General features: G+C 71.0%; 48 protein-coding genes and 1 other RNA gene (1 of these 49 running past the window's edge). 29 read left to right on the top strand and 20 right to left on the bottom strand.

Going from position 1 to position 57,671, the window contains the following annotated elements:
- From DEJ17_RS09670 to DEJ17_RS09625, 10 genes are all read left to right on the top strand, one after another.
- Positions 1 to 952, top strand: the 3' portion of a protein-coding gene (locus DEJ17_RS09670; protein WP_258366745.1) for a sugar porter family MFS transporter. It extends 491 nt beyond the left edge of the window; the window shows 952 of its 1,443 coding nt (coding positions 492–1,443); its start codon lies off the left edge, out of view; it ends in the stop codon at positions 950 to 952.
- Between the two features lie 311 nt (positions 953 to 1,263).
- Positions 1,264 to 2,190 carry a 30S ribosomal protein S2 gene (gene rpsB, locus DEJ17_RS09665; protein WP_110893393.1) on the top strand — a complete coding sequence of 309 codons (927 nt, stop codon included), beginning with the start codon at positions 1,264 to 1,266 and terminating at the stop codon, positions 2,188 to 2,190.
- Between the two features lie 83 nt (positions 2,191 to 2,273).
- Positions 2,274 to 3,101, top strand: a complete 828-nt coding sequence (gene tsf / locus DEJ17_RS09660; RefSeq protein ID WP_027465873.1) for a translation elongation factor Ts — start codon at positions 2,274 to 2,276, stop codon at positions 3,099 to 3,101.
- A 127-nt stretch (positions 3,102 to 3,228) separates the two neighbouring features.
- Positions 3,229 to 3,948, top strand: coding sequence for a UMP kinase (gene pyrH, locus DEJ17_RS09655; protein ID WP_110859085.1), 720 nt, complete (start codon positions 3,229 to 3,231; stop codon positions 3,946 to 3,948).
- 47 nt (positions 3,949 to 3,995) lie between these two features.
- Complete coding sequence (frr, locus tag DEJ17_RS09650; protein ID WP_110893390.1) at positions 3,996 to 4,550, top strand: ribosome recycling factor; 555 nt, start codon at positions 3,996 to 3,998, stop codon at positions 4,548 to 4,550.
- A 65-nt stretch (positions 4,551 to 4,615) separates the two neighbouring features.
- The gene (locus DEJ17_RS09645; protein WP_110893475.1) at positions 4,616 to 5,560 is read left to right on the top strand and encodes a phosphatidate cytidylyltransferase; all 945 of its coding nucleotides are present in this window, start codon (positions 4,616 to 4,618) and stop codon (positions 5,558 to 5,560) included.
- Positions 5,561 to 5,637: 77 nt separating this feature from the next.
- Positions 5,638 to 6,186, top strand: coding sequence for a DivIVA domain-containing protein (locus tag DEJ17_RS09640; RefSeq protein ID WP_071406375.1), 549 nt, complete (start codon positions 5,638 to 5,640; stop codon positions 6,184 to 6,186).
- A 186-nt stretch (positions 6,187 to 6,372) separates the two neighbouring features.
- Positions 6,373 to 7,245 (top strand): lytic transglycosylase domain-containing protein, encoded by an 873-nt coding sequence (locus tag DEJ17_RS18050; protein WP_258366744.1) that lies wholly within the window; start codon positions 6,373 to 6,375, stop codon positions 7,243 to 7,245.
- A 12-nt stretch (positions 7,246 to 7,257) separates the two neighbouring features.
- Positions 7,258 to 7,560 carry a hypothetical protein gene (locus tag DEJ17_RS09630; protein ID WP_110893389.1) on the top strand — a complete coding sequence of 101 codons (303 nt, stop codon included), beginning with the start codon at positions 7,258 to 7,260 and terminating at the stop codon, positions 7,558 to 7,560.
- On the top strand, positions 7,557 to 8,306 hold the full coding sequence (locus DEJ17_RS09625; RefSeq protein WP_110893387.1) for an alpha/beta hydrolase: 750 nt from the start codon (positions 7,557 to 7,559) through the stop codon (positions 8,304 to 8,306). Before DEJ17_RS09630 ends, DEJ17_RS09625 begins: the two co-directional genes overlap by 4 nt.
- 87 nt (positions 8,307 to 8,393) lie before the next feature.
- Here the strand turns inward: DEJ17_RS09625 and DEJ17_RS09620 are convergent, their stop codons facing one another.
- Positions 8,394 to 10,235, bottom strand: coding sequence for a hypothetical protein (locus DEJ17_RS09620; RefSeq protein WP_110893386.1), 1,842 nt, complete (start codon positions 10,233 to 10,235; stop codon positions 8,394 to 8,396).
- Positions 10,236 to 10,419: 184 nt separating this feature from the next.
- Between DEJ17_RS09620 and DEJ17_RS09615 the strand changes: the two genes are divergently transcribed.
- Together DEJ17_RS09615 and DEJ17_RS09610 are read left to right on the top strand one after the other, a co-directional pair.
- Positions 10,420 to 12,162, top strand: a complete 1,743-nt coding sequence (locus tag DEJ17_RS09615) for a hypothetical protein (protein ID WP_110893384.1) — start codon at positions 10,420 to 10,422, stop codon at positions 12,160 to 12,162.
- Positions 12,159 to 13,169, top strand: a complete 1,011-nt coding sequence (locus DEJ17_RS09610) for a tetratricopeptide repeat protein (RefSeq protein ID WP_110893378.1) — start codon at positions 12,159 to 12,161, stop codon at positions 13,167 to 13,169. The genes DEJ17_RS09615 and DEJ17_RS09610 overlap by 4 nt, the downstream gene beginning before the upstream one ends.
- Before the next feature lie 87 nt (positions 13,170 to 13,256).
- Here DEJ17_RS09610 and glgB read toward each other — a convergent pair whose 3' ends face one another.
- From glgB to DEJ17_RS09595, 3 genes are all read right to left on the bottom strand, one after another.
- Positions 13,257 to 15,839, bottom strand: coding sequence for a 1,4-alpha-glucan branching protein GlgB (gene glgB / locus DEJ17_RS09605; RefSeq protein WP_110893376.1), 2,583 nt, complete (start codon positions 15,837 to 15,839; stop codon positions 13,257 to 13,259).
- Entirely contained in the window at positions 15,836 to 17,836 is a 2,001-nt protein-coding gene (locus DEJ17_RS09600) for an alpha-1,4-glucan--maltose-1-phosphate maltosyltransferase (RefSeq protein ID WP_181421125.1), read from the bottom strand. The genes glgB and DEJ17_RS09600 overlap by 4 nt, the downstream gene beginning before the upstream one ends.
- A gap of 174 nt (positions 17,837 to 18,010) precedes the next feature.
- Complete coding sequence (locus tag DEJ17_RS09595; RefSeq protein ID WP_110893374.1) at positions 18,011 to 20,110, bottom strand: glycogen-debranching protein; 2,100 nt, start codon at positions 20,108 to 20,110, stop codon at positions 18,011 to 18,013.
- Between the two features lie 59 nt (positions 20,111 to 20,169).
- Here DEJ17_RS09595 and DEJ17_RS09590 point away from each other — a divergent pair, with 59 nt between their 5' ends.
- Genes DEJ17_RS09590 through DEJ17_RS09580 form a run of 4 tightly spaced genes read left to right on the top strand, consistent with a single transcriptional unit; the run spans position 20,170 to position 22,285 of the window.
- On the top strand, positions 20,170 to 21,351 hold the full coding sequence (locus tag DEJ17_RS09590; protein ID WP_110893372.1) for a cysteine desulfurase family protein: 1,182 nt from the start codon (positions 20,170 to 20,172) through the stop codon (positions 21,349 to 21,351).
- Positions 21,352 to 21,366: 15 nt separating this feature from the next.
- On the top strand, positions 21,367 to 21,591 hold the full coding sequence (locus DEJ17_RS09585; protein ID WP_110893370.1) for a hypothetical protein: 225 nt from the start codon (positions 21,367 to 21,369) through the stop codon (positions 21,589 to 21,591).
- Positions 21,588 to 21,785, top strand: coding sequence for a hypothetical protein (locus DEJ17_RS17540; RefSeq protein ID WP_146239680.1), 198 nt, complete (start codon positions 21,588 to 21,590; stop codon positions 21,783 to 21,785). Before DEJ17_RS09585 ends, DEJ17_RS17540 begins: the two co-directional genes overlap by 4 nt.
- Positions 21,786 to 21,787: 2 nt before the next feature.
- Positions 21,788 to 22,285, top strand: a complete 498-nt coding sequence (locus DEJ17_RS09580) for a hypothetical protein (protein WP_110893368.1) — start codon at positions 21,788 to 21,790, stop codon at positions 22,283 to 22,285.
- On the opposite strand, the gene DEJ17_RS09575 is transcribed toward DEJ17_RS09580, so the two are convergent.
- Positions 22,278 to 22,913 carry a hypothetical protein gene (locus DEJ17_RS09575; protein ID WP_110893366.1) on the bottom strand — a complete coding sequence of 212 codons (636 nt, stop codon included), beginning with the start codon at positions 22,911 to 22,913 and terminating at the stop codon, positions 22,278 to 22,280. The two genes, DEJ17_RS09580 and DEJ17_RS09575, sit on opposite strands and share 8 nt — an antisense overlap.
- 138 nt (positions 22,914 to 23,051) lie before the next feature.
- Between DEJ17_RS09575 and DEJ17_RS09570 the strand changes: the two genes are divergently transcribed.
- The 7 genes from DEJ17_RS09570 (at position 23,052) to DEJ17_RS09540 (ending at position 28,628) form a co-directional block, all read left to right on the top strand.
- Complete coding sequence (locus DEJ17_RS09570) at positions 23,052 to 23,558, top strand: GNAT family N-acetyltransferase (RefSeq protein ID WP_110893364.1); 507 nt, start codon at positions 23,052 to 23,054, stop codon at positions 23,556 to 23,558.
- Positions 23,559 to 23,696: 138 nt separating this feature from the next.
- Positions 23,697 to 24,806, top strand: coding sequence for a peptide chain release factor 2 (gene prfB / locus DEJ17_RS09565; protein WP_110893362.1), 1,110 nt, complete (start codon positions 23,697 to 23,699; stop codon positions 24,804 to 24,806).
- Positions 24,807 to 24,867: 61 nt separating this feature from the next.
- The gene (ftsE, locus tag DEJ17_RS09560; RefSeq protein WP_017888215.1) at positions 24,868 to 25,623 is read left to right on the top strand and encodes a cell division ATP-binding protein FtsE; all 756 of its coding nucleotides are present in this window, start codon (positions 24,868 to 24,870) and stop codon (positions 25,621 to 25,623) included.
- Positions 25,620 to 26,534 (top strand): permease-like cell division protein FtsX, encoded by a 915-nt coding sequence (ftsX, locus tag DEJ17_RS09555; protein ID WP_110893360.1) that lies wholly within the window; start codon positions 25,620 to 25,622, stop codon positions 26,532 to 26,534. The genes ftsE and ftsX overlap by 4 nt, the downstream gene beginning before the upstream one ends.
- A 131-nt stretch (positions 26,535 to 26,665) precedes the next feature.
- Positions 26,666 to 27,142 carry an SsrA-binding protein SmpB gene (gene smpB / locus DEJ17_RS09550; protein WP_027465851.1) on the top strand — a complete coding sequence of 159 codons (477 nt, stop codon included), beginning with the start codon at positions 26,666 to 26,668 and terminating at the stop codon, positions 27,140 to 27,142.
- 95 nt (positions 27,143 to 27,237) lie between these two features.
- Positions 27,238 to 27,614, top strand: a transfer-messenger RNA (tmRNA) gene (ssrA, locus tag DEJ17_RS09545).
- A 162-nt stretch (positions 27,615 to 27,776) separates the two neighbouring features.
- Complete coding sequence (locus tag DEJ17_RS09540) at positions 27,777 to 28,628, top strand: hypothetical protein (RefSeq protein ID WP_110893358.1); 852 nt, start codon at positions 27,777 to 27,779, stop codon at positions 28,626 to 28,628.
- Between the two features lie 16 nt (positions 28,629 to 28,644).
- Here DEJ17_RS09540 and DEJ17_RS09535 read toward each other — a convergent pair whose 3' ends face one another.
- The 5 genes from DEJ17_RS09535 to DEJ17_RS09515 all read right to left on the bottom strand — a co-directional run bounded on the left by DEJ17_RS09535 (position 28,645) and on the right by DEJ17_RS09515 (position 37,284).
- Positions 28,645 to 29,949 carry an LLM class flavin-dependent oxidoreductase gene (locus DEJ17_RS09535; protein ID WP_110893356.1) on the bottom strand — a complete coding sequence of 435 codons (1,305 nt, stop codon included), beginning with the start codon at positions 29,947 to 29,949 and terminating at the stop codon, positions 28,645 to 28,647.
- Positions 29,950 to 31,332, bottom strand: a complete 1,383-nt coding sequence (locus tag DEJ17_RS09530) for an O-acetylhomoserine aminocarboxypropyltransferase/cysteine synthase family protein (RefSeq protein WP_110893352.1) — start codon at positions 31,330 to 31,332, stop codon at positions 29,950 to 29,952.
- Positions 31,333 to 31,420: 88 nt separating this feature from the next.
- Positions 31,421 to 32,134, bottom strand: coding sequence for a M50 family metallopeptidase (locus tag DEJ17_RS09525; protein ID WP_181421124.1), 714 nt, complete (start codon positions 32,132 to 32,134; stop codon positions 31,421 to 31,423).
- A 163-nt stretch (positions 32,135 to 32,297) separates the two neighbouring features.
- Positions 32,298 to 34,112: a glutamine--fructose-6-phosphate transaminase (isomerizing) gene (gene glmS, locus DEJ17_RS09520; RefSeq protein ID WP_110893350.1), complete on the bottom strand. Its 1,815-nt coding sequence runs from the start codon at positions 34,110 to 34,112 to the stop codon at positions 32,298 to 32,300.
- Positions 34,113 to 34,584: 472 nt separating this feature from the next.
- Positions 34,585 to 37,284: a LuxR family transcriptional regulator gene (locus DEJ17_RS09515; RefSeq protein ID WP_110893348.1), complete on the bottom strand. Its 2,700-nt coding sequence runs from the start codon at positions 37,282 to 37,284 to the stop codon at positions 34,585 to 34,587.
- A 524-nt stretch (positions 37,285 to 37,808) separates the two neighbouring features.
- On the opposite strand from DEJ17_RS09515, the gene DEJ17_RS09510 reads away from it, so the two are divergent.
- A complete protein-coding gene (locus tag DEJ17_RS09510; RefSeq protein WP_110893346.1) occupies positions 37,809 to 39,368 on the top strand; it encodes an MFS transporter in 1,560 nt (519 codons plus the stop codon).
- A gap of 18 nt (positions 39,369 to 39,386) precedes the next feature.
- Here DEJ17_RS09510 and hisN read toward each other — a convergent pair whose 3' ends face one another.
- From hisN to aroA, 4 genes are all read right to left on the bottom strand, one after another.
- Positions 39,387 to 40,175, bottom strand: coding sequence for a histidinol-phosphatase (hisN, locus tag DEJ17_RS09505; protein ID WP_110893344.1), 789 nt, complete (start codon positions 40,173 to 40,175; stop codon positions 39,387 to 39,389).
- A gap of 19 nt (positions 40,176 to 40,194) precedes the next feature.
- On the bottom strand, positions 40,195 to 41,367 hold the full coding sequence (locus DEJ17_RS09500; protein WP_110893342.1) for a hypothetical protein: 1,173 nt from the start codon (positions 41,365 to 41,367) through the stop codon (positions 40,195 to 40,197).
- Between the two features lie 254 nt (positions 41,368 to 41,621).
- The gene (rsgA, locus tag DEJ17_RS09495; RefSeq protein ID WP_110893340.1) at positions 41,622 to 42,668 is read right to left on the bottom strand and encodes a ribosome small subunit-dependent GTPase A; all 1,047 of its coding nucleotides are present in this window, start codon (positions 42,666 to 42,668) and stop codon (positions 41,622 to 41,624) included.
- 3 nt (positions 42,669 to 42,671) lie between these two features.
- On the bottom strand, positions 42,672 to 44,042 hold the full coding sequence (gene aroA / locus DEJ17_RS09490) for a 3-phosphoshikimate 1-carboxyvinyltransferase (protein WP_110893338.1): 1,371 nt from the start codon (positions 44,040 to 44,042) through the stop codon (positions 42,672 to 42,674).
- A 135-nt stretch (positions 44,043 to 44,177) separates the two neighbouring features.
- Between aroA and DEJ17_RS09485 the strand changes: the two genes are divergently transcribed.
- Positions 44,178 to 44,975, top strand: coding sequence for a sigma-70 family RNA polymerase sigma factor (locus DEJ17_RS09485; protein WP_375342567.1), 798 nt, complete (start codon positions 44,178 to 44,180; stop codon positions 44,973 to 44,975).
- Positions 44,972 to 45,214, top strand: coding sequence for a zf-HC2 domain-containing protein (locus DEJ17_RS09480; RefSeq protein WP_110893334.1), 243 nt, complete (start codon positions 44,972 to 44,974; stop codon positions 45,212 to 45,214). The genes DEJ17_RS09485 and DEJ17_RS09480 overlap by 4 nt, the downstream gene beginning before the upstream one ends.
- 6 nt (positions 45,215 to 45,220) lie before the next feature.
- Here the strand turns inward: DEJ17_RS09480 and DEJ17_RS09475 are convergent, their stop codons facing one another.
- On the bottom strand, positions 45,221 to 45,829 hold the full coding sequence (locus DEJ17_RS09475; protein ID WP_181421123.1) for a LamG domain-containing protein: 609 nt from the start codon (positions 45,827 to 45,829) through the stop codon (positions 45,221 to 45,223).
- A gap of 326 nt (positions 45,830 to 46,155) precedes the next feature.
- Here DEJ17_RS09475 and DEJ17_RS09470 point away from each other — a divergent pair, with 326 nt between their 5' ends.
- Positions 46,156 to 46,596 (top strand): GNAT family N-acetyltransferase, encoded by a 441-nt coding sequence (locus DEJ17_RS09470; protein WP_110893330.1) that lies wholly within the window; start codon positions 46,156 to 46,158, stop codon positions 46,594 to 46,596.
- Between the two features lie 80 nt (positions 46,597 to 46,676).
- On the opposite strand, the gene DEJ17_RS09465 is transcribed toward DEJ17_RS09470, so the two are convergent.
- Entirely contained in the window at positions 46,677 to 50,432 is a 3,756-nt protein-coding gene (locus tag DEJ17_RS09465) for a multifunctional oxoglutarate decarboxylase/oxoglutarate dehydrogenase thiamine pyrophosphate-binding subunit/dihydrolipoyllysine-residue succinyltransferase subunit (RefSeq protein ID WP_181421122.1), read from the bottom strand.
- Between the two features lie 177 nt (positions 50,433 to 50,609).
- Between DEJ17_RS09465 and DEJ17_RS09460 the strand changes: the two genes are divergently transcribed.
- Positions 50,610 to 52,049, top strand: a complete 1,440-nt coding sequence (locus DEJ17_RS09460) for a GuaB1 family IMP dehydrogenase-related protein (RefSeq protein WP_110893469.1) — start codon at positions 50,610 to 50,612, stop codon at positions 52,047 to 52,049.
- A 161-nt stretch (positions 52,050 to 52,210) separates the two neighbouring features.
- On the opposite strand, the gene DEJ17_RS09455 is transcribed toward DEJ17_RS09460, so the two are convergent.
- The 4 genes from DEJ17_RS09455 to DEJ17_RS09440 all read right to left on the bottom strand — a co-directional run bounded on the left by DEJ17_RS09455 (position 52,211) and on the right by DEJ17_RS09440 (position 56,509).
- On the bottom strand, positions 52,211 to 53,248 hold the full coding sequence (locus DEJ17_RS09455) for a hemolysin family protein (RefSeq protein ID WP_110893328.1): 1,038 nt from the start codon (positions 53,246 to 53,248) through the stop codon (positions 52,211 to 52,213).
- The gene (locus DEJ17_RS09450) at positions 53,245 to 54,627 is read right to left on the bottom strand and encodes a hemolysin family protein (protein ID WP_110893326.1); all 1,383 of its coding nucleotides are present in this window, start codon (positions 54,625 to 54,627) and stop codon (positions 53,245 to 53,247) included. Before DEJ17_RS09450 ends, DEJ17_RS09455 begins: the two co-directional genes overlap by 4 nt.
- A gap of 157 nt (positions 54,628 to 54,784) precedes the next feature.
- On the bottom strand, positions 54,785 to 55,867 hold the full coding sequence (locus DEJ17_RS09445; RefSeq protein WP_110893324.1) for an NADH:flavin oxidoreductase/NADH oxidase: 1,083 nt from the start codon (positions 55,865 to 55,867) through the stop codon (positions 54,785 to 54,787).
- A gap of 9 nt (positions 55,868 to 55,876) precedes the next feature.
- On the bottom strand, positions 55,877 to 56,509 hold the full coding sequence (locus DEJ17_RS09440; RefSeq protein ID WP_110893322.1) for an HAD family phosphatase: 633 nt from the start codon (positions 56,507 to 56,509) through the stop codon (positions 55,877 to 55,879).
- 24 nt (positions 56,510 to 56,533) lie between these two features.
- On the opposite strand from DEJ17_RS09440, the gene DEJ17_RS09435 reads away from it, so the two are divergent.
- Complete coding sequence (locus tag DEJ17_RS09435; RefSeq protein WP_110893319.1) at positions 56,534 to 57,394, top strand: ADP/ATP-dependent (S)-NAD(P)H-hydrate dehydratase; 861 nt, start codon at positions 56,534 to 56,536, stop codon at positions 57,392 to 57,394.
- Positions 57,395 to 57,671: the final 277 nt, after the last annotated feature.

Below are 57,671 nucleotides of genomic sequence, written 5' to 3'. Positions count from 1 at the left end.
CCAGCTCTTCGCCGTCACGGCCGGTAGCGCATCGGCCGAGGTCTGGGGTCTGGCCGCCTGGCGCTGGATGTTCCTGGTCGGGGTGATCCCCTCGGTCGTCTACGGCGTCCTGGCGATCACGCTGCCGGAGTCCCCGCGCTACCTGCTCACCAAGGGTCGTGCCGACGACGCGCGCGTGGTGATGGGCAAGATCGTCCCGCGCGACACCGTGAACACGAGTCTGGAGGAGATCCAGGACGGCATCAAGAAGGAAGCCAACGAGAAGAAGGGCTCCATCCGGGGCAACCGCTTCGGGCTCCAGCCGATCGTCTGGGTGGGCATCATCCTGGCCGTGCTGCAGCAGTTCGTCGGCATCAACGTGATCTTCTACTACTCGACGACGCTCTGGCAGGCCGTCGGCTTCAAGGAAGAGGACTCGTTCCTCATCTCGACGATCACCTCGGTGGTCAACGTGGCCGTCACCTTCGTGGCGATCTTCCTGGTCGACAAGGTCGGCCGCAAGCCACTGCTCGTCGCCGGTTCCGCGGGCATGTTCGTCTCGCTCACCATGGTCGCCATCGCGTTCTCGCAGGCGACGATCGTCGACGGCAGCCCGAGCCTCCCCGGCTCGTGGGGCGTCATCGCGCTCATCTTCGCGAACCTCTTCGTGGTGTCCTTCGGCGCCACCTGGGGTCCGCTCATGTGGGTGCTGCTCGGCGAGATGTTCCCGAACCGCATCCGCGCCACGGCACTGGGCATCGGCTCGGCCGCCAACTGGATCGCGAACTTCATCGTGACGATCTCGTTCCCGGTGCTCTCGGGCTTCAACCTGACGGTGACCTACGGCATCTACGCACTGTTCGCGCTGCTGTCGCTCTTCTTCGTCATCGCCAAGATCCCGGAGACCAAGGGCCGCTCGCTCGAGGAGATGGGCATCTCCGCCGACGGCGACACGGTGGACGCCAAGGCCTGATCCAGAGGGCAGGATCCCCGGGATCCGCCGGACAGGAGGCCCGGGTCACGTCAGCCGCGAGGCGCGCGTGATCCGGGCCTCGCTTCTGTTAGCATCTACCCAGCAGCGTGCTGATGCGCGCTGACTTCGCGTGTCCACCAGGCCCTCATCGGCTCGGTACCCGACCACCGGTCCCGCTCTCGCGAGCGGGCGGTCGCGTGCCAGGACACCAGGGACCACGACCGACGGTCGTGGTCGACACAACCGCAACAGGCCCGCAACGACGTGCGAGAGCACGGCTGCGCGCCGAGAACACAGAAGGAGGACGGCACATGGCCGTCGTCACCATCCGCCAGCTGCTCGACAGCGGCGTCCACTTCGGACACCAGACCCGTCGGTGGAACCCGAAGGTGAAGCGCTTCATCCTCGCCGAGCGCTCGGGCATCCACATCATCGACCTGCAGCAGTCGCTGGCCTTCATCGACCGCGCGTACGACTTCGTCAAGGAGACGGTCGCGCACGGTGGCACCATCCTCTTCGTGGGCACCAAGAAGCAGGCCCAGGGCTCCATCGCCGAGCAGGCGACCCGCGTCGGCCAGCCGTACGTCAACCAGCGTTGGCTCGGCGGTCTGCTCACGAACTTCCAGACGGTCTCCAAGCGCCTCGCGCGCATGAAGGAGCTCGAGGAGATCGACTTCGACGACACGACGAAGGGCTTCACCAAGAAGGAGCTCCTCATCAAGAAGCGCGAGCTGGACAAGCTCCACAAGACCCTCGGTGGTATCCGCAACCTCACGCGGACCCCGAGCGCGCTCTGGATCGTCGACACCAAGAAGGAGCACCTCGCCGTCGACGAGGCACAGAAGCTCGGTATCCCGATCATCGGCATCCTCGACACCAACTGCGACCCCGACGAGATCACCTACCCGATCCCGGGCAACGACGACGCGATCCGCTCCGTCGGTCTGCTCACCCGCATCGTCGCCGACGCCGCAGCCGAGGGCCTGAAGACCCGCCACAACGGTGGCGACGAGGACGAGGCCAGCGAGCCCCTCGCCGAGTGGGAGCAGGAGCTCCTCGGTGGCGAGACGACCACGCCGTCCGCTGACGCCGCCCCCGAGGGTGCGACCGTCGAGGAGAACAACGCTGACGCGCAGGTCGCCGCGAAGGAGATCGGCGAGCCGATCGCCGACGAGGCGAAGAACGCGGAGCCGACGGCCGAGGCCGAGGCAGCCGCGGAGACCACCCCCGCCGAGTGAGCTGCCGGGGCGCCGGACCCGACCGGGTCCGGCGCCCCGTCTCCACTCTCCACACACGTACAGTCCAGAAAGGACTCCAGTCAATGGCAAACTTCACCGCTGCTGACGTGAAGAAGCTCCGCGAGGACCTCGGCGCCGGCATGATGGACGCGAAGAACGCGCTCGTCGAGGCCGACGGCGACTACGACAAGGCCGTCGAGCTGCTCCGCATCAAGGGTGCGAAGGCCGTCGCCAAGCGCGACGACCGTGCCACCTCCGAAGGCGTCGTCGTCGCGACCTCCGAGAACGGCGCCGCCACGGTCGTCGAGCTCGCGAGCGAAACCGACTTCGTCGCGAAGAACGAGAAGTTCACGACCCTCGCCGACAAGGTGCTCGGTGCGGTCGCCGCTGCCGGTGCCGCCGACGTCGCTGCGGCCAACGCCGCGCCGCTGGACGGCAAGACCGTCCTCGAGGTCGTCAACGAGTCGGCTGCCGCGCTGGGCGAGAAGCTCGAGGTCCGCACGGTCCGCCGTGTCGAGGGCTCGGCCTTCGAGATCTACCTGCACAAGACCAGCCAGGACCTGCCGCCGCAGATCGCCGTCGTCATCGCGTACGAGGGCGACAACGCCGCCGAGGCTCGTTCGATCGCGCAGCACGTCGCGTTCGCGAACCCGACGTACCTGACCCGCGACGAGGTCCCGGCCGAGGCCATCGAGAAGGAGCGTGCGACCGTCGAGGCGATCACGCGCGAAGAGGGCAAGCCCGAGGCCGCCCTCCCGAAGATCGTCGAGGGCCGCGTGAACGCCTACATCAAGCAGGTGTCGCTCCTCGACCAGGACTACGCGAAGGACAACAAGATCTCCGTCGCGAAGGCCGCCGAGAACGCCGGCATCACGATCCAGGGCTTCGCCCGCGTCAAGGTCGGCGCGTAACGAACCCGTGACGGGGCCAGGAACCAACGAGGTTCCTGGCCCCGTTTTTCGCGCGTGCCGGCACGACGCGGGCGCGACACATCCGCGAGTACATTTCCACGAGACCACGACGAAGGGTGCGGACCAGATGACCGACGAGAAGACCGGACGACGCCGCGTTCTGCTGAAGCTGTCGGGAGAGGCGTTCGGTGCCGGCTCCCTCGGGGTGAACCCCGACGTGATCGGGACCATCGCCAAGGAGATCGCCGTCGCCGCGCGTGAGGTCGAGATCGCGATCGTCGTCGGCGGGGGCAACTTCTTCCGCGGCGCGGAGCTCTCGCAGCGCGGGATGGACCGCGGTCGCGCCGACTACATGGGCATGCTCGGCACGGTGATGAACGCGCTCGCGCTGCAGGACTTCCTCGAGCAGGCCGGCGCCGCCACCCGTGTGCAGTCCGCCATCGCGATGACCCAGGTGGCAGAGCCGTACATCCCGCGGCGCGCCGAGCGGCACCTCGAGAAGGGCCGGGTCGTCATCTTCGGAGCGGGCGCCGGTCTGCCGTACTTCTCCACCGACACGGTCGCGGCGCAGCGTGCGCTCGAGATCAAGGCGGATGAGGTCCTCGTCGCCAAGAACGGTGTCGACGGGGTCTACACCGCCGACCCGAAGAAGGACGCCACGGCCGAGAAGCTGCACCACGTGACCTACCAGGACGCGCTGCTCAAGGGCCTCAAGGTCGTCGACGCCACCGCGTTCTCGCTCTGCATGGACAACGGCATGCCGATGCACGTCTTCGGCATGGAGGGCGAGGGCAACGTCCAGGCCGCGATCCGTGGCGAGCGCATCGGCACCGTCGTCAGCAACTGAGCTCCAGCGCTGACTAGACTCGACGCCAGTACCGAAGGAGAAACACCGTGATCAGTGATGTCCTGACCGAAGCCACCGAGAAGATGGCGAAGGCCGTGGAGGTCGCCAAGGACGACTTCTCGACCGTCCGTACCGGCCGGATCAACGCCGCGCTCTTCCAGAAGATCCCGGTCGACTACTACGGCACCCCGACGCCGCTCGCGCAGCTCGCGTCCCTGCAGACGCCCGAGGCCCGGACGCTCATCGTGACGCCGTACGACAAGTCGGCGCTCAAGGAGATCGAACGCTCCATCGCGACGTTCCCGAACCTCGGCGCCAGCCCGTCGAACGACGGCGAGATCGTCCGCGTGACGATCCCGGAGCTCACCAAGGACCGCCGCAAGGAGTTCGTGAAGCTCGTGCGGACGAAGGGCGAGGACCACAAGGTCGTCATCCGGAACATCCGCCGCAAGGCCAAGGACGACCTCGACGCGCTCAAGGGCGAGATCTCGGACGACGAGATCTCCCGCGGCGACAAGGACCTCGAGGCCCTGACGAAGAAGCACGTCGACCAGATCGACGACGCGCTGAAGAAGAAGGAAGCCGAACTCCTCGAGGTCTGATGCGTCGCTCCGACCAGGGCGATGACCGCCCCACAGCAGAGCACGGGCCCGCGTCGAGCGGGCCCGTGAAGAAGGGGCTCCGCCAGGACTTCGATGCGCGCGCACGAGCGGCGCGCACCGACTTCGAGGCGCAGCTCCGCCAGCGGAAGGCCGACTTCGGCGCGCGCAACGAAGCGCTGACCGCGCGGACCGGGCGCAACCTGCCGGCGGCGATCGGCATCGCGCTCGCGTTCGCGGTCGTGATGCTCGGGACGCTGCTCCTCTGGCCGCCGTCCTTCATGGTCGTCGCCGCCTTCCTGCTCGGCGTGGGCGTGTACGAGCTGACGAGCGCGATGCGGTTCGCCGGGCGCGACGTCCCGAGGATCCCGAGCGTCGCCGTCGCGATCGCGATCGTGCCGGCGGCGTTCCTGGTCGGGCAGGCCGCGGCGCTGTTCACCCTGCTCGGCGGCATCGTCGTGATCAGCGTCTGGCGACTGGTCGAGGTCGCCGTCGCCCGACAGAAGCCCTCGGCTGGCAACGTCGTCCGTGACCTCACGAACGGGTTGTTCGTCCAGGCCTACATCTCACTGCTCGGTGCCTGCGTCGTGCTGCTCTCCGCCCAGCGCGACGGCAACCTCTGGGTGATCGGGTTCATCCTCGTCGTCGTCGCGGTCGACACCGGTGCGTACGCAACCGGGCTGAACCTCGGCAAGCACCCGATGGCGCCCCGCATCAGCCCCAAGAAGACGTGGGAGGGCTTCGCCGGGTCCGTGGCGGCGAGCATCGTCGTCGGCATCCTGGTTGCCCTGTTCATGCTCGGACTGCCCTGGTGGACCGGTGTCCTGCTCGGCGTGCTCATCTCCGGTTCGGCCACGCTCGGCGACCTGACCGAGTCGATGATCAAGCGCGACCTCGGCATCAAGGACATCTCGTCGTTCCTGCCCGGACACGGTGGGCTGCTCGACCGCATCGACAGCATCCTGCCGTCGGCCGCGGTCGCCTACGTGCTGTACCTGATCGTCAACCACTGACCTTCGTCGCCCCGGGCTGAACGCGGCACTCAGCGCGTCCAGGTTGTGCCACGGGTCGGGACTGGCAGAATGACGCCGTGGCCACCACCTTCCCGACCGCAGCCCGTTCCGCCCTCGGTTACGACGTCGACGAAGTCGAGCGTTTCCTCGAGGACGCCCGGCGCGCGTACTCCGCTGACGACAGCGCCCCCGGCATCGAGGCCGCCAAGATCCGCGCCACGGCGTTCTCGATGCGTAAGGGCGGCTACTCCACCTCGCACGTCGACGCCGCCCTCGAGCGGCTCGAGGACGCCTTCGCTGCCCGTGAGCGAGAGCGGGAGATGAGCGAGGTCGGCAAGAAGGCCTGGTACGCCGAGGCGCGCACGAAGGCCTCCGACGTCGTTGCTCGGCTCGAGCGGCCCGACGGCCAGCGGTTCAGCCGGGTCAGTGTGCTCGGCACCGGCTACCACCCGAAGGACGTCGACGCGTTCGCCGCCCGACTCGCCGGGTACTTCCGCGAGGGCAAGCCGCTCAGCCTCACCGAGGTTCGTTCGATCGTGTTCCGCCCGAAGCACGGCGGCTACCGAGAGGCGCAGGTCGACGCACTGCTGGACGCCGTCGTCGAAGTGATGCTCGCTGTCCGGTGACGACGCGCTGTCCCCAGGTGCTTCGCTTTCCGTGATCGTTCCGTTACTCTGGACCTACTCATGGGCAGGCACACGGCAGACTCAAGCTCCGACCGCGATACCCGCGAGCACCTCGGCCTCCAGGCTGCCGGTGAGCGCCGCGCGGCAATGCAGCGAACCCGCACGACGGAGACGTCGGCGTTCGGGGTGACCCAGCAGGCAGAGCCGGCGACGACGGGTCCGGTCGCCACGCCGAAGTCGGTGGCGGCGAACCGCGTCTCCGACGAGCGCGTGGCGTCCTTCGCCCACGATGCTCTGGTCGACGCCGACCAGCGTCCCGCGAAGCAGCGCACCGCGACGGTGCAGCGCCGTGCGACCGCGAAGCTCGTCAAGCCCGCCCGTGCCTCGTCGGTGAACACCGTGGCCCGCAAGCGCGCGACCGCCCCGATGATGTCCTTCGTCGGTGTGTTCCTGTTCGTCGGCGGCTCGCTGTTCAACCCCCTGCAGGCCGACGTGGCACAGGCCGCCGTCGACACCCCGGTGCTCGTGAAGACGCCGCCGGCGCCGCAGCAGTACACCGCGCACGGCACCTACGCGGTGGCCGCCGCCGACCGTGACGGCTACGACGTCACCGTCCCGGCCCCGAAGGTCGTCAAGCCCGTCGTCGAAGCGAACGAGGCGGACGCCGAGACCGCCGACGACGCCACGGACGCCGCGGCAACCCAGACCGAGCCGGTCTCGGCCGCCAACACGCTCGCCGCCACGGCTGCGACCCCTGACCCGGGCAGCGCGCAGGCGATCGCCCTGCAGCAGGTCACGGCTCGTGGCTGGGGGACCGACCAGTACAACTGCCTGGTCTCGCTGTGGAACAAGGAGTCCGGCTGGCGGGTGAACGCCTACAACCCCAGCGGTGCGTACGGCATCCCGCAGGCCCTCCCGGGCAGCAAGATGGCCACGGCCGGTGCCGACTGGCAGACCAACCCGGCGACGCAGATCACCTGGGGTCTCAACTACATCGCCGGCGTCTACGGCACCCCCTGTGGCGCCTGGGGTCACAGCCAGGCCAACAACTGGTACTGATCGGCTGCTCGGGTGCCGCGCAGCAACCGACCGCGGCGTCCCCGTGGTCGTGACGTCGAGCCTGACGAGGAGACCACCCTCGACCGGCTGATGAGCTCGTGGAAACGTACCGAGGTCCGCCACGGTCGCGAGTACCAGGTCCAGCCGATCTCGGCCGCGTCGGCGCAGAAGGAGTACATCTGCCCGGGCTGCGGCGGATCCGTCGTGCCCGGCACCGCCCACGTGGTGGTCTGGCGCGCGGACGGTGTGCTCGGTGACGCCGCCGACCTGGCGTCGCGCCGGCACTGGCACAACCACTGCTGGAGCATCGCATGACCGAGCACGACGTGACGCACGACACCGAGATCCGATCCGCCACCGTGCTGCCGGCCCGTCGCACCGATGTCGAGCTCGTCACGGACGACCACCTCACGCTCGTCGGTGAACTCGCCGAGCCGGCCGACACCCCGGCCCGCGGCACCATCGTCACGCTCCACCCCCTGCCGACCGCGCACGGGTTCATGGACTCGCACGTGCTCAAGAAGGCCGCCGCACGGTTGCCCGCCCTCGCCGACATCGCGGTGCTGCGGTTCAACTTCCGGTCCGTCACGTCTCCGCGCGGCACGTCCGAGGGCGTCTTCGGCGAGGGCGTGTCCGAGGGCTTCGACCTGCGAGCCGCCGTCACCGAGGTCGTCGACCGTGGGCTGCCGACGCCGTGGCTGGTCGGCTGGTCCTTCGGCACCGAGGTCATCCTCAAGCACGCGCTCGAACACGTCGAGGCCGGCACCGTCGCCGGGGTCGTGCTGCTGTCCCCGTCGCTGCACCGCACCTCGGACGAGGAACTCGCCCGCTGGGCTGCCGTCGACGTCCCGGTCGTGGCGCTCGTCCCGGAGCACGACGACTTCCTGCAGCCCGACGCGGCGGCTGCGCGGTTCGCCGTCAGCCCGAACGTCCGGGTCGTGCCCGTCGCGGGTGCGAAGCACCTGTGGGTGGGGGAGCGGTACGTCCGGATCGTCCTCGACGCGATCGCCGACCTCGTCGTCCCGGGCACCGCGCCGCTGCCGACCCACTGGCCGGTCTGAGCGACGGTCACAGCGCGCCCTGGGGCCCGTCACGCGCGTCAGCCGGGACGGCCTGGAGGCGCGGTCGCGCCTCCGGGCCGTGGACCGTCAGCGGTCGGTCGCGTCCACGTCGTCGTCCTCGGCCGAAGCGGTCGCTGCGGCTGGTGCCGTGCCGAGCAGGCCCGTGGCGTTCGTGAGGACCCCGCGGAGGTTCTCGAGGTAACCCGCGACGGCTTCGCGTTCGGTACGGATCGCCGCCAGCCGGTCCTCGGCCTCGGCGATGATGCCAGCGGTGCGCTCCTCGGCATCGGCGACCATCCGGTGCACCCGGTCCTGCGCGTCGCTGACGATCGTGCGAGCGTGTTCCTGCGCCTCGGCCGTGCTGGTGCGCTCGAGGTCGTCGGCCTCCTGCTGCAGGCGCTCGGCGCGCTCGCGGGCTTCGGTCGCGCGGCGCGTGGCCTCGGCGAGCTGCAGGTTCGCCTCGTCCAGGTACTTCTGCGTCTCCGTCACGGTCTCGTGGTGCTTCCGGAGGTAGTCCTGCTCGGCGTCGTCGCGACGGGCCGCGAGTTCCGACTCGAGTGTCGTGCGGGCTTCGTCGCGCTCGCGGGCGATCTCGGCACGGACCTCGTCGCGCTCCTTCACCAGGGCAGCGCGGGCGGTGTCGATCTCCTGCCGCAGGGCGGTGCGTTCGGCCTCGAGCACCCCGAGCTCGGCGGCGCGACGGTCGGCGATCTCGGTGTCGACCTCGGCGTGCTCGCGTTCCCGGCGAGCGGCGATGGCGGTCTCGTGCTCGCGGACGGCACGCTCGGCTGCCGCGTCGGCCTCCTCGCGCTCCTGCGCGATCCGAGCGTCGTGCTCCTCGAGCTCACGGGCGATCCGGTCGGCGGTCTCCTGCACCAGGCGCGCGTTCTCGACGCGCGTCTGCTCCTCGTCGACGCGCAGCTGCGCGCGGGCCGCCTCGATCTCCTGTTCGAGGGCGGTGCGGGCTGCGGCGAGTTCGCGGTCCCACTGGGCGCGGGCGGCCGAGAGATCCTCGTCCAGCTCGCGGCGGCGGTCGGCGACCTCACTGTCGAGCTCGGCGCGACGGCGTGCGGCCTCGGACTCGAGTTCGGCACGACCGGTCTCGAGCGCCAGCGCATGTGCCTGCTGCTCCTCGTCACGCTCACGGTGCCAGGCGGCGCGACCCTCGGTGACCTCGCGCTCGAGGGCATCGCGCCGGGTCGTCTCCTCGCGGTCGAGGTCCTCGGTGCGGCGGGCGTGGTCGGCCTCGAAGACCGAACGTCGGTGCTCGGTCTCGCGGTCGAGCTCGGCCGCGGCGGTGCGGGCGTCCGCGGACTCGCGCTGGGCGATCTCGCGCAGCTCGGCGACCTCGTGCTCGACCTGGGCGCGCAGTGCGTTCGTCTCGCGGATGGCGACGGAGCGGACCTCGGCGGCCTCGGTCACGGCGGCACCGCGGATCGCGGCCGCTTCGTTGCGGGCGTCCTGCGTGAGCAGACCGGCCTCGGCGCGGGCGCGCTCGACGGTGTCGGCCGCCTCGGCACGAGCGCGGGTCAGTTCGTTGGTGGCACGGGTGCGCGCGTCGTCGAGGGTGTCGCGTGCTTCTTCCTGTGCTTCACGGACGGTGCGCTCGGCCTCGGCGCGGCTCGACGCACGAAGGCGCTGAGCGTCGATGTCGGCCTGGCTGATGAGCCGGGTCGACTGCTCCTCGGCGACGCGCAGGGTGGACTCGAGGCGGGTGCCCAGCCCGCTGTACGTGGGGGTGCCGGCTTCGTCCAGCTCGCCCTGCAGCTCGGACACGCGGGCCTGCAGGAGACGGATCTCCTTCGCGGCGTCGGCGCGGTCGTTGTTCGACTTGATGAGCTCACGGCGCAGGTCGTTCAGCGAACGCTCCACCTCGTCGCGGCGGTACCCGCGCAGCTCGGTCCCGAACTCGGCCTCGTCGTTCGCCACGTGTCGCTCCTGGGTGGTCGGCGGAGGGCTCGGATCGGCCCGCGGTCGATTGTAGTGGCGGCCGGAGCGGGTCGTCTGAGTCCGGCGACAGCGCGGATTGATGCACTGTCCAGCGTTGCTCGCTATCCTGAGTCGCTGATTCGCGCGCCGACATCCCCACCCCGGCGCGGTAGGGAGAGAGTTCGTGCGATTCGTCCTGGCGATCGTCAGTTTCGTCATCGGTCTGCTGCTCGTGGCGCTGGCGGTGGGACAGCGGACCGTGTTCGCGCCGCCGTCCTCGCTCGTGGCCGAGAGCTCGACGACCAGTTCCGCCCCGGTGACGGTGATCCCGGGGACCACGCTCAACGCCAACCCCGGCTACCAGCGCATCAACGTGTCCGGCTCCGGCAAGGTCTTCGCGGCGTACGGCAAGACCGCCGACGTCGACGCCTGGATCGGTGACGCCGAGCACAACACGCTCCGCTTCGACGCCGAGAAGGGTTCACTGGTCGGGTCGACCACGGGCAGCGAGACCAGCGTTCCCTCGCCCGAGGGCAGTGACCTCTGGTACCAGGAGTACGACGGTGCCGGACAGTTCACCGTCCGCCTGCCGCAGGACGTCTCGGTCCTGGTCGTCAGCGACGGCGAGGCAGCAGCGCCCAGCGACGTGTCCGTCACCTGGCCGCAGGACACTGCGACGCCGGCGGTCGGTCCGCTGCTCGTGGCCGGCGGCGTGTTCGTCCTCGGAGGCCTCGTGCTGCTCGTCCTCGCCTTCCTGCACCAGCGCCGTGGTCGCGGTCCCCGCCGTCGCAGTGGGGGCAGCCGCCCGCCGCGGGTGCGTGCCTCCCGTCGAGCCGCCGCCGCCGGAGCCCAGGTGCCGCGTCGCGGTCGTCGTGGCACGCGTGCGTTGATCGGCGTGCCGGTGCTGCTCGTCGGTGCCCTGACCCTGGCCGGCTGTTCCTCGGACTACTGGCCGCAGGGTGGTGATCCGTCGCTCGCCACGCCGACCCCGACGGCCACAGCCACGGGGGCTGCGGAGACGACCGAACCGACGGCTGCGACCAAGCAGCAGATCACCCGCATCGTGCAGCGCACGGCGGCCGTCGCCAAGCAGGCCGACGGGGCGCGCGACCGCGACCTGGTGCGGACGCGGTTCTCCGGAGCCGCACTCGACCTGCGGCTGGCCAACTACTCCATCCGCGGCAAGGACTCGGACGTCAAGGCACCGCCGGCGATCTCGGCCGCGCAGGTGTGCGTCGCACTGCCGCAGCAGACCGACACCTGGCCGCGCACGGTCTTCACGATCGTCGCCGAGGACTGCGACGCCAAGTCGGCGCCGCAGGCGCTGACCCTGGTGCAGGACACCGCCCGCGATCCGTACAAGGTGGCGTACGACGTCTCGCTCGAGGCCGACGCGAAGATCCCGAGCCTCGCCCCGACGACGATCGGTGCCGCACTGCTCGCGCCGGAGTCGAAGCTCCTGACGATCCAGCCCGACCAGGTCGCGTCCGCCTACGGCGACATCCTGTCGAAGGACACCGCCAGCGAGTACGCCGACCTGTTCGCGACCGAGGGTGATGCGCTCCGCACCACCATCGGCAAGGCGTACAAGGACAAGAAGGCCAAGGCGCTGCCGGACACGGCGAAGATCGAGTACTCGTCCGAGGTCCCCGCCGACTCCGCCGTCGCCATCGCGACCGACGACGCCGGGGCACTGGTCTCCGCCGACCTCGACGAGATCGAGAAGGTGACCCCGACCGCGTCGGGCGCCGAGGTGAACACCGAGGGCGCCGTGAAGGCACTGTCCGGTGTGGACACGAGCAAGAAGGGCATCAGCGCGACCTACAGCGTCCAGCTGCTCTTCTACGTGCCGCCGGTCGCCTCGGATGGCAAAGTGGTTCTGCTCGGGTTCACACAGGGCCTGACCGCAGCGAGTGAGGTGCAATGAGCAACATCCCCCCGACCCCGTCCGGGCTCCGCGGAGCCGTGGACCTGTCGTCCCTCGTCGACCGTGCACAGCGGGCGCCCCAGCCGTCCGGTGCTCCGGCCCCGGCGGGTCCCGGCGGCGCTGCGGTACCCGGCACCGAGGCCGGCGCCGTGAACGGTGCCGACCTGACCGTCCCGTCGCTCGTGATCGACGTCACCGACGCGACGTTCCAGGACGTCCTGGAGCTGTCGAACGTCGTCCCGGTCATCGTGGACATCTGGGCCGAGTGGTGCGGGCCGTGCAAGCAGCTCTCGCCGATCCTCGAGCAGCTCACCGCGGAGTACGACGGCCGCGTGGTGCTCGCCAAGGTGGACGCCGACACGAACCCCCAGCTCGTGCAGGCGTTCCAGGCGCAGTCGATCCCGACCGTCGCAGCCGTCATCGGCGGACGCCCGCTCGGGCTCTTCGTCGGGGCACTGCCCGAGGCGCAGGTCCGAGACGTCTACGAGCAGGTGCTCCAGGCCGCTGAGCAGAACGGCGTGTCCGGTCGCGTCACCGTCGACGGCGCAGCGGCTCCCGCCGACGCCGAGCAGGGCGAGCCGGAGCCGGAGCCGCTCCCGCCGCACCACCAGGCCGCGTACGACGCGATCGAGCGGGGCGACTACGCCACCGCGATCGAGGAGTACAAGACCGCCATCCTGCAGGACCCGCACGACCAGATGGCGGTGGCCGGGCTCGCGCAGGTGTCGCTGCTCGACCGACTGAACGGCCGGACGGCCGACGAGATCCGCGCGGCCGCTGCCGCCGGCCCGCAGGACGTCCAGGCACAGCTCGCGGTCGCCGACCTCGACATCTCGGGCGGACACGTCGACGATGCCTTCGGGCGCCTGCTCGACCTCGTGCCGACGGTGTTCGGCGGCGATCGTGAGGCCCTGCGCGTCCGGCTCGTCGAGTACTTCGAGCTCATCGGCAGCGAGGACCCGCGCGTCGTCGCGGCGCGTCGCCGCCTGGCGAACGCCCTGTACTAGCCCCGAACGAGACAGACGGGAGGCCCGGTGCCAGCTGGCACCGGGCCTCCCGTCCGTCTGTCGGTCGCGTCGCGGACGCTGGCCGGGCTACTGGGCCAGCTTCAGCCAGACGGCACCGAGCGGCGGCACCACGAGGTGCGCCGAGGCCGGGCGGCCCGCCCACGGGGTGTCCTCTGCGGTCACGACGCCGAGGTTGCCGACTCCGGATCCGCCGTACTCGGCTGCGTCGGTGTTGAGCACCTCGTGCCACTGGCCTGCCGTCGGCAGCCCGAAGCGACGCTCCACCGGCACGCCGGAGAAGTTCACGAACACCGCGACCCGGTCGTCGCCGTCCTTCCGCAGGAACCCGAGTGTCGAGTGCGGTGCGTCGCCGCCCTCGAGCCACTCGAAGCCGTCGGCCGTCGAGTCGTGCGTCCAGAGCGCAGGGGAGTCCTTGTACACGCGGTTGAGCTCCGCGACGAGGTCCTGCACGCCGCGGTGGCCGGGCTGGTCGAGGAGCCACCAGTCGAGGCCCTTCGCCTCGGACCACTCGGCGGGCTGGGCGAACTCCTGGCCCATGAACAGCAGCTGCTTGCCGGGGTGCGCCCACATGAACGCCAGGTACGCGCGGACGTTCGCGAGCTTCTGCCACTCGTCGCCGGGCATCTTGCCGTACAGGGACCCCTTGCCGTGCACGACCTCGTCGTGGCTGATCGGCAGGGTGAACTGCTCGCTGAACGCGTAGACGAACGAGAACGTGATCTCGTCGTGGTGGTAGCTGCGGTACGCCGGGTCGCGCTGCACGTACTCGAGTGAGTCGTGCATCCAACCCATGTTCCACTTCTGCCCGAAACCGAGCCCACCGGCGCTCGTCGGCTGGGTCACGCCCGGCCACGAGGTGCTCTCCTCCGCGATCATCACGATGCCGGGGTAGCGCTTGTACGCCGTCGCGTTCGTCTCCTGCAGGAACGCGATCGCGTCGAGGTTCTCGCGGCCGCCGTGGATGTTCGGCAGCCAGTCGGTACGGGAGTAGTCGAGGTACAGCATCGAGGCCACCGCGTCGACGCGCAGGCCGTCGATGTGGAACTCCTCGAGCCAGTACAGCGCGTTCGCGACCAGGAAGTTGCGCACCTGCGGCTGCCCGAAGTCGAACACGTAGGTGCCCCAGTCGAGCTGCTCGCCGCGGCGGGGGTCCGGGTGCTCGAACAGCGCGTAGCCGTCGAAGCGACCGAGCGCCCACTCGTCCTTCGGGAAGTGCCCGGGGACCCAGTCCATGATCACGCCGATGCCGGCGGAGTGCAGGCGGTCGATCAGGTAGCGCAGGTCGTCGGGCGAACCGAAGCGTGCGGTCGGCGCGTAGTACCCGGTGACCTGGTAGCCCCACGAGCCGCCGAACGGGTGCTCGGCGAGCGGCAGGAACTCCACGTGGGTGAAGCCGGTGTACTCCATGTGCCCGATGAGCTGGTCGGCGACCTCGCGGTACGACAGCCCGGGACGCCACGAGCCGAGGTGCACCTCGTAGACGCTCATCGGGGCGTCGTGCGTGGTGGTCTGGGCGCGGCGCTCCATCCACGCGGCGTCGCCCTCGGACCAGGTGTACGTCGACTCGGTGACGACGGAGGCCGTCGCCGGCGCGATCTCGGCCTCGCGGGCGAACGGGTCGGCCCGCTCCACCCAGCCGGAGTCGGTGAGGATCTGGAACTTGTAGCGCTGCCCGACGACGGCGCCGGGCCAGAACAGCTCCCAGACGCCGAGGTCGCTCAGACGGCGCATCGCGGTGGTGCGGCCTTCCCAGCCCTCGAAGTCGCCGATCACGCGGACGGCGGTGGCGCGGGGCGCCCAGACCGCGAACGCGACACCGTCGACACCGTCGACCGTGCGGGCGTGTGCGCCGAGGTGGTGCCAGAGCTGCTCGTCACGGCCCTCGCCGAACAGGTGCAGGTCGAGCTCGCCGAGCGTCGGGGCGAACCGGTACGCGTCGTCGGTGGTCCAGGTGGCGTCGTCCTCGTCCGTGGACTCGTCGTAGTCGTACTCCGACTCGACGCGGTAGCGGCCGAGCGAGTCGGCGGTGGCACCGGCCCAGAGCCCGTCGCCCTCGTGCGTGAGCTCGATGTCGTCGCCGTCGGGGCGCACGATCCGCACCGCGCGGGCCAGGTGTCGGACGACGCGGACGCTGGTGCCGCCGTCGACCGGGTGCGGGCCGAGTACGTCGTGCGGCTGCGACCAGCGTCCCTCGGCCACCTGCAGACGCAGCCAGTCCTCGATCGGAGCCGGACGCGGATCCGTGGCCGTACCGGCAGCGGCCGGAGCCGAGGCGTCAGCCGGAGCCGGCGCCGACACGTCAGCCGGAGCCGGCGCCGAAGCAGCAGCGGTGGGGGCGACGGGCGCGTCGACGGAGGCCGGGCGGACCACGGGTGCAGCGCCTCCGGCCGGGGCCGTCGGGGCGTCCGACGATGCCGCGGCTGCCACGGACGGCTGCCGCGGGTGCGTCGGGTCGGCGGGGTGCCCTGCGAGCGTGGCGGACTCCGCCACGCCGCGGTCGGGCGCCTCGCGCTGCGCCGGCGGAGCGCCGGGCAGGTCCTCGTCCGGCGCGGACACCTTCGGTTCGTACCGCGGCACGGCCGGCGGCGGAGGCGGCACCGGCGGGACGGCCGGTCCGCGCTTCGTGGGGTCGGTCGGTTCGGGGGTCATCGGTGGGGTCCTTCCACGACGAGCAGGTGCACGGGCTCCTGGAACGCGTCCAGGCGGACGTAGTTCGACGCGCCCCAGGTCCACCGCTGGCCGGTCACGACGTCGCGGACGTCGAACAGGCCTTCGGTCGGCAGACCGAGTGCGGCGAGGTCCAGGTGCACGGTGGTCTCACGGGCGGAGTGCGGGTCGACGTTGGCGACCACGATCACGGTGTCGGGGCGTCCTGACCGGATGAACTCGCCGGACAGGTGCTTCGAGTAGACGACGATCGCCGGGTCCTCGGCGGCGTGCACGTGCAGGTTCCGCAGCTGTCGCAGCGCCGGGTGCGCCTGCCGGAACCGGTTGAGCATCGTGACGTACGGCGCCAGGGATGCCCCCTCGGCCTCGGCCAGGGCGAAGTCCCGCGGCTTGTACTCGTACTTCTCGTTGTCGATGTTCTCTTCCGAGCCCGGTCGGGCGACGTCCTCGAAGAGTTCGTACCCGGCGTACATGCCCCACGTCGGGGCACCGGTGGCGGCCAGCGCCGCACGCACCTTGTAGCCGGCACGGCCGCCGAACTGCAGGTACTCGGTGAGGATGTCGGGCGTGTTCACGAAGAGGTTCGGGCGCAGGTAGTCGCTCGTCTCGTGGGAGAGCTCGGTGAAGTAGTCCTCGATCTCGTCCTTGGTGTTGCGCCAGGTGAAGTACGAGTACGACTGCTGGAACCCGGCCTCGGCGAGCGCTCGCATCATCGCCGGGCGGGTGAACGCCTCGGCGAGGAACACGGTGTCGGGGTGCTCGTCACGGATCTCGCGGATGACGCGTTCCCAGAACCAGAGCGGCTTGGTGTGCGGGTTGTCGACCCGGAAGATGCGGATGCCGAAGGCGATCCAGTGGCGCAGGACGCGCTCGACCTCGGTGACCAGGCCCTCGGGGTCGGTGTCGAACTGGATCGGGTAGATGTCCTGGTACCGCTTCGGCGGGTTCTCGGCGGTCGCGATCGAGCCGTCGGCGCGCCGTGTGAACCACTCCGGGTGCTCGGTGACCCAGGGGTGGTCGGGGGAGCACTGCAGCGCGAAGTCGAGCGCGACTTCCATGCCGGTGTTCTTCGCCGTCTCGACGAAGTCGCGGAAGTCGTCCTCGGTGCCGAGGTCGGGGTGGATCGCGTCGTGCCCGCCCTCGGGCGAGCCGATCGCCCAGGGGCTGCCGGGGTCGTTCGGGCCGGGTGTGAGCGTGTTGTTCGGCCCCTTGCGGGCGGTGGTGCCGATGGGGTGGATCGGCGGCAGGTAGATGACGTCGAAGCCCATCCGGGCGACGGCGGGCAGGCGGCGGGCCGCGGTGCGGAAGTCGCCGCTCTTCCAGGAGCCGTCGGGGTTCTTCTTCGCGCCTTCTGAGCGGGGGAAGAACTCGTACCAGGCACCGACGCCGGCGCGGGTGCGTTCGACGTCCAGCAGCTGGGTGGGTGAGTGGGTCCGGAGCGAGGTGAGCGGGGCTTCCTCGACCTCGGCGACGATGCGCGGGTCGTCGACGGCGGCCAGGCGTTCGGCCGGGTCGAGATCGGTGTCACGGACGCGTGCGGCGGCCCGGGTGGCGGCGGGGGAGTCGGTCTCCTCGGCCAGCCGGTCGAGCAGCACGGCGCCGTCGAGCAGGGTCGCCTCGGTGTCGACGCCGGCGGCGATCTTCAGGCGTGCGCCGTGGAGCCAGCTCGCCCAGTCGTCGGAGTACGACTCGACGTGCCAGGTCCAGACGCCGACGTGGTCGACCTGCACGGTCGCCTCGTAGCGGTCGGTACCGGGGGCGCCGAGGGTCATGGGGACGGTGCGGGTTCCACCGTCTGGGCGTTCGAGGACGAGGTCGGCGCCGATGATGCCGTGTCCTTCTCGGAAGACGGTTGCACCGAACGTGATCACCTCGCCGTCGAATGCCTTGCCGGGGAAGCCGTTCGGCGTCCTCGGGGCGAGCTCGGTGATCGGGATGCGCCCGATCTTCGGGCGGCGGGGTCGGTCTGCGGTGGCCACGGAAGCGACGCTACCCGGCGAGCGGCTCCGCGTTCCCCGGAATCGGCCCGCTGCGGACTGCCGGGCGCGCCGTGGAGCCTGTGGAGGACCGGACGCCGGGCCCGTGGCGGAGCCGCCACGGGCCTGGCGTCCCGCGGTCGGTCGCGACGCCGGGCCGCACCCGACTGCTCGGCGCTACGCCACCTCGAACAGGTGGATGCCGGGGCCGTAGGCGGTGAAGACCTGCCCGGCAGGTCGGAGGCGCTCGTGGTCGCGGTGCTTCTCGCTCGACCAGGCCAGCCGGTACCCGAGGACGTCCTCGCGCACCGGCAGGGTCAGGTCGCGGGTGCGGCCGCTGCCGTGCACCACCACCAGGACGCGGTCGAAGGGCTCGTGTTCGGGCGTCGACTCGACGAAGTACTGCAGGGCGCGGTGCACCGGCTGGTCCCAGCCCTCGATCGTCATCGGGTGCCCGTCCGGGCCGTACCAGGACATCCGCGAGGCCCCGGGGGTCTCCTGCCCCTCGACGCCGAAGCGCGTGGGCCGGAGCGCGGGGTGCGCCTGCCGGAACCGGGCCAGCGCGGCCACGGCCTCGGTCATCGTCTCGGCGTCCTCGTCGTCGGACCAGTCGACGGGGGTCAGGTCGTCGGACACCACGTAGGCGTTGTTGTTGCCGTGCTGGGTGCGGCTCCGCTCGTCGCCGGCGGTGAGCATCGGCACGCCGGCGGACAGCATCAGCGTCGCCAGCAGGTTCCGCATGGAACGGCCGCGGGCGGCACGGACTCCGCGGTCGGCGGTGTCGCCTTCGATGCCGTGGTTGAACGAGCGGTTGTCGTTCGAGCCGTCGCGGTTGTCCTCGCCGTTGGCCTCGTTGTGCTTGCCGTCGTACGACACCAGGTCGAGCAGGGTGAAGCCGTCGTGCGCGGTGACGAAGTTGACGCTCGCCAGCGGCCCGCGGTCGGCACCGAACACATGCCGTGAACCGGTGAGTGCTCCGGCGAGCGCGCCGATCCCGGTCTGGGGCATGCCGGTGCGACGCTCCTCGGCGATGTCGGTGAGCCAGAACTGGCGGACCGTGTTGCGGAAGCCGTCGTTCCACTCGGCCGTCCGTCCACCGGCAGCGCCGAAGGCCCCGGTCTTCCAGCCGTCCGGGCCGACGTCCCACGGCTCGGCGATCACCAGGGTGTCCTGCAGGTCGGGGTGGTTCCGGATGCGCTCGAGCAGTGGGTGCGACGGGTCGAACCGGTGCTCGCCGTCGCGGGCCAGGGCCGCCATCAGGTCGAAGCGGAACCCGTCGACCTGAACCTCGCGCGCCCAGTACACCAGGCTGTCGACGACGAGGTCGGCCGTCGCCTCGACCGAGGTGTCGAGCGTGTTCCCGCAGCCGGTGGTGTCGTAGTAGGTGTCCCGACGGGGCGGGTCGGTCTGCGCCCAGCGGTACCGGTTCGCGCCGTCGATGCCGCGCAGGCTCGTCGTCGGACCGCCCAGTCCTTCTTCTGCGGTGTGGTTGTAGACCACGTCGAGGACGACCTGGATGCCGGCCTCGTGCAGCAGCCGGACCATGCCCTTGAACTCGCGCAGGACGGCGTCGGCGCCCTCCTGCTGAGCGGGTGCCGAGGCGTGGGCGGCGTGCGGGGCGAAGAACCCGAGCGTGTTGTAGCCCCAGGCATTCTGGCGGCCGGCGTCGCGGAGCCACCGCTCGGTGTCGAACGCCTGCACGGGCAGCAGCTCGAGCGTCGTGACGCCGATGCGGTGCAGGTGCGCGATCGTGCTCTCGTGGGCGACCCCGGCGTACGTGCCGCGCAGGTGCTCCGGCAGGTGCGGGTTCGCAGCCGTCAGGGTGCGGACGTTCGCCTCGTAGACGACGGCGCGGTCGACCGGGACCTGTGGCTTCACGACGCCGCCCCAGTCGAAGGCGTCGTCGACGACCACGCTGGTCCAGCGGGGGCCGGACGCTTCGTCGTCGCCGGTCGGCAGGATGCCGCGCGCGTACGGGTCGAGCAGCGGACGCGTCGGGTCGAACTCGTGCCGCGGTCCGACCGGTCCGTCGACCAGCAGGTGGTACCGGTCGCCGGGGACGACCCCGGGGACCTCGCCGGTCCACACGTCGGTGTCCGGCACCCGCTCGAGCGGGTACCGCGTCGGTCGGGCGTCGGTGCGGTCGGCTCCGTCCGCGCTGTCTGCGCTCGTCACGACCAGGACGACGCCCGTCGCCGTCGCGGACCGCAGGGTGAACCGGGGGACGGTCCCGGCCAGGGAGAACCCCGGCGTGAGGTCGATCGCTGTCTCGTGCACGCGACAAGGGTACGAGGACCGGCGCGTATCCTGGACACTGCTCGATCCAGGGGGTGCATTTGTCGGTCTACCTCGACCACGCCGCGACGACGCCGATCCTGCCGGAGGCGCTCGCCGCCTTCACCGATGCCCTGGGCACCGTCGGCAACCCGTCGTCCATCCACAGCGCCGGTCAGCGCGCCAAGATGCTGCTCGAGGACGGCCGCGCCGCCGTCGCCCGCTCGCTCGACGCCGACCCGGTGGAGGTCGTGTTCACCTCCGGCGGCACCGAGAGCATCAACCTCGCCGTCAAGGGCCTCTTCTGGGCACGCCAACGCGACCGCGCACGCCCCCGCATCGTGGTCCCCGGCGGCGAGCACCATGCCACCGTCGACACCCTGACCTGGCTGGAGACGCACGAGGGCGCCGTCATCGACGTGGTCCCGTTGGACGCGCAGGGTCGCGTCGACCTCGCCGGACTGGAGGCGCGACTCGCCGACGCCTCGGACGTCGCCCTGGTCACGTTCCTGTGGGCGAACAACGAGGTGGGCACCATCCAGCCCGTGTCACGGATCGTCGAGGCCGCGCACGCCGCCGGCGTGCCCGTGCACAGCGACGCGGTCGCCGCCTACGGGCAGGTACCGGTGTCGTTCGCCGCGTCCGGCCTCGACGCACTCAGCGTCTCCGCACACAAGGTCGGCGGGCCCGTCGGCATCGGTGCGCTGGTGCTCGGACGGAAGGCCACCGTCGAGCCCCTCATCCACGGTGGTGGGCAGCAGCGGCAGGTGCGGAGCGGCACGCAGGACGCCCCGGCGGCTGCGGCCTTCGGTGTGGCGGCCGGCGCGGTCGTCGCCGAGCCGATGCCGCACCCGTCGCTCGTGGCCCTGCGGGACCGCCTGGTCGCCGGGGTGCGTGCGGCCGTGCCGTCAGCGGTGCCGATGGGGGACCCGGTCGACCGCCTGCCGGGCAACGCGCACTTCACGTTCCCCGGGTGCGAGGGTGACTCGCTCCTGTTCCTGCTCGACGCAGCCGGGGTCGCCGTGTCGACCGGGTCGGCGTGCCAGGCCGGCGTGCCCGAGGCGTCGCACGTGCTGCTCGCGATGGGACTGTCGGAGCAGGACGCCCGTGGTGCGCTCCGGATCACGCTCGGGCACACGACGACCGATGCCGACGTCGACGCGTTCCTGGCAGCGCTGCCGGATGCGGTCGCACGGGCCGGTGCCGCGGGGATGGCATCGAGGGAGCCGCTGCTCGGGCGGTAGCGGTTGACTCCGGGCATGCTTCGCTCGTCCGCCGTGTGGGTCGTCTTCGCCCTGCTCGGCATCGTGTTCTTCGGGGTCTCGGTCGCGCTGTTCGCCCAGCCGGGATCCCGGCCCTTCGGGTTCGTCACCCTCGTCTGCGCGGTCGTCGTCCTCGTCGGTGCCTGGGTGGGACACCGGCGATCTCGGCTGCGACGTTCGAAGCGAAGCTCGCACGTGCGCGCCAGTAGCTTGATCTCGTGACCACTCCGAGACCAGAGGGCAGCGCCGACCTGGTGGGCCTGCTCGTCGGTGCTCCGTTCGCGCTCATCGGGATCGTGCTGCTCGTGTCCGCAGGAAGCACACCGACTGCCGTCCTCGGGGCCGCGGTGCTGGTCTCCGGCACGATGCTGGTGTCCACCGCTCTGCTCATCCGAGGGCTGCGCCGGGAGCGCTGACCATGGCCACCAACAGCGGTGAGCACCACCCTCGGAACGGCATCCGGCCGGACAGCCGCTGGGCCGTCCCGATCCGTCGGGTCTTCCCCTGGTGGTACCTCGGCGGCGCGGTGGCGACGATGGCGATCCTGATCCTGGTCGATCCCGACGGCAGCCAGGCGACGGTGGCGTTCTGGGGACCGACGATCGGGATCGCGATCCAGGACCGCGAGCGAGCAGCGCGTGCTCGACTGGACAACGGCCTCCCGGTCGATCGACGGTCGCTCCTGTCGCCTCCGTGGCTCGAACCGACCTGCGCGGTGTTGCTCACCGGCGTGGCCGTCGGACTCGGCATGCTCATCAACGCGCTCTTCGGGCACGGCACGTCCGTCACGACGTGGCTCGGAGCGGGGGTGTTCCTCGGGAGCGCCGCGTCGTTGGTCGGTCTCCTGCTGGTCCTGAGGCGCCGACGCCGCCGACGGTCGAGCGTTGCGGGCGGCCAGCCGGACGGCGTCAGCTGAGGGCGTGCTCCGAGAGGAACCGCCCGGCTCGTCGGTACTGCACGGCCAATTGGACGAGCCCGATCACCACCGCGAACGACGCGACGAGCTCGATCAGCTTGATGGGCAGACTGTCCGTGCTCACCGCTGTCGACGCGGCGAACAGCATCAGGGCGCCGAAGATCGGCAGGATCCCGAGCGTGGCTCGACGGTTCTGCACGGCGACCGCGGTGACGATGTCCGCGTGCTCGTCGTCGATCGGCTCCTTGCCTGCGATCTGACGCCGCACCGACCGCTGCTCAGCGCGCGAGAGCGGGCTGCTCACCGATCGCCAGCGAGTGACGTAGTGACCGGAGCGGTATGCCCACACGAAACCGACGATGCCGACGACCAGCCCGAGCAGCAACAGCAGGAGCTGGAGGAGCAGCTGCACGCCACCGCCGCCACTCGCGTGGTTGCTCCCGGTGGCCGGCACCAGCACGAGCGCCAGGACCACCCCGACCGCCCACGAGACCAGGACGAGTGCCCCCACCCACACGAACACGCGCGTCCGGCGACGGTGGAGCCCGTCGTCGCTCTGGCCGTCGGCGAGCCGGGCGGCGGCTGCCCATCGATCGGCTCCGGCTGGGTCGGTTGCGGGGCTGGTCATCGTTCTGGTCCTGACGTCGAGGGTCTCTCGACTCTACGGGCCACGGTCGGTTGGGTCGCGCGGGCGACTCCGGAAGCGACTGCCGTCGGATCCGCACGAGGGGATCGCCACCGACCCGCTTCGTTGTGATACTTGGACATGCTCGAGTTGGTGAGGCCGCAGGCGGCGTTGTACGAGGCGTGGGCTGAAGCGCATGCCGAGTGGGGGCCGGGCGTGCACGAGGACGGGTTCGGGATCACCGCCCACGACGACGTCGGCGACGAGGACGGGTTCCGCACCTGGGTCGGCCGACTGCACGCCAGACCCGGGGCGCTCTGGTGGATCGTCGAGGACGGCCGAGTCCTGGGCGGGATCGCACTCCGGGCTCCGGGAGACGCCGCCGGCGTGGAGCGGTTCGGCCACGTCGGGTACGGGATCCGCCCGTCGGCGAGGGGCCGGGGCGTGGCGACGTGGGCGCTGGGCCAGGTGCTCGCGCACGCATCGCGCGTCGGGATCGACCCGGTCGTCGCCGTCTGCCGCGATGACAACGCCGGCTCCATCGGGGTGTTGGAGCACTACGACGCCGTCCTGTTGTCGACCGAGCGCCGCGGGGGCGTGCGGCTGCGACGGTACGCGATCGCCAGGTCGCACCGGAGGCCCGGATGACGAAGCGCCGGTCACCCGGTGCTGCGGGGCCGGGGCGGGGGTGCAGGGCGCGTGGAGGACGACCGCGACCGGCGGGACGGACCCGCACCGGGCCTCCCGGTCGGCCGAGTCGGACTCGCGCCGGTAGGATCGGTGACCATGGTCGAACTGGACTTCACCGAGCAGCTCTCCGCCCTTCGCGAGACCTTCGGCAACATCCGCTCGGTGGTCGACGTCGACCGCCTGCAGCGTGAGATCGCCGACCTCAGCGAGCAGGCCGGGGCCCAGGACCTCTGGGACGACGTCGACCACGCGCAGAAAGTGACGAGCGCGCTCTCGCACCGGCAGTCGGAGCTGAAGAAGATCACCGACACCGAGCAGCGCATCGACGACCTCGAGGTACTGGTCGAGATGGCGAACGAAGGCGACGACCAGGAGTCCGCCGACGAAGCCCTCGCCGAGCTCAAGGCGATCCAGAAGATGATCGGCGACTTCGAGGTGCAGACGCTCCTCGACGGCGAGTACGACGACCGTCCGGCGGTCATCACGATCCGTGCCGGCGCGGGTGGTGTCGACGCGGCGGACTTCGCCGAGATGCTCCTCCGCATGTACCTGCGGTACGCCGAGCAGCACAACTTCAAGACCACCGTGATGGACACCTCGTACGCCGAAGAAGCGGGCATCAAGTCCGCCACCTTCGAGATCGACGCCCCGCACGCGTTCGGTACGCTGTCGGTCGAGGCCGGCACCCACCGCCTGGTCCGGATGTCGCCGTTCGGTGCCGCAGGCAAGCGCCAGACGTCCTTCGCCGCGGTCGAGGTCATCCCGCTCATGCCGGAGACCGCCGTCATCGACATCCCCGAGAACGACATCCGCGTCGACGTGTTCCGCTCGTCGGGCCCCGGCGGGCAGTCCGTCAACACGACCGACTCCGCGGTGCGCCTGACGCACATCCCGACCGGCACCGTCGTCTCGATGCAGAACGAGAAGTCGCAGATCCAGAACCGTGCGGCCGCCATGCGCGTGCTGCAGTCGCGCCTGCTCCTCCTGAAGAAGGAAGAGGAGAACGCGAAGAAGAAGGAACTCGCCGGCAACATCACGGCGAGCTGGGGCGACCAGATCCGCTCCTACGTCCTGGCGCCGTACCAGATGGTCAAGGACCTCCGGACGGAGCACGAGGTGAACAACCCCTCAGCCGTGTTCGACGGCGATCTGGACGGCTTCATCAACGCTGGCATCCGCTGGCGCAAGCAATCCGCCGCCGAGTAGGGGTTCGTGAGCCGCGCGCCTCGCTTGTTTTCCAAGCGGGGCGACCTACCCTGATCCGGTCATGATCAAATTCGACCAGGTCACCAAGGTCTACTCGGGCAACCCGAGTCCGGCGCTCGACAACCTCACCCTCGAGATCCTCAAGGGCGAGTTCGTCTTCCTCGTGGGCGCGTCCGGTTCCGGCAAGTCCAGCTTCCTGCGCCTCGTGCTCAAGGAGGAGAAGCCCACCAGCGGGCAGATCCACGTGCTCGGGCAGCGCCTCGGCTCCCTGGCGTCGCGGAAGGTCCCGTACTTCCGCCGCAACCTCGGCGTGGTCTTCCAGGACTTCCGTCTGCTGCCGAACAAGAACGTGTTCGACAACGTGGCGTTCTCGCTGCAGGTGATCGGCAAGAGCAAGGGCTTCATCAGCGAGGCCGTGACCGACGTGCTGAAGCTCGTCGGGCTCGCCGGCAAGGCCACCCGCATGCCGCACGAACTCTCCGGTGGTGAGCAGCAGCGTGTGGCCATCGCCCGCGCCGTCGTGAACAAGCCGGCGATCCTGCTCGCCGACGAGCCCACCGGAAACCTCGACCCCACCACGTCCGCCGGCATCATGGCGCTCCTCGAACGCATCAACCAGGGAGGCACCACCGTGCTGATGGCGACGCACGACGCCAGCATCGTGAACCAGATGCAGCGTCGGGTCATCGAGCTCTCGAACGGCACCGTCCTGCGCGACGAGCAGTCCGGCGGCTACCAGACCCAGGCCGTCCCGATCCAGCGAGGCACCGTGTCCAACACCACCGGCATCCAGACGATCCCGGGGCTCATCCGATGAGGCTCGGGCTCGTCATGTCCGAGGTCGGCTCGGGCCTGCGACGCAATGCGTCGATGGTCGTCTCCGTCGTCCTCGTGACCTTCATCTCCCTGACCTTCGTCGGCACGGCGATCCTGCTCCAGATGCAGATCAACCAGATGAAGGGGTACTGGTACGACCGGGCGCAGGTCGCCGTCTACCTGTGCACCGACACCGACACCACGGGCAACTGCACCGGTGCCAAGGCCACCGCGGACCAGCGCGAGCAGGTCCAGGCGCAGCTCGACTCGTCGACGCTCGCGCCGTACATCGAGAAGACCTACTACGAGAACCAGGACCAGGCGTTCACCCGGTTCAAGGAGCAGTTCAAGGACTCGGCCGCGACGGAGTTCGTCAAGCCGGAGTACCTGAACGAGACCTTCTGGGTGAACCTGAAGAACCCGTCGCAGGCCGACGTCCTGGTCGAGAGCCTGTCGAAGGTCGCCGGAGTGCAGAGCGTCGTCGACCAACGCGGGTACCTGCAGCCGATCTTCAACCTGCTCAACGCTTCGTCGTACACGGCGATCGGCATCGCGGCGCTCATGCTCGTGGCGGCGGTGCTGCTCATCGCGACGACGATCCGCCTGTCGGCGTTCAGTCGACGGCGAGAACTCGGCATCATGCGGCTCGTGGGGGCGTCGAACCGGTTCATCCAGACACCGTTCGTGCTCGAGGGGGTGATCGCCGCCGCCATCGGAGCCGTCCTGGCCGGTGGCGCGATCACCGCGGTGGTCTGGTTCTTCGTCCGGAACTTCCTGGCGGAGCGCTTCACCGGCACGGCGTTCATCGGCATGGGGGACGCGGCCATCGTCGTCCCCGCGGTGATCGTGATCGGGGTGCTCCTCGCCGCGGCGTCGGCGTCGATCGCCATCCGCCGGTACCTGAAGGTCTGACGCAGCACAGCATCCGCGAGCGGGCGGCGCGCCGGGAAGGTGCGCCGCCCGCTTCGTGTTGAGTAGTCTGTGGGGCTGCGCGGAACCACCCGTGCAGCGCACTGCACCGGTCACCATCGAGAGGAGTCGTCATGGCGAAGGAACGCGGGGAGAAGATCGTCGCGACGAACCGTCGCGCCCGGCACGACTACCTCATCGAGGACACGTACGAAGCGGGCATGGTCCTGTCCGGCACCGAGGTGAAGTCCCTGCGGATGGGGCGGGCGTCCCTGGTCGACGGGTACGCGTACATCGACGGTGGCGAAGCGTGGATCGACGCTGTGCACATCCCGGAGTACACCGAAGGCACGTGGAACAACCACTCGCCCCGACGGAAGCGCAAGCTGCTCCTGCACAAGCAGCAGATCGTGAAGATCTCGCACAAGACGGCCCAGGGCGGCTACACCCTCGTGCCGCTGCAGATCTACTTCCACGACGGTCGTGCCAAGATCGAGATCGCCGTCGCGAAGGGCAAGCGCGAGTTCGACAAGCGCCAGGCCCTGCGGGAGAAGACCGACAAGCGTGAGGCCGAGCGGGCCATGCGCACCCGGAACCGCGTCGGCGAGTAGCGCCGGCGCACCGCCTCGGCTAGACTGAGGGACTGCTCCCAACGGGGCATTGGCAACTCAACAGCGTGACAGCGGTTCGCACGTCCGGCCCGCATGGGGATGATCGGTTTCGACATTGCCTGTGTGCCGACGGGAAGCGGGCCGAGGACCCACGGTTATCTCGTAAACGATCCGTGGAAAACAACAAGTGCCAATTCCAAGCGCACTGACTTCGCTCTCGCTGCGTAAGCAGCCCAGCACATGAAGTCCGTCGGCCAGGTGACCGTCTTCTAACCTGATCCCGGCGTCATCCAGAGGACTTGCTGCACGGTTGCGCCTCAGGGCCGTGCGGGACTTGCACTGAGACTGGGCCCGTCGTCCTAGAAGCCGGTAGCAAAGGACGGGGCCGAGCAGAACGAACTATCCGGATACGCCCGTAGAAGACGTCGAATTGCAGCGATGGACGGGGGTTCGATTCCCCCCATCTCCACCATTCGCCGAACGACGAGCCGCTGTCACGCTGCGCCACTTGAACGCCCCGGCACCGTCCCCTGGACAGTGCCGGGGCGTTCGCTGTTCCGCCACGTCCGAGGACTACGCTCCCGAGCAGGCGCGCAGAACACGCTCGCGTCGAACCCGAACGAGAGGTCAGCACGTGGTGCAGGAGATCGCGATCCGTGTCCGTCTGCGGGAGCAGGAACGAGTGGTACTCAGCGAGTACGAGCGGATCGTCGGCTCCGTCGCCACGGTCGCCGCCCTCGCCGCGTGGCTGCCGAACCCCGATGCCCGCCTGGTCGTCCGCGGTCGGGGCGCGGAACCGGTGCGGCTCGAGACCGTCACGTACGGCTCGGTGGTCGAGATGCTCGTCGTGCTCGACCAGCGCTCTGCCGGGGTCGAACGTGCCGCAGCTGCCATCGCCGCCCTCGTCGAGTCGGTTCGCCACGAGCACGTCGCCGACGACGTCTCCGGGGTCGCCGGTGAACTCGACCGGCTCGACCGCGCTGCCCCGCGCGGACGCTCCGCCGTGGAACGGGCTCTGCGGACGTTCCTCGAGGGCGCGCGGTCGGACGTCCTCTCGCGCAAGGCGACCACCCGGGTGCGGACCGCGCAGGCCCTGCTCCGGCTCGCCGAGGCGGACGCGGTGCTGACGGTCGAGCGGGTCGCCGACGCCCTGGCACCGGTGCTCGAGGAGCACGCGGTCGATGTCGGGCTGGACACCGGCTCGGCCGTGGTCGTCGAGCCGATCGACGGGGTGGAGTCGCCTGAGACCGAGGCTGCGCCCGCCGACGCCGACGCCGACGCCCGGTCCGAGCCGGAGACCGTTGCGGCCGTCCTGCCGCTGCCGGCGGGTGAGCGCACGGCGAAGTCCAAGAAGGACGGCGACAAGAAGAAGTCCAAGAAGAAGGACGACGACAGGAAGAAGAAGTCCAAGAAGAAGGACGACGACAAGAAGAAGAAGTCGAAGAAGGACGACGACGGGAAGAAGAAGTCCAAGAAGAAGAAGTAGCTCGCAGCCGCACCAGCTAGAAGTCGAACAGGTTCGCCCGGATCCCGCCGGCGCCGTACTCCCGTCGCAGGAGCCCTCGGCGCCGGAGCACGGGCACCAGTTCGCCGAACATCCGGTGGATCTGCGCCGGGTGCAGGTCGCCCGAGAAGATCATCCCGTCGTTGTCGGCGTCGCTGCCGAGTTCCTCGATGAAGTCCGCGAACTCATCGGCAGTCCCCACGAAGCCCGAGCGTGACGCGATCCGCCCCTGCCGCGCCTTGCGGGTGAGCAGCTCCCGCAGCGGCGCGTCCGGGGTGTCCCCGAGCAGCCCGCGGACCGTGCCGGCGGAGACGTGGTCGCCGAAGGTCCCTTCGGGCACCGGGGCGTCCAGGTCGAGCGCAAGCAGGTCGGTCTCGGAGTCGCTCGACCACGCGATCGCCGCCGTACGCAGGGCCTCGTCGGTGGGGTGCTCGGACGCCGCGACGATGCGGTCGGCCTCCTCCGGCGAGGACACGATCACGGGCTTGAGCACGAACAGGATCCGGAGGTCCGCAGTGGACCTCCCTGCGGCCTCGGCTGCCGCGATCACCCGGGCACGGTAGTCCGTCACCGCGGCGGCGGACAGCGGCGCGAGCGCGAGCTGCACGTCCGAGTGGGTGCCGGCGAACGCGAGCCCTCGGCCCGAGCCACCGGGGGAGACGACCACGGGGTCAGACGCCAGCGGCAGCGCGTTGAGCGGACCGTCGGCGGTGAAGTGGGCGCCCTCGTGGTGGAACGCGTCGAGCGCGTCGCCGTCCGCGAAGTGCCACGAGTCCGGTGCGCCGACGTACGCGTCGCCCCACGAGTGCCAGAGCCGGCGGAGCAGGGTGATCCACTCCTCGGCGCGGTCGTACGCCTGGTCGTGCGGCAACGGCGGCAGGCCGGCGTGGCGTGCGCTGCCGACGTCGGTGACGACGTTGATGCCCAGCCGGTCCGAGGACAGGTGCGCCAGGGTCGCGAACTGCCGTGCCGCCAGGTACGGCGGGGTGATCCCCGCGTTGACGGTCGGCGCGATGCCGATATGCGAGGTGGCGGCGAACAGGTACGGGGCGAGCAGCAGTGGGTCGTGCTTCGGGCCGCCGTACGCCTGCCGGATGCGCAGGTCGAGGGTCGCGGGGTTCCCGAGCGAGACGGCGTCCTCGGCGATGACCAGGTCCATGCCGGCCTGCTCGAGCGTCCGGACGGACTGCTGGTACAGGTCCGGCTTCGTCCAGTCGTGGCCCCAGTCCCAGTCGGACCGCCCCCACGCCTGCGGGCCGAAGCCGCGCGAGAAGAAGTACCCGAAGTGCTGCAGCTCGGCCATTCAGCGCTCCTGCCGGTCGAGGGCCGGCCCACCGACTGCTGCACCATGCGCGTCCGACGCTCCACGCGCCTCCAGGCCGGCGGCGCCTGCGGACCGCACCGCGGCAAACCCGCGTTCCAGGTCGCGGAGCAGGTCCGCGACGTCCTCGATGCCGACCGACAGGCGGATCAAGCCGTCGCTGATCCCCTGCTCGGCTCGCTCCTCCGGCGTACGGCCGGCGTGCGTGGTGGTGGCCGGGTGCAGGATCAGCGAGCGGACGTCGCCCAGGTGGGTCATCCGGCTGAAGAGCTGCACGGCGTCGATGAACGCCCGCGCGGCGGCTTCGCCACCGGCGAGCGTGAAGGCGAAGACGGACCCGGCCCCGCGGGGCAGGTAGCGCTGGGCGAGGTCGTGGAAGGGACTGGAGGCCAGGCCCGCGTGGTCGACGCTCGTCACCTCCGGCTGCTGGTCCAGCCAGGACGCGACGGCCAGCGCGTTCGCACAGTGGCGTTCCACCCGCAGCGACAGCGTCTCGATGCCCTGGCGGAGCAGGAACGCGTTGAACGGGGACGGCGCCGGGCCGATGCGTGCGGCGACGACGTCGCGGGCGAACACGGCGAACGCCCGGTTGCCGAACCGCTCGACGTAGCTCTCGCCGCCCAGGGACCGTTCGGGGCTGGTCAGGTGGGTCCAGCGCTCGGGGGCGGCGGTCCAGTCGAACCGGCCGCCGTCCACGACCACGCCGCCGAGTCCGGCTCCGTGGCCGGACAGGAACTTCGACGCCGAGTGCACGACGATGTCCGCACCGTGCTCGACCGGGCGCACCAGGTACGGCGTGGCGAGGGTGTTGTCGACGATCAGCGGGACGCCGGCGCGGTGCGCGGTCTCGGCGACGCCGGTGATGTCGAGGACGTCGTTCTTCGGGTTCGGGATCGTCTCGGCGAAGAACGCCTTCGTGTTCGGTCGGACCGCGGCGGCCCAGGCGTCGAGGTCGCGGGCGTCGGTGACGAAGTCGACCTCGATGCCGAGCCGGCCGAGGTTCTGCAGCAGCAGGCCGCGCGTGCCCTCGTAGATGCTCCGTGCGCTGACGACGTGGTCGCCGGCCTGCAGCAGGCCGAGGAACGCCACGGTCGCCGCCGCCTGACCGCTGCCGACCAGGATCGCCTGGACACCGCGTTCGAGCAGCGCCACGCGACGCTCGACGTCGGCGTTCGTGGGGTTGCCGAGGCGCGTGTAGGTGTAGCCGTCGTCGGTGTCGGCGAAGCGGTCACGGGCCTGGTCGAAGTCGTCGAACAGGAACCCGGAGGACATGTGGATCGCGGGGACCCGGGCGCCGTGCCCGGCATCGGGCACGAAGCCGCCGTGTACCTGCTCGGTCGCGAAGCCGTGGTCGTCGGTCGCCATGGGACACCTCCGGGGGTCGTCTCGCGGTAGCCTCGCAGCCCCTCGGGGCGGACAGGCGATTGCGGCCTCCGGTTACGCGAGCGCGGCCTCAGACGAGCGCGCGGACCCCGGCGACCACGGTGTCCCAGACCTGGAGCAGCGGCTCGCGCGCCAGCCACACCGCGACGGCGTTCACGACGACGAACAGCACGAACCACAGGGACGCCGGCACCCGCATCTCGGTCGCGGCGATGTGGAAGTCGGTCTGCACCCGGGCGCCGGTGACGAGCCAGCGGCCGACCTGCACCACCGAGCGCAGGCCGTCGACGACGAAGAAGGCCCCGACGGTGGCGACCACCAGGACGGTCGCCTCGGAGGGGCGGACGGCCACCCACAGGGCGAGCGCGTCGAAGCCGAGCACGACGAGCAGGCCGAACCAGTTCCGGACGAACGCCAGCGCCACCAGCCCGATGACCGCGAGCACCACCACCGGCAGCCACCGTGCGCCGTGCAGCACCCCGGTCACGAGCAGCACCCCCGCCCAGAGCGGCGCGCTGTACCCGGCGTACAGGTTCAGGATCCGGACGAGCCAGCGGATGTCTCCGGGTACCCGGCCGAGCTGGACCCAGGCTTCGCCGGACCCGTCCGGGTGCAGCTCGATCCGCTGGATGCGCCCGCCGAACGGGACGACGACGATCGCGTGCCCGACCTCGTGCGCGATGGTCGCGGCGATGCGGGCCACCCGGCCGACGAACGGCACGAACGGCAGGACGGCGCCGACGAGGAGCGCGACGAAGACGAGGGGCGGGGCTGCGGTGGTCAAGGGACCAGCATCGCAGCCCCGCCCAGGAAGACCCTGCGGGACCGGCGTCAGGGGAGCACGGGCGTCGTCAGCACCACCGTGACGAGGACCACGGTGCCGGCGATCGCCAGGGCGGTGAGGACGGCGAGGAAGACCGTCAGGCGGTTCACGCGTCGGCGTCCGGCTATTCGACCGTCACCGACTTCGCGAGGTTCCGGGGTTTGTCGACGTCGCACCCGAGCTGCAGGGCGAGTTCGCGTGCGAGCATCTGCAGCGGCACGACGGCCTCGAGCGGCCCCCAGGGCGCGGTCATCGCGCCCCAGGCCAGGTCGCCGGTGCCACGGCGGCCGAGCGCGGGGATGTCCGCCGACTCGCCGCCGATCGTGATGACGAAGCCACCGCGGGCCCGGACCTCGGCGATCGCCGACTGGATCTTCGGCTCCCCGTGGTCGATGACGACCACCGGGGTGCCGTCGTCCACCAGCGCGAGCGGCCCGTGCTTGAGTTCGCCGGCAGGGTACGCCTCGGCCCAGCGGTAGCTGAGCTCCTTGAGCTTCAGGGCGCCCTCGGCGGCGTACGGCAGTCCGGCACCGCGGCCGAGGAACAGGAAGCCCGTCGCCTCCTTGACGCTCGACACCAGCAGCGGCATCCGCTCGGCGGACACCCGCGCGGCGTGCTCGATCCGGGCCGGCAGGTCGAGCAGCTCGTCGACGAGCACCTGCGCGCGTGACGGTTCGATGCGGCCGGAGGCCACCATCGCGGAGATCATCGCCGCCACCCCGACGACGACCTGCGCCGTGAACGTCTTCGTGGCGGCGACCCCGATCTCCGGGCCGGCGTGGCAGTCGAGCACGGCGTCGGCCCGTCGGGCGAGCGACGAGTGCATGTTGTTCGTCAGTGCGAGCACCGGGTGACGGTCCTCGAACCGGTCCAGGGCGCGGAGCACGTCGGCCGTCTCACCGGACTGGCTGATCGCGACGACCAGGGTGCCCGGAGCGAGCACGGCCTGTTCGGCTTCGCTCGCGACGACGATGTCGGTCGGTACGCCGCCGATCCCGCGCAGTGCGGTCGCGATCACCTGACCGGCGTTCAGCGACGTGCCGCAGGCGACGATCGCGAGCCGGTGGAAGCCCGCCAGGCCGAGACCCACCCACATGCTGCCGTCGGCGGTGCGCCGGGCCACCCGGTCCAGGATCGTCGCGACCACGTCCGCCTGCTCGTCGATCTCCTTCGCCATGTGGTCCGTGTGGTCGCCGAGGTCGAGCGCGGCGGCGGCGAACGGGGACGGCGTGGGGAACGGCACGGGCACCGTGATGCCGTCGGACGACCACGTCCAGGCCTCACCGAGCTCGACGACGTCGCCGTCGCGCAGTGCCACGAACGTCTCGCACCACTCGGCGATCGCGCCGATGTCGCTCGCCACGAAGTCACCGCGGCCGGAGCGGGCGACGACGAGCGGGGAGCGGTCCGCCGCGACGACCATCCGACCGTCCCGGGCGTCCAGGACGACGATCGCCCAGGAGCCCTCGAGCTGTGCCGTCGCGATCTGCACCGCGAGCATCAGGTCCGGGTCCACCACCAGGGCCCGCTCGACCAGGTGCGCGATGACCTCGGAGTCGACGTCGGACCGGAAGCGGTGGCCCTGCGCCTCGAGCGTCTGCCGCAGCCGGTCCGCGTTCTCGATGATGCCGTTGTGCACGATCGAGACCCGGCCGGTGCAGTCGGCGTGCGGGTGCGCGTTCGCCTCGCGCACGGCACCGTGCGTGGCCCAGCGCGTGTGGCCGATGCCGACGCCGGTGAGCGCGTCACCGGAGCGCGCAGCGACGAGCGTGCGCAGGTCGCCGACGCGGGAGACCGAGCGGATCGTCTCGGTGCGGCCGACGGCCGTCCGGACGGCGATGCCGGCGGAGTCGTACCCGCGGTACTCGAGTCGTTCGAGTCCGTCGAGCAGGTAGGGGGTCGCGTCGTCAGACACGCGGGCCGCGATGATGCCGCACATCGGCTGTCCCTTCGGGGGAACGAGGGTGGGTGGAACGGGGAGGTGGGACTGGTGCGGCACCGACCGCCGTCGGGTCTGCCGCGCGTCCGGGGCCTCCCGGCCCGGGATCCGACGCCCGTCCTCGGATCAGGCGAGGACGGACGTCGGTGTCGTTGGGCCGAGGGGTTCGGGTACCGGACGAGGTACCGCGGGCTGGCCCCCGGGGGAGGGGCACGGCGGTCGGTGCAGGAGAAGCCTCACCCACCGCCGACCACACGGCAACACCCGTCGGACGCTCTTGCGGTTCCCCGCGTGCGGGGGCACACCGCGCTGCGGTCGCGTGCGGACTCCCGCAAGCGCGCGCTCCGCACGAAGCGACGCGCCAGCGCCGACCGAGCCGGCGAGGTCGGTTGCGTGAAGACGCGGGGGACGACGGACGGGAGGCCCGGTACCAGCTGGTACCGGGCCTCCCGTCCGTCCTGTGGTGCGTCTCCTACGTCAGGAGCGCGACCAGGTGCGATCGCGACCGCGCGCCGACCTTGCGGTAGATCTGCGTGAGCCGCAGCTCCACCGTGCGCTGCGACATGAACAGCGACGAGGCGATCTCGCGGTTGCGGTAGCCCTCGGTGACCTTCTGCACCACCGCACGCTCCTCGGCGGTCAGTGACGTGAGCACCGCCGACGCGTCGGGGGCGCTGCGCGGCGTCCCCGGGAACGCCGGTGAGAGCACGGGCCCGGACCGGACCGACGACGAGCCCGTGCCGAACTGCGGCATCGCCGCAGCCGGCGCCGGCGTCACCAGCGGTCGACGCAGGCCGGCCGCCTCGTACGCCGCTGCGGCCGCCGCACCGAGGCGCGGACGCTCCGCCGGGTTGCCGACCGCGGCCAGCGCCGCGAACGTGCGAGCCCGCTCGTACTGCGAGTCGTGCGGCTGGAACAGCTCCAGCGCACGGCGACGAGCCGTTTCGCGGGTGGTGTCGTCGGCGACGAGCGCGAGGCTCCGCGCCAGCACGAGGGCACCCCAGCGCCCTGGACGGGCATGGTGGTCCGCCGCCAGGCGGGCCGTGATCGTCCGCGCGTCGTCGATCCGTCCGAGACGCACGTACGCCTCGACCAGGTCGCCGAGGTGCCGGAGCACCGCGGGGTTCCGGAGCGACCGGCCGATGGCATCGGCGGCCTCGAGCGCGGTGGCCGCCTCGTCGAGGCGACCGTCGAGCAGCAGGACCTTGCCGCGGAGCGCGTGCAGCTTCGCCGTCGCGCCCCAGAGCCGACTCGTCGAACGGTGCTCGAGGCACCGGTCCACGACGTCGAGCGCCTCGGCGGAACGGCCCTCGGCGAAGTGCCGCCACGCGACGGCGATCGCGCGGGAGGGCTCACGCAACCGCTCGGCGACGGACGAACCGGACTCCCACACGTCGATCGCGCGGAGCGCCTGCCGGAAGTTGCCGGAGCGCACCTCGTTCTCGGCCGTCAGGTAGCGCGCCGCTTCGGTCCACACCGCCGCGGTCTCCTGCCCCCGGGCGAGCACGAGTGCGAACACCCGTCGCGCGCTCCGGTAGCGCTCGCCGATGCTCAGCGCGTGGGCGAGGAGCAGCAGGGCCGGGTCGGACATCGCCACGAGCTCCGACGTCGCGAGCCCGTCGTGCAGCTCGGTGTCGGGCGGCAGCACGCCGTCCACGGCAGCGATGAGCTCCCGCGCGGTCGTCGCGATCTCGAGGGTGTGCGTGGACGCCGACCCCTCGAGCGGTTCGATCCGGTGCAGCAGGTCCTTGGCCTGGTCGAGCTCCCACGCCTCGGCACGGAAGCACGCCACCATGGCCATCAGCCCGGCGACGGCGTCCACCTCGGCCGGGTCGGTCGCATCGACGGGGACGAGCAGCTCGTCCGCGTGCACGGCGTCACCGCTGAGGTACTCGGCCGAGTACTGCAGCCGGAGCCGGCGGACCTCGTTCGGCGTCGTCCGGAACGGACGGAGCGCCGCGAGGTACCGCGCGGCGAAGCCGAGCAGGCGCTTGCCGAGCATGGCCTCCGCGACCCCGAGGAGCGCGACGTGCTCGTCCTCGGTCCCGCCACCGATGTGCAGGGCACGCTCGGTCAGCGCTATCGCTGCGTGCACGTTGCCGTCCACGACGTACGACCGTGCGGCCTGGAGCAGCGCGACCACGTCGGGGACGTCGTCGACGAAGCTCCGGTGCCACGCGGCCGACCGCGGGTCGCTCTCCGCGCTCGCCGTGGCCAGCGCGGCGTGTGCCGCACGACGGTCACGGGCGGGCATCCGCCAGTAGAGCGCGGAGCGGACCAGCGGGTGCCGGACGGTGACGCTCTGCCCGCGGACGGTCGCGAGACCGGCCCCGACCAGGTCGTCCAGCTCGTCCCGGTCCCACGCCGTGGTCTTCGCGACGGGCACCAGGGCGAGCTTCGCGAGGACGTCCAGATCGCGTCCCGCGGCGGGCCCGAGTGCGAGCGCCGCGATGGCCTCGGTCGTCGGAGTGGGTCGGAGCGGGAGCACGATCGGCTCCGCGCCGGTGAGCTGCTCCCGGGTGAGCACCGCGAGCTGTTCGCGGAGCGCGCCGGGGTTGCCACCGGTCTCCTCGGCGAGGACGGCGAGGACGCCGTCGTTCGCCTCGGCCGGCGCCATGGCCCGGGCGAGGACCAGGGCCTCGTCCGACGGCAGCGGTTCGATGCGCAGGGTCGGCAGGGCCGCGAGCGGACCGTCCGACGGCACCGAGCGGACCGTCGCCACGACGCGCAGGGCGGTGCCCGCGAGTCGTCCGGCGAGGAACGCGATGAGTTCCTGGCTCTCCGTGTCCATCCGGTCGAGGTCGTCGATGAGGACGAGCGTCGGCGGGAGGGTCAGGGCGTGCACGGCGTCGAGGAAGTCGTGCGCCGCCGCCAGCCCGGCCGTCACGGCGGCCGCGGTCCCGCCGGCCTGCAGCAGGTGGGCGATGTGCGCGGTCGCTCGGGGGTCGTCGAGCGCGGTGAACAGGGAGGTCACCCCGGCCAGCGGCCAACGGGATTCACTCCCGTTGACACCGACCCGGACGACGGGGAGGGAAACGCGGTTCGAGACCGCGTCGAGGACGCTGCTGCGTCCGGAACCAGGGTCGCCGACCACGACCATCGCGGACTCCCGTGGGAGCACTGCGAGGGTCGCGATCCGGTCGACCTCGAGACGTCGACCGGTGAGTGCCATGACTCACCGGCCTCCGGGTCCGGAGGCGGATGCTGCGAGGAGGGCGTCGGCGAACACGGGGGTCGCTGCGACGGGGCGCACTGAGGCGGACCGGACTGCTGCACGGCGGGTGACCGTGGCGGAGTGCGGACGAGCGGCGGCGACTGAGCGCGCGCCGGAACTGTCGTGGATTGGATGCGGTCGACGAGTGTGGGTGCACTCGGTTCCGCTCGGGAACGATGATGTCATCGTCTGTATCACCCCTCGGGTTAGGGTCTTCGGACGAACACGACCGGTTGGTTCCGCCTCCGGATCTAGGGAATCCGAGAGCATCACGTGACCTGCCGTCTGGAGCACGATAACTCAGGTACCGGCCCGCTGAGCGGACTCCCGCGAGCAGATGTCCAGAACGGTGCCCCCAGTACGGGGGGCCACGAGGGGGGTGTGGCACCCGCCCTCTGCACCCCGATCCGGGTCCGCCGGACGGAACCGGGGTACAGGTCTGTCCGGACCTCGTTCGTCGACGCAGGTGTAGCACGGACGGGATGTCCAACGCCGAACAGACCGACGCCCGCCTCGATGACCGCACCCGGTGGCGGGCCTTCGCCGTGTGCGTGGCGGTCGCGGCCCTGACGATCCTCGACCTGTCCAAGGTGAACGTCGGCCTGCCCTCGATCGAGCAGTCCCTCGGCGCCACCAGCTCGTCGCTCCAGCTCATCGTGGCGGGGTACGCGCTGGCGTTCGGCCTCGCCCTCGTGCCCGCGGGTCGGCTCGGCGACCTGAAGAGCCGGCGCGTCATGTTCATCGTGGGGCTCAGCGCGTTCACCGGATCGAGCCTGCTGTGCGCCGTCGCACCGAACATCCAGGTCCTGATCGTCACCAGGATCCTGCAGGGCTTCGCCGCCGGGATCCAGATGCCCCAGGTGATCGGACTCGTGCAACAGCTGTTCCGCGGGCCGGAGCGGGGCCGCGCGTTCGGGCTGTTCGGGGCGATGATCGGCATCTCCACCGCCCTCGGGCCGACCATCGGCGGTGGCCTCATCGCGATCGGCGGCGAGGAGTCCGGCTGGCGGCTGCTGTTCTGGATGAACGTGCCCCTCGGGATCGCCGCACTGCTCTTCGCGCTCCGTCTGCTGCCGAAGGGGGCGCAGGGGAAGGCCCAGGACCGCGAACTGGACGTCGTCGGCATCCTGTTGCTCGGCGCCGCCATCGTCACCCTGATGCTGCCGTTCGTGCTGACCAGCGGCGGCGGCGGTTCCGCGACGCGCTGGTTCTGGCTCGCCGGCTTCGCGGTGTTCCTCGTGCTGTTCGTGCTCTGGGAACGGCGGTTCAAGCGGCAGGGCAAGTCGCCCGTGGTGCACTTCGAGCTGTTCCGGCTGTCGTCGTACCGCAACGGCCTGTCGATCGTGGCGGTCTACTTCGCCGCACTGCCGGCATCGTTCCTCATGGTCACGCTGTACCTGCAGGAGGGCCTCGGGCTCTCACCGCTGTTCGCCGGCATGGTCAGCATCCCCTTCGCGGCGACGAGTGCCGTGGGCTCGTACATCGGCGGGCGGATCGTCGACCGGGTCGGGCGAGCGCTGGTCGTCGCCGGGCTCGGCATGGTCGTCGTCGGCTTCCTGCTGCTCATGCTCGCCGCGGTCGCCACCCCGCCGGAGGTCACCCCGTGGGCGATGGCCGGCGCGTTCCTGGTGGGCGGCCTCGGTGGCGGCTTCGTGGTGTCGCCGAACCAGACCCTGACCCTGGCCGAGATCCCGGTCGAGCAGTCCGGCGTGGCGGGGTCGATGCAGCAGCTCGGGCAGCGGGTCGGGACCGCGATCGGCACCGCGGTCGCGACGAGCATCTTCTACGGCATCGTGCGGAGCGAGGCGGCGGGGTCGGGGGCCGGTGGGTCGGGCGGGCGTCTCGACGCGTACCACGACGCGTTCCGCAGCGGCACGACGTTCACGGTGTCGCTGATGGCGCTCGCGCTGGTGCTGGCCGGTGCGGACCTGGTGGCGCGTCGCCGGGCGGCCCGGCGGTCGGGCGGGGAGTCCGAGCACTCGGACGCGGCTGCTGAGTCCGCCGACGGGACCGGTGCGTCGGCGTCCGCCGACCGGGGCTGACCGGCCGGCCGACCGTGCCTAGGAGTCGCGGCGGATGACCTCGACGACGGCGTCGTGCACCAGGCCGTTCGAGGCGAGGGCGCTGCCGTGCCACGGCCCGGGGTCACCGTCGAGCGAGGTGAAGCGGCCGCCGGCCTCTTCCACGATGGGGACGAGGGCCGCGATGTCCCACGGCTTCAGGTCGGGTTCGCCGGCGACGTCGAGGACGCCCTCGGCCACCATCATGTACGACCACATGTCGCCGTAGGCCCGGGTGCGCCAGACCCGGCGCGACAGGTCGACGAGCGGCTCGAGGCGGTCGTCGTCGTCCCACTGCTGGATGCTGTTGTAGCTCAGGCTCGCGTCGGCCAGATCGGACACCCCGGAGACCCGGAGCGGCCCGTCCAGCGAGAACGCGCCGGAGCCCTCGGCCGCCCACCAGCGCTTGCCGAGGGCGGGAGCGCTGACGACGCCGAGCACCGGGCGGCCGTCGACCGCGAGTGCGATGAGGGTCGCCCACACCGGCACGCCACGCAGGTAGTTGGCGGTGCCGTCGATCGGGTCGACCACCCACTGGCGGTGTCCTTCGCTGACGGCCTCGGCCCCGGTGTCCGCCGTCGTCTCCTCGCCGAGGAACGCGTCGTCCGGTCGCTCGGCGGCGAGTCGCTCGCGCAGGGCCCGTTCGACGGCCTGGTCGGCGTCGGTGACGTGCGTGCTGTCGGCCTTCTTCGTCACGTGCAGGTCGGCGGCACGGAAGCGCTCGAGGCTGATCGCGTCGGCGGTGTCGGCGAGGGAGCGGGCGAAGTCCAGGTCGGCGCTGAGGTCCACGTGGCCCAACCTACCGTCGCTACGCGGCGACGACCTCCTCTTCCTCGAGCCGGGTGACCTCGCGCTCGCGGGCGATGCGGGTCCGGCGCGCGACGAGTCCGTGCACGACGGCGCAGAGCAGGAGCGCGGCGGCCAGCCAGAGGGCGAGCACGAGCGACGACCGACCGAGCGAGGCGTCCGGGAAGTACTGCAGGTCCTGTGCGGCCTGCAGCCACGCGGCACCGCTCCAGAAGGTGTGCAGGGCGGCGAAGAACCCGGGCTGGAAGGCCGGCTGGAAGATCCCGCCGGACGACGTGAAGTTCAGCATCACGAACAGCATCGTGAGGATCGGGGTGGTCCACCGTCCGAGCACGGGGTGCAGCCCGACGCCGAGCGCGACGATGATCGCGTCGTAGAGCCAGGCGAACAGGAACACCTGCCATTGGTGGGTGGTGATGACGCCGTAGATCGGTCCGGCGACGATCACGCCGATGCCGGCGACGACCCCCGCGGTGGCGAGCCCGATGACCGCGGTCCACACGGCACGGAGCTTCGTCGCGACCGAGGCCACGGCGATCGCGGACGCGTACCCGCCGACGCTCAGGGCGACGAGCAGGAAGAACAGCCCCTGGCCGGTGGTGTCCTGGTCGCCCGTGGGCACGACGTCGACGACCCGGAACGGCACGTGCTGGTCGTAGGCGATCGGCAGGAACACCTTCTGCGCGGCGCTCGCGGTCGTCTCCGACGCGGCGGTCGAGACGTAGAGCGTGGCACCCGTCGCCGTCGGCGCGTACACCGCGGCGAGGTCGCGGTCGCGCACCTGCTGCTCGGCCGCCTTCGTCGAGCCGACGACGTGGGCCACGAGGGCCCCGTCGGACTGGTCGGTCACGGTCTGGGCGAACACCTGGGTGGCCGCGCCCTGGCCGACGATGCCGACGGGCAGTTCCTGCGGCGCCGGGGCGTGGAAGGCGCCGAGGTACGCCAGGCCCATGCCGGCGGCCAGGAACAGCGGCACGAGGATGTGCGAGGCGAACGTCAGCAGCAGGCGACCGAGGCCGGCGGGGCGCAGGACGCTGTCGGACCGCTGCGGCTTCGTGGCCCGGGGGGACTTGTGGGTGGGGGAGTGGTGCGCGTGCGACGTCGTCGTCGTGCTCGGGGACGGGGCGTCGACAGCGAGGGTCGGCGCAAAGTTGTACTTTGCAACTTCAGACACGACCGCAACTGTACAACCCCGATGCGCGCTTGTCGACGGCGGCCCGGTGCCGAGGCGTCGTCCGGTGCGAGGTTGCGCGGGCACCGGAGTAGTCACGACTCACCGCGCGCCGGCGCTCGAGCGGTCACGAACTGTCGGTTGCCGCACCCCCAGCCGACAGTTCGTGACCACTCGCCGCACGCACCGCGGGGTGTTGCGACCAGCAGCCGACCGGCCGCCGACCGGTCGCCGACTGGCCGGCGCCGCCCGGCGCGCTACTCGGAACCGGGGTCGGACGCGCCCATCCCGGTCAGCAGCGCCCGGAACGAGTCGAGCCGCTCGACGCCGGTCGGCCCCAGCTCCCCGTCCTGCACCCGGTCGACGATCTCCCAGTCGTGCGCCTGCGCCAGCGGGATGCCGTCCCGCGCGGGCAGCACCGGCACGGCGTGCGACGCGAACGCCCGGAAGACGTTCGCGGGGTCGACGTGCCCCAGGCCGAACGACCGCACGCCCGGGGTGTCGATGATCCAGCCGCCGTCGCGGACCCGCAGCGCGACCGACGACGACGACGTGTGCCGCCCGCGACCCGTCACGGAGTTCACGACGCCGATCGCCCGCGTCGACCCGGTCAGCGCGTTCACCAGGGTCGACTTGCCCACGCCGGAGTGCCCCACGGTCACGGTCACCTTGTCGTCGAGGAGCTCGTGCAGCGCCTCGAACGGGACGTCGTCCGATCGGCTCGTCACGATCCGAAGGTCGAGGCACGCGAAGTGCGCCAGGAACGCAGCCGGGTCGGCGAGGTCGGTCTTCGTGATGCAGAGGATCGGGTCGAGGCCGGCGTCGAACGCGGCCACCAGGTACCGGTCGATCAGGCGGGTGCGCGGCTCGGGGTCGGCGGCGGCCACCACGATGAGCATCTGGTCGGCGTTCGCCACGATGACGCGCTCGACCTCGTCCGAGTCGTCGGCACTCCGTCGCAGCAGTGTGGTGCGTTCGGCGACCTTCACGATGCGTGCCAGCGAGCCGGGATCCCCGGAGACGTCCCCGACGAGCGACACGTGGTCGCCCGTGACGACGGACTTCTTGCCGAGCTCGCGGGCCTTCGTGGCGGTGATGACGTGGTCGTCGATCAGCACGCCGAACCGCCCGCGGTCGACGTTCGTCACCCACCCGACGGGCGCGTCGTCGTACGTCGGCCGGGTCTTCGTGCGGGGCCGGTTGCCCTTCGGGTTCGGCCGCACCCGCACGCTCGACTCGTCGTACTGCCCGTACGGCTCGTCCGCGTCGGAGTCGTCACCGTCGACGTCGTCCCACCAGCTCATGCGTCAGACCCCACTCACCGATGAAGCCACCAACGCTGCCCACAGCTCCGGGAACTGCGGCAGGGTCTTCGCGGTCGACCCGATGTCGTCGACGGCGACGCCGTCGACGACGAGGCCCACGATCGCCCCGGCGGTCGCCATCCGGTGGTCGTCGTACGCGCCCCAGGCGCTGCCGTGGAGCGGCGCCGGCTCGATCCGCAGGCCGTCGTCGAGTTCGTGCACCGCGCCTCCAGACCGGTTGAGGTCCGCCGCCAGCGCGGCCAGGCGGTCCGTTTCGTGCCCTCGCAGGTGGCCGATCCCGGTGATCTCGCTCGGGCCGTCCGCCAGCGCGGCCAGCGCGACGAGCGCGGGGGCGAGTTCGCCGCCGCGGCTGAGGTCGAGTTCGAGACCCGGCAAGGAGGCCCCACCCCGGATCCCGACGCCGCCGTCGACGAGCAGGTCGTCACCGTCACGGGCCACGGTCGCGCCCCACAGGGGCAGGAGCGTCTCGAGGTCGGCGCCGACCTGCGTCGTCTCGGTGGGCCAGGTGCGGATGCGCACGGTGCCGCCGGCGACGAGCGCGGCGACGGCGAACGGTGCAGCGTTCGACAGGTCGGGCTCGATCGTGACGTCGCGTGCGCCGATCGGGCCCGGGTGCACGACCCACTCGCCGACCGACGGCTCGTCGACGTGGACGCCGCGGGCTCGGAGCGCCGCGACGGTCATCTCGATGTGCGGCATGCTCGGCAGTCGTTCGCCCACGTGGGTGAGGTGCAGGCCCTCGTCGAAGCAGGGCGCCGACAGCAGCAGCCCGGAGACGAACTGCGAGGAGGCCGACGCGTCGATCGTCAGGGCCCCACCGCGGACCGAGCCGGTGCCGGTGAACGAGAACGGCATCGAGCCGCCGCCGTCGTCCGTGACCTCGACACCGAGGTCCACGAGTCCCTGCACGATGGCGTGCATCGGTCGCTTGCGGGCGTAGGGGTCGCCGTCGACCGTGACGGGTCCGACGGCCAGGGCGGCGAGCGGCGGCAGGAAGCGCATCACGGTGCCGGCCAGCCCGCAGTCCAGCCGGACGTCGCCGTGCATCGGGGCGGGCGTGATCCGGAGGTCCGGGCCGTAGGGGTTCGGGGCGGTGCCGGCCGCCGGCTCGAGCTCCTCGATGCCGACGCCGAGCGCACGGAGGCCCGCGATCATCAGCGCCGAGTCGCGGGAGTGCAGTGGGAGCCGGATCGTCGAGGGGCCGTCCGCGAGGGCCGCGAGCACGAGCTCCCGGTTCGTCAGCGACTTCGACCCGGGCAGCGCGACGTCACCGCGCAGCGGACCCCCTGCGACCGGGGCGATCCAGGGGTCGGCGGGCTGGGCCCCGCTGTGGGAATGCGTCGTGTCTGCCATCGGTTCACCAGGGTACTGAACGCACCGGGAGGATCAGTGGCGACTGCAACACTCGCACGAGAGCGGACCGGCACGGCAACCGTGCTGACCGCGGTGCCGACGACGCTCGGCACGCTCGGCCTAGACTTGGCGGCGATGACGACCGACGAACCGCAGGCAGCTCCGCACGACCTGGTCGACGAGACCGAGGTGCAGCTCGACGCCGTCGAAGAGGAACACGAAGCCCTCGACGACGCAGCAGACGAGCCCGTGGACGCGAAGACCGTCTCCGAGGGGGAGCTGCGGTCCCTGTTCGAGGACCAGGCGCTGCCCTTCATGGACCAGCTCTACGGTGCGGCCATGCGGATGACCCGCAACCCGGCCGACGCCTCGGACCTGGTGCAGGAGACCTTCGTCAAGGCGTTCGCCGCGTTCCGCCAGTTCAAGCAGGGCACGAACCTGAAGGCCTGGCTGTACCGGATCCTCACGAACACGTTCATCAACACGTACCGCAAGAACCAGCGGAACCCGTACCAGGGCACCATCGACGAGCTCGAGGACTGGCAGCTCGGCGGCGCGGAGAGCGTCACCCAGTCGATCTCCGCGCGGTCCGCCGAGGCCGACGCGATCGACCACCTGCCGTCCTCCGCCGTGAAGGACGCCCTGCAGGCCATCCCCGAGGACTTCCGGATGGCCGTCTACTTCGCCGATGTCGAAGGCTTCTCGTACCAGGAGATCGCCGACATCATGAAGACCCCCGTGGGGACGGTCATGAGCCGCCTCCACCGTGGTCGCCGGCTCCTCCGCGGGCTCCTGGCTGACCACGCCCGTGAGACCGGCATCGTCCCGGACGCAGCGTCGACGGCGACGATGCGCGGACGTGGCCGGGGCGCGGTACAGACGACGAAGGCAACCGCGGCCACGGGCCGCACCGGACGGAAGGAAGCGCGATGAGCGGCTGCGACTGCTCGAAGGCGAAGGCCGAGCTCGAGGAGTTCCTGCACGACGAGCTCCGCCACGAGGACGCCGCGGACATCCGCGAGCACATGGACGGCTGCGAGGACTGCCAGACCGAGCACCGCGTCGGCGTCGTGCTCATGGAGACCGTGCGCCGCGCCTGCAAGGAGACCGCTCCCGATCAGCTGCGCAGCGAGGTCCTGGCGCGCATCCGGGTGGAGCAGGCCACGCACTGACCGGTGTCAGCGGCCGACGGCGAACCGGGCTGCGACGGTCTCGGCGCCGAGGACACGGTCGTAGACGGTTGCTGAGTCGATGTCGCCCGCGAACCCGAAGTTCCCCGATTCCGGCCAGCCGACCAGGGTTCCGCGGCCGGTGCGCCAGTGCCCGTCGTACTGCCGGGCGGCGACGGCATCGGTTCGTCGTTCCTCGCGCTGGCCGTCGACGTAGAGGGTCATCGACCGTGACTCGAACGTCGCCACGGCGTGGTGCCACTCGCCGTCCGAGACGTCGCCGCCGCCGACCGTGAAGTTGAAGAGGTTGCCGGTGCCCTGCACGCCGAAGCGCAGGCCGCCGCCGGCGTCGATGTACAGGTGCCGGTCGCGGTAGGTCGATGCGGGGGCGGTGTCGGACGTGAAGCCGAACACGCGGCCGCCCGCGGGGTCGGCGGACCGGAACCACACCTCGAGTGAGAAGACCTGCGGTCCGGTGGTGGGCCGGTCGGTGACGGCGTAATCGTCGGTGCCCGCGCCCGGGTAGGTGCTCCACGGGTTCGCCGCGCAGCTTCCGTCGACACGTGACGCGTCCCCGACGAAGCGTCCGTCCGCGCCGTGTCCGCTGCTGTCCTGCACGATGTCGCCCTGTTTCTCGGCGAAGTACCACGCCAGCAGGCTCCCGGCAGGAGCGGGTTCGTGGAAGCACGGGAACGTGCCGGTGCCGAGGGTCGTGGCGGTCGCCGTGCTGCCGCTGAACCCCGCCCCTGCAGAGCCGGCGGCGAGTGCGATGGTCAGGACGGTGACCGCGGCGACGACGGACAGCGAGAGGCTCGCCGCGACGTCCGGAGCGCCGGTACCCTGCGCTCCGGACCCGGGTGCTCCGGTGCCGGGCGTCAGAGCTGCCGTGCCGAGGTCCCAAACTCCGTCGCAACACGACCGAACGCCCGGGTAGGTTGGCCGACATGACCCTCTCCGTCGAGTCGACCTCCACCTGGTCCGACACGGACGTCGCCGACGTCGCCGCCCTCGTCCGTCTGCTCGGCCACGACGTCGACGAAGCGTCGATGCGTGCGCGCCTCGCTCGCCTCACACCCGAAGCCGGCCACCGGACCTGGGTGGTGCGGGGTGACGACGGTCGCGTGGTCGCCGTCGCCGGTGCCCAGGTCACCTGGGCGTACGCGAGCGACGAGCCGACGGCGCAGTTGCTGCTGCTGGTCGTCGACGACACGGCCAGGAGGCTCGGCACCGGTTCCGCGCTCATCGGCACGTTCGAGGCATGGGCGGTCGAGCAGGGCGCGCGTCGCCTCAGTGCCGTCAGTGCGGCGGCGACGGACAGCGCGCACCGGTTCTACCAGAAGCGCGGGTACCACGACGCCGGGGTGCGGTACACGAAGATCGCGTAGCGCCGCCGCCTTCCTCGCGAACGTCGAAGCGCCCCGGGCGCGAGTCCCTTCGGACTCCCGCACGGGGCGCATCCTGCTCGCTAGGCCGACGCGCTCAATGCCGTGTCGATGACCTCGGTGGCCTCTTGCGCGGAGCGCTTCGAGGAACCCGTGGCCGGTGCCGCACTCGCTGAGCGAGCCGCGACGGACAACGGCCGACCGCCGAGGTGCGGCGACAGGTTCATGCAGGCGAACGGCCAGGCGCCCTGGTTCTCCGGCTCCTCCTGCGCCCACACGACGTCGGCGTCCGGGTAGCCCGCCAGCACCTCGAGGATGCGGTCGAGGGGGAGCGGGGCGAGCTGCTCGAGCCGGACGAGAGCCACGTCGGTGATGCCGCGCTTGTCGACCTCGGCACGCAGGTCGTGGTGCACCTTGCCGGAGTGCAGCACGACCCGACGCACGGAACCCTTGTCGGTGATCCGAGCATCGTCCAGCACGGGCTCGAACGTGCCGGTCGTGAAGTCCTCGACCGCGCTCGTCGCCTGGCGCAGCCGGAGCATCGCCTTCGGGGAGAACACGATGAGCGGCTTCTGCGGACGGGCCCAGGCCTGCCGGCGGAGCAGGTGGAAGTACGACGCCGGGGTCGACGGGCGCGCGACGATCATGTTGTCCTCGGCGCACAGCTGCAGGTAGCGCTCGATGCGTGCCGACGAGTGGTCCGGCCCCTGACCCTCGTACCCGTGCGGCAGCAGCAGGACGAGGCCGGAGCGCTGTCCCCACTTCTGCTCGGCGGACGAGATGAACTCGTCGATGACGATCTGGGCGCCGTTCGCGAAGTCGCCGAACTGTGCCTCCCAGAGCACGAGGGACTCGGGGCGCTCCACCGAGTAGCCGTACTCGAACGCCATCGCCGCGTACTCGCTCAGCAGGGAGTCGTACACGTAGAACCGGGCCTGGTCCTCGGTGAGGTTCGACAGCGGCAGCCATTCCTGGCCGTTCACCCGGTCGTGGAACACCGACTGGCGCTGGACGAACGTGCCGCGTCGGGCGTCCTGTCCAGCGAGGCGGACGGGCTTGCCCTCGACCAGGATCGACCCGATCGCCATGAGCTCCGCCATCGCCCAGTCGATGCCGCCGTTGCGGGTCATCTCGGTGCGCTTGGTGAGCAGCTGCTGCAGCTTCGGGTGGATGGAGAACCCGGCGGGCGGGTTGCTGTGCGCGTCGCCGATCGCCCGGACGAGCTCCTCGGACACGGCTGTCTCGTGCACCTCGACCTCGGAGTCGTCGCGCTGCGCGGCCGGTCGTTCGAGACCCTGCACCGCACCGTCGTCGTCGACCTCGATGACCGGGATGGTGCCGGTCTGTGCCTCGTGCGTCTCGGCGAAGGCGCGTTCCAGGCGGTCCTGGAAGTCGCGGTGCGCCTCGTCGTACTCCTCTTGCGTGATGTCACCGCGGCCGACGAGGGCCTCGGTGTACAGCGTGCGGACGGAGCGCTTCGCCTCGATGAGGTTGTACATCAGCGGCTGCGTCATCGAGGGGTCGTCGCCCTCGTTGTGCCCACGACGGCGGTAGCAGATCAGGTCGATCACGACGTCGCGGTGGAACTCCTCGCGGTACGCGAAGGCGAGTTCGGCGACGCGGGCGACGGCCTCGGGGTCGTCACCGTTCACGTGGAAGATCGGCGCCTGGATCGTCTTCGCGACGTCGGTGGAGTACACCGAGCTGCGGGCGGACTCGGGCGGGGTGGTGAACCCGACCTGGTTGTTGATGACCAGGTGGACCGTGCCGCCGGTGCGGTACCCGCGGAGCTGCGACATCTGCAGCGTCTCGACGACCACACCCTGGCCGGCCATCGCCGCGTCGCCGTGCACGAGCACGGGGAGCACACCGAAGCTGCCGGGGGCCTCGCGGTCCTGCTTGGCGCGGACGATGCCCTCGAGCACGCCGTCGACGGCTTCGAGGTGGGACGGGTTCGCGGCGATCGTCACCGGGATGCTCGAGCCGTCGGACGTGCGGAACACGCCCTCGGTGCCGACGTGGTACTTCACGTCGCCGGAGCCCTGACCGGACACCGTGCCCGGCAGGGACGAGCCCTCGAACTCGCGGAAGATCTGCCCGTAGGTCTTGCCGGCGATGTTCGTCAGCACGTTCAAGCGACCCCGGTGGGCCATGCCGATCGCGACCTCGGCCAGCCCGGCTCCGGCGGCGTGCTGGATCAGGGTGTCGAGGAAGGCGATGGTGGACTCACCGCCCTCGAGCGAGAAGCGCTTCTGGCCGACGTACTTGGTCTGCAGGAAGGTCTCGAACGCCTCGGCCTCGTTGAGCTTGCCGAGGACGCGGAGCTGCTCTTCCTTCGAGGGCTTCGAGTACGGCACCTCGATGCGCTCCTGCACCCAGCGACGCTGTTCCGGGTCCTGGATGTGCATGTACTCGATGCCGACCGTGCGGCAGTAGGCGTCGCGCAGGATCCCGAGGACGTCGCGCAGCGGTGCCGAGGTGGTGCCGGCGAGCCCGCCGGTGACGAACTCGCGGTCGAGGTCCCAGAAGGTCAGCCCGTGACTCTCGATCTCGAGGTCGGGGTGCGTGCGCTGGCGGTACTCGAGCGGGTCGATGTCGGCCATCAGGTGCCCACGGACTCGGAAGCTGTTGATGAGCTCCTGCACGCGGGCGGTCTTGTTCACCCGGTGCGCCAGGTCGACGTTGATGTCGTTCGCCCACTGGATCGGCTTGTAGGGGATCCGGAGCGCGGCGAAGATGCCGTCGTAGAACCCGTGCTCCCCGATGAGGCGCTCGTGCACGTGCTTGAGGTACTCGCCGGAACCCGCACCCTGGATGACGCGGTGGTCGTAGGTGCTCGTCAGGGTGATGGTCTTGCCGATGCCCAGCTCGACCAGGGTCTTCGACGCCGAGCCCTGGAACTGCGCCGGGTACTCGAGGGCGCCGGCACCGATGATCGAGCCCTGGCCCTTCGTCAGACGGGGGACCGAGTGCACGGTGCCGATGCCACCCGGGTTGGTGAGCGAGATCGTCGTGCCCTGGAAGTCCGCCGGGGTGAGCTTGTTGTCGCGGGCACGCTTGACGAGGTCTTCGTAGGCGGAGAGGAACTGGCCGAACGTCAGGGTCTCGGCGCGCTTGATGCTCGGCACAAGGAGCGAGCGGGTGCCGTCCTTCTTCGGGACGTCGATCGCGATGCCGAGGTTCACGTGCGCCGGGGCGACGACGAACGGCTTGCCGTCGCGTTCCTCGTAGAAGACGTTCTGGCTCGGGAAGTCCTTGAGCGCCTGCACCATCGCCCACCCGATCAGGTGCGTGAAGGAGATCTTGCCGCCGCGGGCGCGTCGCAGGTGGTTGTTGATGACGATCCGGTTGTCGATCATCAGCTTCGCCGGGATGGTCCGGACGCTCGTCGCGGTCGGGACCGTCAGCGAGGCGTCCATGTTCGACGCCAGCGTCTTCGCCATGCCCCGGAGCGGGGTCGCCACGTCCTCGTGGGTCTCCTCGTGGTCGTCGGCGGCGTCGTTCGCCTCGGCCGGGATCGGCTGCGGTGCCGGCTGGCGCGAGGTGGTCTTCGCCTGGATCGTGCCCGACTTGGCCTCGCCCGGGGTGTCGCCGGTGGCGGGCTGCTGCGTCGACGACTGCTGCTGGGTCGGGACCTGCTGCGCGGGGGACCCCGTCGGAGCTGCGGGAGCCGGCGCGTCACCGACCTGCGTGCGGTGGTAGCTCTCGAGGACCGGCCACCAGGACTTGTCGACCGATTCCTTGTCCGCGACGAACTGCTCGTAGAGCTCGTCGACGAGCCACTCGTTCGCCCCGAATTCGCCCGCGGTCTCGTCCGTTCCGGTCAGATGGCTCGACACAGCCGATCGCCCACTCTCCGTCGATAGATGCTCGTGTGTGTCGTGCGGAGCAACCCTGCGCCGCACAGGTGCCAAGCCTAGCCGCTCCGACATGTCCGTTCCGTGTCAGCCGCGGCGCGAGTCGGCGGCCCTCGAGCACCCGGTCGGGGCCCTGACGGGAGCCGTACAGTGGAGCGCATGAGGTTCTACGAGACGCGGCCGACGCACGACCTGACCTACTCCGACGTCTTCCTCGTCCCGAGCCGTTCCGGCGTGACGAGCCGCTTCGATGTCGACCTCGGCGCGAACGACGGCAGCGGTGCCACGATCCCGATCGTCAGCGCCAACATGAACTCGGTGACGGGCCCTCGGCTCGCCGCCACCCTGGCCCGCCGCGGTGGTCTGGGCGTGCTGCCGCAGGACATGCACCTGCAGGACCTCGACGCCGCGATCCGCTGGGTGAAGGACCAGCCGGTCGACTTCGACACCGCCTACGACATGGGCGCGCAGACCACCGTCGCCGAGGCCCTCGAGCAGCTCCTGCCGGTGGCCGGCCGTGGTGTGGTCGTCCGCGACGCCGACGGGGAGTACCTCGGATGCGTGCCCGCGACCCGCCTCGGCACCGCCGGCCCCGACGCCGTCCTCGGTGACCTGCTGCACGGCGCCGCGACCGCGATCGACGCCGACGACGCCGGCACGCCCCGGCACGTCTACGACGTGCTCTCCGCCGCCGAGGTCGACTTCGCGCCGGTGGTGCGGCACGGCCGGGTCGTCGGCACCACGAGCCAGACGAGCGCGATCCGCTCCGACATCTACACGCCCGCCGTCGACGCCTCCGGCCGGCTCCGGGTCGCCGCCGCGCTCGGCATCAACGGCGACGTCGCAGCCAAGGCGAAGGCGCTGGCAGCCGCGGGCGTGGACGTCCTGGTCCTCGACACCGCGCACGGCCACCAGGACGGCATGCTCCGAGCGCTCCGTACGGTCGCGTCGCTGCAGCTCGGCATCCCGCTCGTCGCCGGCAACGTCGTCACCGCCGACGCCGTCGCGCACCTGGTCGGAGCCGGAGCGGACATCATCAAGGTCGGCGTCGGCCCGGGCGCGATGTGCACCACCCGCATGATGACGGCCGTCGGTCGTCCGCAGTTCTCCGCCGTGCTCGAGACCGCGGCGGCGGCCCGTTCCCTCGGCGCGCACGTCTGGGCGGACGGCGGGGTGCGCTACCCGCGCGACGTCGCCCTCGCGCTGGCAGCAGGGGCGTCCGCCGTCATGATCGGCTCGTGGTTCGCCGGCACGCTCGAGGCCCCCGGCGTCCTGCGTCGTGACGCCGCGGGCAAGGCGTACAAGGAGAGCTGGGGCATGGCGTCGGCGAAGGCCGTGCGTGAACGGTTCGAGCGGCTCGACCCGTACGAGCGTGCCCGCAAGGCGCTCTTCGCCGAGGGGATCTCGTCGTCGACAATCTACCTCGACCCGGAGCGCCCGAGCGTCGAGGACCTGCTCGACATGATCACCACCGGCGTCCGCAGCTCCGCGACCTACGCGGGTGCGTCGTCCCTCGCCGAGTTCTCCGAGCGTGCGCTGGTCGGCATCCAGTCCGCCGCCGGGTACGAGGAAGGCAAGCCGCTGCCCGTCAGCTGGTAGCGCGCGCCGGACTTTCGCGCTGAGCGACGGCTCACGGGCGGCGCAGCGCGTGAGGTGTCGCTGAGCGCGAGACGCACGCCGACGCCGTGGACGCGACCACAGACGGACGGGAGGCCCGTGGCGGTGTCGCCACGGGCCTCCCGTCCGTCTTCCCGGTGCGTCTACCGGCGTCGGGTCGCGTCCTCGACCTCGCCGACGAGTTCTTCGAGGATGTCCTCGAGGAACAGCACGCCGATCGTGCGGCCGTCCGCGTCGAAGGCGCGGGCCACGTGGCGCCCCGCGGCCCGCATGGTCGCGAGCGCGTCCTCGAGGTCCATCTCGGTGTACAGCGAGATGAGCTGACGGATGCGCTTCGGCGGCACCGGGTCGTCGAACTCGTCCGGCCGCAGGTCGATGACGTCCTTCACGTGCACGTAGCCCGTGGGGGAGCCGTCCTCGCCGACGAGCACGTAGCGGGAGAACCCGCGCTGGGCCACGGCGTGCTCGACGTCGGCGGGGGTGGCATCGTCGGGCAGGGTGACGAGCTCGGCCATCGGCACGGCGACGTCACGGACCTTCTTCTCGGTGAACTCGAACGCCAGGGCGAGCTTGCCGTCGTCGGTCAGGGTGCCCTCGCGGCGGGACTGCTCCACGATGGTCTGCACCTCTTCCACCGTGAAGGCGCTCACCGCCTCGTCCTTCGGCTCGACGCGGAACAGCCGCAGCACGGCGTTCGCGACCTCGTTCAGGCCGACGATGACCCAGTGCAGGCCGTGGCCGATGTACCAGAGCGTCGGCACGAGCAGCAGCGCGGCGCGGTCCGGCATCGAGAACGAGATGTTCTTCGGCACCATCTCGCCGAACACCACGTGCAGGAACGACACCAGCAGCAGCGTGAACACGAAGGCCACGGTGCCGATCACCTCGGCGCTCCAGCCGGTCAGGTGCAGCGGGACCTCGAGCAGGTGGTGGATCGCCGGCTCCGACACGTTCAGGATCAGCAGCGAGCAGACCGTGATGCCGAGCTGGGTCGTCGCGAGCATGCGGGTCGCGTGCTCCATCGCCCACAGGGTCATCTGCGCGGCCTTCGAGCCCTCTTCGGCGCGGGGCTCGATCTGCGAGCGGCGTGCGGAGATGACGGCGAACTCGGCCGCGACGAAGAACGCGTTGCCCATCAACAGGACGACGAGCCAGAAGATGCCCCACCAATCCGAGCTCATCGGGTGCTGCCCTTCGTCGTGGTGGTCGGCGCGCTCCCGGTGGACGGGATGATGATCGCGGTCGCCGCCGTGTCGATCGGCGGGGGAGTCGGTGTCCAGCGGATGCGGTCGATCCGTCGGCCGTCGAGGCGTTCGACGCGGAAGACGCCGCCGTCGAGCGGGACCTCGTCGCCGACCGCGGGCAGCCGACCCAGCGTGGACATGACGAACCCGCCGACGGTCTCGTACGGGCCGTCCTCGGGCACCTTCACGCCGGCGCGGTCCTCGAGCTCGTCGGGACGCAGCAGGCCCGGGAAGGTCAGCCAGTCACGGGAGCGCACCACGTCGATGCGGGCACGGTCGTGCTCGTCGGAGACCTCGCCGACGATCTCCTCGATCAGGTCCTCGAGTGTGACGACGCCGGCGGTGCCGCCGTACTCGTCGACCACGATGACCATCTGGTAGCCGCGGCCACGGACCTCGGCGAGCAGGGTGTCGCCGGGCATGGTCTCCGGGACGCGTTCGGCGTCGGTCATGAGTGCCCCGACCGGGACCTCGGGACGCTTCTCGCGCGGCACGGCGACGGCCTGCTTGACGTGCACGATGCCGACGACGTCGTCCGCGTCCTCCTCGATGACGGGGAAGCGGCTGAAGCCGGTCTTGCGCGCGAGGCCGATGACGTCCTCGGCGGAGTCCGACACCCGGATGGTGGAGAGCCTCGGGCGCGGGGTCATCACGTCGCTGGCGCTCAGCTCGGAGAACGAGATGGTGCGCTCGAGGAGCGTCGCGGTGTCCTGCTCGAGCGAGCCCTCGGACGCCGATCGGCGCAGCAGCGAGGTGAGTTCCTCGGCGCTGCGGGCGCCGGAGAGTTCCTCCTGCGGCTCGATGCCCAGCGACCGGAGCACGGCGTTCGCGGTGCCGTTCAGCAGCGCCACGGCGGGCTTGAAGACCGTGGTGAAGGCGATCTGCAGCGGGACCACGAGCTTCGCGGTCTGCAGGGGCAGCGCGAGCGCGAAGTTCTTCGGCACGAGCTCGCCGAGGATCATCGACAACAGGGTCGCGATGACGAGCGCCACGATCGAGCCGACGGTCTCGACGATGCCCTCCGGCAGGTTCATCGCCAGGAACGGCGCCTCGAGCAGCTTCGCGATCGAGGGTTCGAGCAGGTAGCCGGTCAGCAGCGTGGTCAGCGTGATGCCGAGCTGTGCGCTGGACAGGTGCGTCGAGGTGACCTTCAGCGCGCCGATGACCGGTGCGAGGCCGGCTTCACCGCGGTCGCGCCGCGCTTCGACGTCGGCGCGGTCGAGGTTGACCAGCGCGAACTCGGACGCGACGAAGACACCCGTGCCGAGGGTCAGCAGGATGCCGCCGATCAGCATGACGATGTCGATCGGGCTCATGATTCACCCCCGTTCGCGCACAGGGATGACGTGCAGCTCACCGAGTGAGCGGCGGATGAGTGAGGCGAAGAACTATTCGGGGGATCGTCCACAGTGCTGCCAATCGTACTGCCTGCGTGGTCGCTGAACCGTGAATCCGTACAGAACCGACCCGGACCTAGGCCGTGATCCGCGCGCGGTGGTACTGCTGCGGCTCGTAGTCGACCGGCACGCGGAGTTCGACGGCGGCACGGAGCGCGAACGACGGGTCGCGGAGCATCTCGCGACCGATCATCACGACGTCGGCGAGGCCGGTCGCGACGATCTGCTCGGCCTGGAACGCTTCCGAGATCATGCCCACGGCGATCGTCGGGATACCGGCGTCTCGCTTGATCGCCGCGGCGTGCGGCACCTGGTAGCCGGGGCCGACCGGGATCGGCGCGCTCGCGACGTTGCCGCCGGTCGACACGTCGGCCAGGTCGGCACCGTGCTCGGCGGCCCAGCGGGCGACGACGGTGGTCTCGTCGAGCGTGAGCCCGCCGTCGACCCAGTCGGTGGCCGAGAAGCGGACGACGATCGGGAAGCCCTCGCCGACCTCGGCGCGCACGGCGTCGACGACCTCGAGCAGTGCGCGCGCACGGTTCTCGAGCGAGCCGCCGTACTGGTCGGTGCGCTGGTTGCTCAGCGGCGAGAGGAACTGGTGCAGCAGGTAGCCGTGGGCGGCGTGGATCTCGACCAGGTCGAACCCGGCCTCCACCGCCCGGCGGGCGGACTGCGCGAAGGCGAGCGAGACGACGCGGATGTCCTCGACCGCGAGCTCGCGCGGCACGTCGTAGCCGTCGAAGGCCACGGCGGATGGTGCGACCGTGGTCCAGCCGCCGTGGTCGGCGGGGACGGTGCCGTGCGTGGTGTCCCAGGGGCGGTAGGTCGACGCCTTGCGGCCCGCGTGCGCGAGCTGGATGCCCGCGGCGGCACCCTGCGCGTGCAGGAAGTCGACGATCGGCTTGTAGGCGTCACGCTGCTGGTCGTTCCACAGCCCCAGGTCCTGCGGCGTGATCCGTCCCTCGGGCACGACGCCCGTCGCCTCGACCACGACCGCGCCGGCGCCGCCCTTGGCGAAGCCGCCCAGGTGCACGAGGTGCCACGGGGTCGGCACGCCGTCCTGCTGGTCCACCGAGTACTGGCACATCGGGGAGACCCAGATGCGGTTGCGGACGGTCAGGTCACGGACGGTGATCGGGTCGAACAGGGCGTGCGTCACGCGGGCTCCTCAGAGGACGGGTGCCGGCGCCTCGGCCAGTCCCGTCAGGAACGACCGCAGCGACGCCGGCGACGTGTAGTGGTGGCCGACCGCCCCGATCGCTTCCGCACCGGTGGCGTTCTCGGCCCTGTTGTCCACGAACACCATCTGACCCGGCTCGATTCCCAAGCGCGCACAGGTGTCGCGGTAGATGGATGCCGCGGGCTTCAGGACGTGCTCCTCGGCGCTCACCACCACGGTCTCGAACAACGAGCCCATCGGGGACCGGCGGTACGGGTCACCGAAGTCGAAGCCCGCGTTCGAGAGCAGGGCCACACGGGTGCCGGCGTCGTGCAGCTCCTCGACGATCCCGAGGGTCTCCGGCTCCACCTCGAACCACCCGGTGAAGTCGATCGCCCAGAACCGGTGGATGTCGGAGATGCTCCAGGTCCGTCCGGTCCGTTCCGCGATGGCACGCCAGTACGCCACGACGGACAGGTCGCCGCGGTCCAGGTCGTGCCGGAGCTCCTGGTACACCGGGAACAGCTCGTCGGCCGGCACCCCGGTGGCGGCCACGAGTGCGTCCCGCGAGGCGTGCGGCGTCCGGCTGATCACCTCGCCGTAGTCGAAGACCACCACGCGACCAGGCAGGAACAGGCTCATGTGCTCCACCGTAACGTGGGGCCGGTGAACGACTTCGTGCCCGTCCGACCGTCCGATGCCGCCGCGTGGGTCACCGCGCCGACGGGGGAGTCCACCAAGTACCGCCGTGGGGTGCTCGGCGTCGCCACCGGCTCCGACCAGTACCCGGGCGCCGCGGTGCTCGGGGTCGACGCCGCCGTGCACACCGGCGTCGGCATGGTCCGGTACGTCGGACCCGCACGCGCCACCGACCACGTGCTCACCCGCCGCCCCGAGGTCGTGTCCGGCGTCGGCCGGGTGCAGGCCTGGCTCGTCGGCTCCGGTGTCTCGGCATCGTCGCTCGGAGAGTTGGACGCGACGACGGCGTCGGGCTTCTCGCACGCGTCTGACGACGGCGTACCGGTCGTCGTCGACGCCGGGGCGATCCCGCTCGTCGACCTCGGGCCGCTCGCCGTGCTCACCCCGCACGCCGGTGAGCTCGCTTCGTTCCTGGGAGTCGATCGCGCCGAGATCGAGCAGGACCCGGCCGCCGCAGCGCTCCGAGCGGCCGAGCAGACCGGCAGCGTCGTGCTGCTCAAGGGGGAGCGGACCCAAGTGGTCACCCCGGACGGGTCGGTGCGGCTCGTGGCTGCATCTGCGACGCCGTGGCTCGCCGCCGCCGGTGCCGGAGACGTGCTGGGCGGGGTGCTCGGAGCGTTCGTCGCCGCGCGGCAGGGCGCCGTCGAGGCCGCCGGGTCGTCGCTGACGCCGTCGGACCTCGCGCAACTGGCCGCGTCGGCCGCGGTGGTGCACGGGCTCGCGGCGCGTCGGGCGTCCGGCGGCGGACCGTTCCCGATGACGACGCTCATCGCCGAGCTGCCGGGGGTCGTCCGGGACCTCGTGGTGGACGGGGACGCGCGCGGGTAGTCGTCGATGTGCGCGCATCTTGCGACGATCCACGAGGTGATCGACGCGTGTTCTGTCGAAGGATGCGAACGCATAGGGTGCGTGCGCATCCAGCGACGGAACACCACGGGTTCGACAGGTGGAAGGTCGCAACATGCGCACGCATCAGACAGCGGGTGCAGCCCCGGACACGACGACGGCCTGGAGGCGCGGTGCCAGCTGTGAACTGGTCCCGGTTTGTTGGACCGTGAACTCAGATTAGGCCGCGAGGGCGTGAGCTCGGTATTGAACCGGGCTC

It is taken from the genome of Curtobacterium sp. MCSS17_011 (assembly GCF_003224275.1).
In the GTDB taxonomy this organism is placed as follows: Bacteria; Actinomycetota; Actinomycetes; order Actinomycetales; family Microbacteriaceae; genus Curtobacterium.
Note: the sequence above shows the minus strand (reverse complement) of the source record. Positions and strands in the feature narration are given on the sequence as shown.

Bases quoted from the DNA above. Each gene is read 5' to 3' on its own strand.
- rpsB (WP_110893393.1), top strand. From the start codon at position 1,264: ATGGCCGTCGTCACCATCCGCCAGCTGCTCGACAGCGGCGTCCACTTC.
- tsf (WP_027465873.1), top strand. From the start codon at position 2,274: ATGGCAAACTTCACCGCTGCTGACGTGAAGAAGCTCCGCGAGGACCTC.
- pyrH (WP_110859085.1), top strand. From the start codon at position 3,229: ATGACCGACGAGAAGACCGGACGACGCCGCGTTCTGCTGAAGCTGTCG.
- DEJ17_RS09625 (WP_110893387.1), top strand. From the start codon at position 7,557: ATGACCGAGCACGACGTGACGCACGACACCGAGATCCGATCCGCCACC.
- DEJ17_RS09610 (WP_110893378.1), top strand. From the start codon at position 12,159: ATGAGCAACATCCCCCCGACCCCGTCCGGGCTCCGCGGAGCCGTGGAC.
- glgB (WP_110893376.1), bottom strand. From the start codon at position 15,839: ATGACCCCCGAACCGACCGACCCCACGAAGCGCGGACCGGCCGTCCCG.
- DEJ17_RS09585 (WP_110893370.1), top strand. From the start codon at position 21,367: ATGCTTCGCTCGTCCGCCGTGTGGGTCGTCTTCGCCCTGCTCGGCATC.
- DEJ17_RS09580 (WP_110893368.1), top strand. From the start codon at position 21,788: ATGGCCACCAACAGCGGTGAGCACCACCCTCGGAACGGCATCCGGCCG.
- DEJ17_RS09575 (WP_110893366.1), bottom strand. From the start codon at position 22,913: ATGACCAGCCCCGCAACCGACCCAGCCGGAGCCGATCGATGGGCAGCC.
- DEJ17_RS09570 (WP_110893364.1), top strand. From the start codon at position 23,052: ATGCTCGAGTTGGTGAGGCCGCAGGCGGCGTTGTACGAGGCGTGGGCT.
- prfB (WP_110893362.1), top strand. From the start codon at position 23,697: ATGGTCGAACTGGACTTCACCGAGCAGCTCTCCGCCCTTCGCGAGACC.
- ftsE (WP_017888215.1), top strand. From the start codon at position 24,868: ATGATCAAATTCGACCAGGTCACCAAGGTCTACTCGGGCAACCCGAGT.
- ftsX (WP_110893360.1), top strand. From the start codon at position 25,620: ATGAGGCTCGGGCTCGTCATGTCCGAGGTCGGCTCGGGCCTGCGACGC.
- smpB (WP_027465851.1), top strand. From the start codon at position 26,666: ATGGCGAAGGAACGCGGGGAGAAGATCGTCGCGACGAACCGTCGCGCC.
- DEJ17_RS09535 (WP_110893356.1), bottom strand. From the start codon at position 29,949: ATGGCCGAGCTGCAGCACTTCGGGTACTTCTTCTCGCGCGGCTTCGGC.
- DEJ17_RS09530 (WP_110893352.1), bottom strand. From the start codon at position 31,332: ATGGCGACCGACGACCACGGCTTCGCGACCGAGCAGGTACACGGCGGC.
- glmS (WP_110893350.1), bottom strand. From the start codon at position 34,112: ATGTGCGGCATCATCGCGGCCCGCGTGTCTGACGACGCGACCCCCTAC.
- DEJ17_RS09515 (WP_110893348.1), bottom strand. From the start codon at position 37,284: ATGGCACTCACCGGTCGACGTCTCGAGGTCGACCGGATCGCGACCCTC.
- DEJ17_RS09510 (WP_110893346.1), top strand. From the start codon at position 37,809: ATGTCCAACGCCGAACAGACCGACGCCCGCCTCGATGACCGCACCCGG.
- rsgA (WP_110893340.1), bottom strand. From the start codon at position 42,668: ATGAGCTGGTGGGACGACGTCGACGGTGACGACTCCGACGCGGACGAG.
- aroA (WP_110893338.1), bottom strand. From the start codon at position 44,042: ATGGCAGACACGACGCATTCCCACAGCGGGGCCCAGCCCGCCGACCCC.
- DEJ17_RS09485 (WP_375342567.1), top strand. From the start codon at position 44,178: ATGACGACCGACGAACCGCAGGCAGCTCCGCACGACCTGGTCGACGAG.
- DEJ17_RS09480 (WP_110893334.1), top strand. From the start codon at position 44,972: ATGAGCGGCTGCGACTGCTCGAAGGCGAAGGCCGAGCTCGAGGAGTTC.
- DEJ17_RS09470 (WP_110893330.1), top strand. From the start codon at position 46,156: ATGACCCTCTCCGTCGAGTCGACCTCCACCTGGTCCGACACGGACGTC.
- DEJ17_RS09460 (WP_110893469.1), top strand. From the start codon at position 50,610: ATGAGGTTCTACGAGACGCGGCCGACGCACGACCTGACCTACTCCGAC.
- DEJ17_RS09455 (WP_110893328.1), bottom strand. From the start codon at position 53,248: ATGAGCTCGGATTGGTGGGGCATCTTCTGGCTCGTCGTCCTGTTGATG.
- DEJ17_RS09450 (WP_110893326.1), bottom strand. From the start codon at position 54,627: ATGAGCCCGATCGACATCGTCATGCTGATCGGCGGCATCCTGCTGACC.
- DEJ17_RS09440 (WP_110893322.1), bottom strand. From the start codon at position 56,509: ATGAGCCTGTTCCTGCCTGGTCGCGTGGTGGTCTTCGACTACGGCGAG.